Below are 56,435 nucleotides of genomic sequence, written 5' to 3' on the forward strand. Positions count from 1 at the left end.
CCTGTACGGCATCGTCTGCAAGGATCGGCATGAAGGCGATATCGGGTCCGATCCGCGCCATCACCGCGCGGGCACGCTCCAGCCGCTCCTCGTTCCAGATCGCCGTCTTGATCAGGATGCCGTCGGCCATACCGATCCTGCGCGCGCTATCGACGATGTCCACCAGGTCTTCCGGCTCAAGCTTATTGTCGATGTTGACGAGGATGCGGCCCTTGGCGTGCAGCAGCATTTCTTCCAGCGTCGGCACCGGCTCGTCGGTGACGATGCCCGTTCCTTCCACCACCAGCCGGCAGGTTCTCAACGCGGCGAGGCGCCGTTCCACGACCGCGCCTTTACATGTCGTCGTGCGCTCCAGCGTCGCGTCGTGCATAACGACAAGCGCTCCGTCCTGCGTCCGGCGTACGTCGAGTTCGACCATATCGACGCCCAGCGACACGGAATGATCGATGGCGTCCCTGGAATTTTCCGCGCGTACGACCTTGCCGTTTTCCTTCCACCCTGCGCGATGGGCGACCACCATCACATGATCGCGCCATCGGTTGGCGTCCGTCAGCCTCTCGCGGATCAGCGTCGTATGACTGGTTTCGGAAATGTAGGCATCGGAAGGAAAGATGGGGACGAGAGACAGAAACACGGCGATGAACGGAACGATCAGACGCATGGTACGGCTCCTGGTCCGGATGGAACATGACGTCGCGATAGAATCGCCGGATCACAGGGGGATGAAGGATTGGTGACGCTTGCGTGACGCAAATCATGGAACAGTGGGGCCGCCGCGGTCGTTGCCTCTCCAAAACAGGATAACGAAGAAAGGGTGATCGGTATGGACCAGGCGGACGATGCAGTTGAGGAAACCATGCGGGTCATCCATGCGGACCTGCCCGTTAACGCGACGCTGCATCTCTGGTTGAAAGCGGTGAACGAGGAAAGGCCCGGATCTGTGTCGCTGCACAGCGTCAATGGCAAGTTCGGGGAGGTGCAGGCGATCAATGCCGAGGAACATTCCTTCCGCATCTATCAGGTGTTCGGCGGCGGGCCGATCGAATTGCGCTACGACAGCCGCGACACCGCCGTTTCCGTCGCCTACTGGTTCACCGCCGCGGACGTGCTGGAGACCGGCATTACAGTTTTGCACACCAGCCTGGCCAACCAGCCGCCGGATCTCCCGGCAAGCTATCACTTCCGCCCACCTTTCGGCTGGATGAACGATCCGAACGGTTTCGGTCGCTTCGGCGGCCGGCCGCACCTCTTCTATCAGCATTATTCGCATGGCCGCATGTGGAACAACATGCATTGGGGCCATGCCGTCTCCTCGGATTACCTGCGCTGGCGTCACATGCCGGTTTTCCTCTTTCCTTCGGAGGACCTGACGGCACGCCCGGATAAGCGGGGTGGTGCTTTCTCGGGCTCGGCGATCCCCTTGCCAAACGGACCCGGCATCCGTGTCTTCTTCACCGAGAAGGTGGCGGAGCGGATGCCCGAGCAGGAGATTCAGATGACGGCCGCTTCCGCCGATCTCTTTACCGCTGGGGAAGCTTCCGTTCTTCTGGCACAACGCCCGGCCGGGGAAGGCCTGAGTTTCGACTTTCGCGACCCCTATGTCTTCAAGGGACCGGATGGCCTCTGGAAGATGTTGCTGGGCAGCCAGAGCGAGGAGGGCGGCGTCATCCTGCTTTATGATACGGATGATTCCCAGGCCGCGAGCGGCTGGACCTATCGCGGCAAGTTGATGGTCGACCGCCGCTATCGCACGACCGCGCTCGAATGCCCGTGCCTGTTGCCGATCGATGGCGAGGCGACTGACCCGAAGACGCGCTGGGCACTGATCTACGGCTTGATGCATTCGCTTGACGAAAAGACCGGGCGGCGAAACCTGACTATGGTCGATGTCGGCTGGTTCGACGGACGGACCTTTTCGCGGGAGTTCAGCCGGGAGCTCGACTTCGCTACGGACAACTACGCCTTTCAGGCCTTCATGGACGGCCAGACGCCCGTCGGTATCGGCTGGCTCGGCAACTGGGTCGACACCGGGCCGACAATCGAGTTCCCGAGCGCCATGACCTTGCCGCGTACGTTACGGCTGGAGAGTGGTCAGCTTCTTACCCCTCCAATCGGTGCGGCGGAGAGCCTCAGAAGCCATATTCTGGACCGGACGCGCCTTGCGGCCGGCAGCGACGTCACCTTCCTCAACGGCGCGGTCGAAATTCTGTTCGATCTTGCAGAAGCCGGCGCTCCCTTCGATCTTGTGCTGGATCATCCCAATCTCCGGCTGGGTGTGATGCAGGATGAAGCAGGGCTGTTCATCCGCTATGGCGAAGATGACGACGCGAGGCCGCGCTACGTTGCGGAGGGAGCACGCGTCAGCCGTCTCCGCGTCTTTCTGGATTACGGTTCCATCGAGGTTTTCGCCGATGGAGGACGTTACGCCGGCACCAAGCGCATCGAAGGCTTCGAGCCGGTCCGATCCGCCCGGCTTCTTGCCGCCGCCGGTGTGATCCGTTCGGCAACGATTTGGGCACTCAGGCTCTAGCGTCGCCCTATTCCGCCGCTGCGGTGGCTCCGCGAACCCTCACAACCGTCACCGTGCAGGGAGCGGTTGCTGCCACTTCGCCGGAAACGCTGCCGAGCAGCGAGCGCATGGCCGAATTCGCGCGCGCCCCCATGACGATATGGTCGACCATATTGTCCCGCGCGTAATCGAGAATGGCCTGCGCCGGCGAGACCGACTCGATGACGTGGTAGGTCACAGTCCCCTCGGGCGCCTTCATCGGTTCAGCCCAGTGCTTGAGTTGCACCAGTCGTGCCACATGCTTGTTGTTGCCCTCTGCGTCGAGATCGCTTTCCAGGCTGATGCGCGCGATCTTCAGAACGTTCAGGCAGGCGATGCGGGCGTCGGGTGTCTTTTCGATGATACGGCCCACCGTGAGCCGCAGGGCATCGGCAAGCGGTTCGGATCCACTCGACAGGTCAATCGCCACCATCACGATCGGCGCGTTCGCAAGACTAGCGACGGCATTCGCCGGTTTGAGAAGCTCGATCGGGTCCGGATTGAACCTGCGTTTGATGACGAGGGAGAGACCGTCCCGCTTCAGCTTCTCCGCCCGCGCGGTTAGCGTCACCTTCGAAAGATCCTGTAGGTCCATCGCCAGTTGCGCGGCCGTCGGATAGCGCCGCGCCGGGTTGATCTCGAGGCATCGCAGGATGACCTCCTGCAACGCCTTGGGAATATCCGGGTTCAGCAGGCGGGGCGGGATGGCGTCTCGCCACAACCGCTTCTTCAGCCCCTTCATCCGCTGGGGATCGCCGAAGGGACGCCGGCCCGTGGCGAGGAAATACATCAGGACTCCGAGGGCGAAGAGATCGCTGCGAAAATCGCTGCGAACCCCGAGGATCTGTTCCGGCGCCATATAGGGTGCCGTGCCGTAGGGGAGCCGGAATTCCTCGTGCATCAGATCCGGTAGCTGCAGATGCCGGGCAAGGCCGTAGTCGACCAGAACGGCCTCGCCCGTTTCGCGGAACATGATGTTGGAGGGTTTGATATCGAGATGCACAACGTTCTGCCGGTGCAGATCGGCGAGCGCCGTGGCGATGCGGTTGCCGAGCATCGCAACTTCTTCCGCCGCGCGGGGCAGATCATCGAGAAGGGGATAGAGAGAGGCGCCGGGCAGTCTTTCGAAGACGATATACGGTTGAACCGCGAAATCCCCGTTCGCGACAAAGCGGGGCACATGCGGACCCGAGAGTCGCGGCATAATCATCTGTTCCATCTCGAAGCCGACGATCATGGCCGGATCGGTGCCGCCGCCGATATCAGGCACCTTCATCAGCATGGGAAAATCGATGTCCGGTCGAGTGACCTCGAACAGACGGGCCATCCCTCCCTTGTGGGCAAGATTGCCGATGGTGAAGCCGTCGATAACGCTGCCGCTTGCCGGATGCGCCTTTCCCATCGTCATCGTCCCTTGACCAGTCGTGCAGCGAGGCCGTCGGGCAGGCCCGCCGCGCGGATTTTCGCCGCTGCGGTTTCGATGTCGTAGCCGACGCGATGAAATTCGAGTTCACCCTTGTCCGTGTCGAGAATGCTGAAGGCGGCTGCGGGATTTCCGTCGCGCGGCTGTCCGACCGACCCGATGACGGCAAGCCAGCGCCGGTGGGCCAGGAGCGGGATGCCGTGGGAAGAGGTTGGCGTGAAGGCGGATACCTTGTCGTTCGCTCCGAGACAGTAGAGCGCCGGGCGGTGCAGGTGGCCGCAGAAGATCAACCGGGCGCTGCAGGCGGAAAACTGCGATAGCGCATCATCGGTATCCGTCACATAGCTGAAGCGCCCCGGGGTCGTCGTATTCGCGTGTACGTAAAGGCGGTCTCCATCCTCCTCCGACAGCGGCAACCCGGAAAGATAGGCGCGTTCGTTGGTGTTCAGCAGACCGCGCGTCCAGTTGATGGCGGCTGCCGCGGTTTCGTTCATGGAAATTGCCGTATCCTCCAGCGCCTGATCGTGATTGCCGCGCACCACGATCGCACCACGCTCTGCAAGTGCCATGGTCTTGCGCGTGCACCAGACCGGATCAGCACCATAACCGACAATATCGCCGAGCACGACGTAGCGCGCCGCGCCTTGTCGTTCGGCCGCTTCGAGCACGGCTTCGTAGGCCTCGCGGTTGGCGTGAATGTCCGAAAGCAAAGCGATCCGCATGGCCCCTCCCTGGCGACGAATGCTTGAGCCTCAATCTAGGGTGCTTTTCGAGGGTGCGCTATTGGCCGGAAGGAGGGTGTACAGGGTTGTCCAGACCCTTGCCTCAGCCGGGATGAAGCCCCTGTAGCTCCGCCGGAGGAGCCTTCTTGTCGCGCTCTGACTTCTCCGATGTTGCAGAGCCCGTGGCATGCAGGTCTTCGAGCCGTTTCTTGATCGAAAGCGAATAGATTGTCTGAAGGATGTTACGGTCGGCAAGATGCGGATCGGTCAGGGCCAGAAGAGAGGCGCGCACCAGCTTCTTGTTGTTTACCTGCGGGCAGCGTTCCTGGACATAGGCAAACAATGCAGCATCTACCAATCCGGCGGACGCGCCGTCGACAAGAGCCTCGTAAATCTTCTTCTTTGCCATTCTCTATCTCCATCCCTGTGTGCCGCGCCCGCCCCGCGAAGCATAAGGAAGACCTTACCCGTCACAAAACTGTCATGCAACGAACCTTATTTCGCTTTTGCGAAAGTAAGCTGAAGGCGTCATCGCTGCGTCAAACAGCCGAAGTAGCGTGAAGGTCTTCCGGCCCGTAACTGCGGCATTCGCCCCTCTGGTGAAGCCGCAACGTCTATGGGACGGTGATGTATCGCCAAGTGGAGCAAGGAATGAACACGCTGCCAAAGCATGTGACCGAAAGGCCTGTCGAAGCACTCCTCGAGGAAGTCGTCGGCCTGCGTGCCGAAATCCTCGACTCCTCGGCAGTACTGATCGAAAAGTTTGGGGTCGATGCGGTGGAGGCTGATCCGGCGCTTGCCAATCTGGCGCACTATCTCGCGCTCCGCCACCATGACCTGCGGTCGTTGCAAAGGCGCCTGATGTGTCTGGGTCTCTCCTCACTGGGGAGGCTTGAAAGCCGCGTACTGCCGACGCTCGATGCGGTGATTGGGGCACTCGGTGCGCTTGCAGGCAGGCCGGTTCCCGTCGCCATGCCGTCCGAATCCGATTTCTTTGTGGGCGAGGTTCGTCTTGCCGAAGCCGCACGCGATCTCATCGGACCGGCGCATCCCACCCGTCGCACGCGCATCATGGTAACGCTTCCGAGCGAGGCGGCGACAAATCCGGATTTTCTGCTCGACCTGGCAAAGGCCGGCATGGATGTGGCGCGCATCAATTGCGCCCATGACGGACCGGAAGCCTGGCGGGCCATGGCAGCGCACGTCCGGGCCGCGGGAGCGGCGGTCGGCCGCGAAATCGCCGTGCTGATGGATATTGCCGGCCCGAAAATCCGCACGGCAGAAGTGGTGCTGCCGGAAAAGAAGGCCAGACTTGTCGCTGGCGACAGAGTTCGCCTCGTGGCCTCCGGCAAGCCGCGCGTTTGCGACCGGGTGAAATTCTCTGCCGGCGTCTCGCTTCCGGAAATGGTCACCCGCCTGTCCGTCGGCGACCGTGTGCGTTACGATGACGGCAAACTGGAAGCCGTGGTGGAAAGTCTTGCGGACGGCGAGGCGGTGATACTGGTGCAGAAGACCAAGGCCGGCGGCACGAGGCTGAAACCTGAAAAGGGAATCAATCTGCCCGATACGTCGCTCGGCCTTTCGCCCCTCACCGCCAAGGACGAGACCGATCTTGCGACCGTCATCGAGTGCGGCGATATCATCGGCTACTCCTTCGTCAGCCGTCCGGAAGACATCGATCTTCTCGAAGAGGTGCTGAAGCGTTACGGCGTCGGGGCACGCAGCCTCGGCCTGATCGCCAAGATCGAACAGCCGGAAGCGGTGCGCAATCTGCCGGCACTGATCGCCCGCGCCCGCCGCAGGGGGCCGTTCGGCATTATGATCGCCCGTGGCGACCTTGCCGCGGAAATCGGTTTCGAGCGGCTGGCGGAAATGCAGGAGGAGATCCTGTGGATCTGTGAGGCGGCTTCCGTGCCGGCCATATGGGCGACACAGGTTCTGGAGGACCTGGTGCGTGAGGGCATTCCGACGCGCGGGGAAATGACCGATGCGGCGATGGCCGTCCGCGCAGAATGCGTCATGCTGAACAAAGGCCCTGCTGTCGCCCAGGCGGTTGAACTGCTCGATCGTCTTCTGTCGCGTATGGACGAGCATATCCAGAAGAAGACGCCGACGCTGCGAGCGTTGAAGTCCTGGTGACCGCGCCATGACCGCCTTCGGCGGCGAACGGCCTCCTATTCGGCCGCCGTCTGTTTCAGCGCTGAAATCTGTGTGATGAAGGCGCGAAGCGCTGCCGGGCGCACCGGCTTGTGCTGGAGCGCGATATTCTGTTTCTCGGCTTCCGCCCGTACTTCGAGCGTGCGGTCCGCGGTTAAAAGCAGAGCCGGCACATCGCGTTCATAGAGCGCGCGCAGCCGAAGGATGGCGCCGATGCCGCTGCCGTCGCCGAGATGATAGTCGGCAATGATGAGGTCCGGCGGTTCTCTGTCCGCGGCGACGATGGCATCCAGTTCCTCAATGGAGCCCGCACAGCGGATGTTGCATCCCCATCCGGAAATCAGGAGCTGCATGCCCTCGAGGATCTTGGGTTCGTTGTCGATGCAAAGGATATTGAGGCCTCGAAGCGGCTGTACACCCTTGTCCTGCCTTGCCAGTTCCGCCACGCCGCTGCCCATCGGCACCGACTGGTCGAGCGGCATGAGCACCCGGAAGGTTGTGCCCTTGCCCTGCTTGGAAGAGAGCTGCACCGGGTGGTTGAGCACACGCGCGATACGGTCAACGATGGAAAGGCCCAGGCCGAGGCCCGAGGCCGTGCGCATGCCTTCCTCCAGCCGTGCGAACTCCTTGAAGACGGTGCGGAATTTCGAAGACGGAATGCCGATGCCGGAATCCATCACCTGGATCGCGACCTCCTTGCCCTGCCGGCGGGCTCCGACCAGAACGCGGCCGGAAGGGGTGTATTTGATGGCGTTGGAGACGAGGTTCTGCACCAGCCGACGCAGCAGGTTGGGGTCTGAGCGTACCCTGAGCGAGGTCGGCATGACGATCAGTTTAAGGTTCTTCTCGCGTGCCATGGGTGCGAAGTCGGTCTCGATTCGTTCGAGCAGATCCCGCAGCGCGACGGAGGTTACACGCGGTTTCATGGCGCCGGTGTCGAGACGCGAGATGTCGAGCACGGCGCCGAGAATGATCTCGACGGACTCCAGCGCGGAATCGATGTTGCGCACCAGCGAACTGTTCTCGCTCTCGCCGAGCCTTTCGACCAGCGAGGAGGAATAAAGGCGTGCGGCGTTGAGCGGCTGCAGGATGTCGTGGCCGGCCGCTGCGAAGAAGCGCGTCTTGCCGATATTGGCCTCGTCGGCGGCGGCACGGGCTTCGGCGAGCGCATGGTTCACCCGGGTCAACTCCGCGGTACGTTCGCTCACGCGCTGTTCCAGCGTTTCGTTCGCCTGTTTCAGCGCCTTGTCGGCGGCCACCTGGCTCGTGATGTCGGTGAAGGTTGCGACGATGCCCTTGTCGGGCATGGCGTTGCAGCGAACCTCGATGATCCGGTCGCCCCCGGAGGTCACCAGTTGAAAGGGCGTGTCGAATTGCTGGAAGCGTCGGACGAGCGGTGCCTGTTCGCCCGCCGCCACGTCGCCGCGTTCCGCCAGCATCGCCACGATCTCGGCAAGCGGATAACCGACCTGTCCCACATGCTCGGGCAAATCGAGCAGGCTGCGGAAGCGTCGGTTCCAGATGGTCAGCCGATTGCTGGCATCGAAGACGGCGATGCCCTGTTCCATCTGCGAAAGTGCCGTCTGCAGCATGTCCTGATTGTATTGCAGGGCTTCGCTTGCCTGATCGAGCAGCCAGGCGGTATCGGCAGAGGTATCCTCGGCCTTTTGCAGGATCAGTGACAGCACAAGGCGTGCGGAGGACGAGCCGATGGCGCTGCCGAGCAGTTGTTCCGAGAAATGGATGAACGCCATGTCGGCTGGGCTGTCGTCGTCCAGCCTGCGTCCGACCGTCTGTTCGTAGCTGCGAAACGACCGCTGCATGCGCTCGTCGCCGAGGTAGCGGGCGATGGCGGCCTTGAGATCGCCGACGGAGACCCTCGTCTTCCAGCCTCGCGTGGCAAATTGCGTGCGCGGATGACGCTTGACGAAGATGCCGGACTGGATGCGCTCGACGGGCCTGGGATTGCGGCTGAGCGTGCCAGCGACGAAGGCGGCAGTGTTGACCAGCAGGCTGAGCAGTGTGCCGTTGACCAGCGGATCGGCTTCCGCACCCGTGAACATGTCGATGCCCGGAAAGAGGAAGCTCAGGATCGATGCCGCGATGTGGCTGTTGTCCTCGGCGCCGAAACTCGGAAGGAACAGCAGATAGGCCCAGACGAAGAAACCAGAACTGAGGCCCGCGATCGCACCGCGGGCATTGGCCCGGCGCCAGAAGAGACCGCCGAACAGAGACGGTGCGATCTGGGCGATTGCGGCAAAGGCCAGAAGGCCGATCGAGGCAAGTCCGGTCGAATTGTCCGCCGAGCGGTAGTAGACATAGCCGAGCAGCATGACCCCGAAGATCGAGGTTCGCCGGATATGGAGAAGCGTCTTGGCGAAGTCGGCCCGGTGGCTGGGCCGTACGAGCAGCTTCTGCCGGAGAAAGATCGGCAGCACCATGTCGTTCGAAATCATGATCGCCAGTGCCACGGACGCGACGATAACCATCGCGGTGGCGGCGGAGAAACCGCCGAGGAAGGTGATGAGCGAGACGAACCGCATCTCGTGCGTGAGCGGCAGCGAAAGCACGTAGAGATCGGCGTCGCCGGTGCCGCCGAACAGCATGACGCCGCCCATCGCGGCCGGCAGCACGAAGATATTGATCGCCACCAGGTAGAGCGGCATCAATATGCCGGCAAGCTTCAGTTCCCGCGTGGTGCGGTTCTCGACCACGGTCACATGGAACTGCCGGGGCAGCATGACGATGGCGAAGGCCGAAAGCGCAATCAGCAGGATCCAGCGACCGGGCGGTGTATGATGCGTCAGGGCCGCCATGACGGCCTGGTTCTCGACGGCCTTCTGCCAGAGATCGGCCGGCCCGTCGAACAGGAAGAAGACGACGTAGATCCCGAGTGTCCAGAAGGCGACCAACTTGACGACGGATTCCCAGGCGATTGCGAGAATGAGGCCGTCCTGGTGTTCGGTCGCGTCGGTGTGGCGGGTACCGAAGACGACTGCGAAACAGGCGAGCAAGAACGCAACGACCAGCGGAAGGTCGACGAAATAGAGATTGCCGGTGCCGATGCCGTAGTCGGTCGGGTCCACCATGGCCGTGACCGAATTGGAAACGGCTTTCAGTTGCAGTGCGATATAAGGGATCGTGCCGACAAGGCAGATCACGGTCACCAGCATTCCGACGATGGGATTCTTGCCGTAGCGGGCTGCGATGAAGTCGGCGCCGGAGGTCAGCTTTTCCGCCTTGGCGAGTTCGATGATGCGTCTCACGATCGGCATTCCGATCGTGAACATCAGGATCGGGCCGATATAGATGGCGGTGAATTCCAGCCCGCGTTCGGCCGCGAGCCCAACGCCGCCGAAATAGGTCCAAGAGGTGCAGTAGACGGCAAGGCTGAGCGCATAGACGACCGGCCGCCCGCTTGCGGGCACCCCGTAGACCCGGCTTTTCCGATCGCCATAGCTCGCCACGGCGAAGAGCAGCAGCAGATAGGCGAAGGCCGATGCGAAAATGACCCAACCCGGAAGCACGCTTCCTCCTCATGAACGGCGCGCTGGAACTGGAGGGAACTTTAAGGGAGTTTCCATCCATTTGAAATCGCTTACAGCTTGACATTAAGTCGAAGATGCCCGTTCCGCGATTGCAGATTTACTGTTTTCGAAAGCTCGAAACTTGATTAACCATGCGGAAGGTGAGGTGTCCGGGGCGGCGGGCGCGTCTTGCTGTCTTTTTAGAAGGAGAAGGGTAATGCTGAACGAGTTCAAGACATTCATTGCACGCGGCAATGTCATGGATCTCGCAGTCGGCGTCATCATCGGTGGCGCGTTTGGTCTGATCGTCAATTCTCTGGTTCAGGATATCGTCATGCCGATCGTCGGAGTTATCTTCGGTGGTTTCGATTTCTCCAACTACTTCCTGCCCTTGAGCTCGAAAGTGACGGCGACATCGCTCGCCGCCGCACGCGAACAGGGGGCTGTCTTCGCCTACGGCAATTTCATCACCGTGGTAATCAACTTCCTCATCCTGGCCTGGATCATTTTCCTCATGGTCAAGGGCGTCAACACGCTGAGAGCCTCACTCGAAAAGCAGGATCAGAAGGTTGCCGAAGCAGCTCCGCCGCCGGCCGATATCCAGCTTCTGACGGAAATCCGCGACCTGCTGAAGACCCGTTGATCGTATCTGCAGACAATCCAAAGACCGCAGCCAGTCTGCGGTCTTTTTCATTCATCACCAGAATCGATTCTGTGCTCACCGAATGTCATGGGATTTTCCGTGCGTGATGGGGTAGAGCTCCTGAACATCTGAAAGACTTTCAAAGAGGCTCCGCATGTCGCTCGTCAAGGATCTCAGCCCGCGCGCTCTGGCGGCGCCGGAGAGCGGGATCGTCGAAATCATCAACTACGCCCGCGGGCGTGATGGCCTGCTGCCGCTCTGGGCAGGCGAGGGCGATCTGCCCAGCCCGGATTTTGTCAATCGAGCCGCAAGCGATGCGCTTCTCGCGGGTGAAACCTTCTACACATGGCAGCGCGGCATTCCGGATTTGCGTGAGGCTCTGTCGCGATATTACGCGCGACACTTCAGCGTGAACCTGCCGCCGGAGCATTTCTATGTGACCGGTTCCGGCATGCAGTCGATTGCGCTGTGTGTCCAGGCGCTGACAGAGCCCGGTGACGAAATGGTCTATCTGTCGCCGGCCTGGCCCAACATCGTTTCCGCCATAGAGATTGCCGGTGGCCGAGCTGTCGGCCTGCCGCTGACCTTTGCCGAGGGCCGCTGGTCGCTCGACATGAACGCGCTCGAAGCGACGGTCACGCCGAAGACGAGGGCGCTCTTCATCAATACGCCGTCCAATCCGACCGGCTGGACCGCAAGCCGCGATGATCTCGCCGCCATCCTGGCCCTGGCGCGCCGCCATGATCTCTGGATCCTCGCCGACGAGATTTACGCGCTCTATTACTACGGAGCAGGACCGCGTGCGGCTTCCTTCCTTGATGTCATGGAGCCGGGCGACCGCGTCTTGTTCGCCAATTCCTTCTCCAAGAACTGGTCGATGACCGGCTGGCGGGTCGGCTGGATCGTGGCGCCCCCGGAAACCGGACAGGTCTTTGAAAACCTGATCCAGTATTCCACTTCCGGCGTCGCGCAGTTCATGCAGCGTGGCGCGGTTGCGGCCCTCGACCATGGCGATGGCTTCGTGCGCGAGAATTTCGACCGCGCCGCAAGGTCGAGAGACCTTCTCTGCGATGCCCTGATTGCAACGAACCGTGTCGAGACGCTGAAGCCGGAAGGTGCGCTCTATGCCTTCCTGAAGATCGATGGCATCACCGACAGCCGGCAGGCGGCGATGGATATCGTCGATCGCACCGGTGTTGCGCTGGCGCCCGGATCGGCCTTCGGCAAGGGCGGCGAAAGCTTCCTGCGTGCCTGTTTCTTGCGCGATCCCCGTCAGATCGAAGAGGCGGCAGACCGCCTTAGCCGTTACATCCTCTCCCTTTAATCGCGTCCGGCAGGGCGCGCGGCAACGGCTCGCCCTGCCGATCGATAAATTTAGACCGATTTTCGAAAGCCTGTATTTAGTATAGTTAAAGTTAAACGGCGCGAATGGACGGATTGGGCGCCGGACGTAAATCTTGTTAAAGCCGTAAATGAATATGTTCTTCCCGATCGATAAGGAAACGGGAAGTAAAAATGGCGATCTTGGTTACGGGCGGCGCTGGCTACATCGGCAGCCATATGGTCTGGTCTCTCCTGGATGCCGGTGAAGACGTGGTTGTCATCGATCGCCTGTCCACTGGATTTCGCTGGGCCGTTGCTCCCGCGGCGCGTTTCTATCTCGGCGATGTGGGCGACGACAAGGTTCTGACGCAGATCTTCGCCGAAAACGATATTGAGGCCATCATTCATTTTGCGGGTTCAGTCGTGGTCCCGGATTCCGTCGCCGACCCGCTTGGCTACTATGCCAACAACACCGGCAATACCCGCATCCTGCTCTCTGCGGCGGTCAGGGCCGGTATCGACAAGTTCATCTTTTCCTCGACGGCAGCCGTCTATGGCACGCCGGATGCGCCCGTGCCGGTGGTCGAAACCGCGCCCCTGCGGCCGGAAAATCCTTATGGCCAGTCCAAGCTGATGAGCGAGATCATGCTGAAGGATACGGCCCGCGCCCATGATTTCCGCTATGTGGCGCTCCGCTACTTCAACGTCGCCGGCGCCGATCCGCTCGCCCGCACGGGCCAATCGACCGTGCGATCGACCCATCTCATCAAGGTGGCCTGTGAGGCCGCGCTCGGCAAACGACGCTCTGTCGAGGTCTTCGGCACAGACTATGCCACGACGGACGGAACCGGCGTTCGGGACTATATCCATGTCAGCGATCTGGTGCTCGCGCATCTGAATGCCCTCGACTATCTGCGCCGCGGCGGAGCCACGCTGACCGCCAATTGCGGCTATGGCAAAGGCTATTCTGTGCTCGATGTTCTGCGCACCGTGCAAAAGGTTGCGGATGCGCCGATCTCTATCGAATACCGCCCCAGACGAGAGGGAGATGCCGCCTTTGTCGTTGCCGATGCAACGCTGGCCCGCTCCACCCTGGGCTGGGTGCCGCGTCACGATGATCTGAAGACGATCGTTGCGACGACGCTCGATTGGGAGCGTCGTCTTTCCCACGACGAGACGCCCGATATCGAAGGTCTGCGCCGCCGTCTTGCCGCGAGCAGTTTCTGAAATCGGTCGGAGTTCGTCGGTGGGGCGCGGTGGACCGCCGTTCCAGCCTTCGGCAGATCAGCCGATTTGCTGCGCCATCTGGTAAAGGCCGGCGCAACGCGCCCCGGAAGCACAGAAGGCGAGAACGGGACCTTCCGTCTGTCTCAACAGATCTTTCAACGTCGTCGCCTGTTCCATGGCAACGGAACCGGGGGTGACAGGCAGGTAGTAAGCCTTCAGCTTGGCGGCCTTTGCAGCCTCCTCGATGGCAGAAAACTTCGGCTGTCCCCAGCCTTCACCATCCGGCCGCATGCAGATAACAGCGGCATAGCCTGACGCCGCGACCTGGGCCATGTCAGCCGGGTTGAGCTGGCCACTCACATGATAGCTCTGGGTAACCGGGCGTATATGCATTCTTTCCCTCGTTTCTCGATGACGGCCTGCAGTGCAGAAAACGGGATAATTCGTGACCGCTTCTGCGATAAAACATATAGTAATTTATATGTATATGCCAAGCGGACTTCTGGCAATGAGCGGAGACCGTGTTTCGCCGGATGTACTTCGTCAAGGATCGCCCAAATATGGGTGCGCCCCGGCCGTCAGTGACCCCGGTTCGCCACAAGCCACTTCTGCAGTGCTGCGACGATTGCAAGCCTCAGGCATGCGCCCTCGGAAAGGGCGCGTTCCAGCGCTGTCCCATCCTCCTCAAAGCCTATTTCCGCCATGACCTCGCTTGCAGAAAGCGAACGTGCCGCCATGATCGCCCTGATGCGCGCCACGCTCGATGGCATGAGATACCGCCCGCTGGCAATCGGCGAGCCGGAAAGCAGTCCCGTGATATCTGCCTCGCCCGCCATGTCGCCGTCGATGACATGCGTGGCACCGCCGAGCCATTGCAGGAATGCATAGCGCTGCTGCTCGGATGCCTTCTCCCAGGAATTCTGAAGCTTCTGAAGGCGGTTGCGCTTTGATTTCCTGGGCATGCGATTTTCCGCCTCCGTTATGTCGGGCAGTCTGAAGCAATTCGGTTACGGCTGCATAGCGGTTTCGTGCTGGCAATTGCATGAAAACAAGGAGATAGAGTGCTGACGGTGATCCCGTTTTCACCGGGTTGCTCTAGCGCAGGATCATCGGAAGGGCGAGCGGAAATCGCGAAGAGCACAGAATTGCAACACTTCCGAAGAAATACAGCCACTGCATTTTTGCCAGTGGCGCTATCGCCAAGACTGTCGGAATAAGAGAAAATGGTGCTGCTAGAGAGATTTGAACTCTCGGCCTCTCCCTTACCAAGGGAGTGCTCTACCCCTGAGCTATAGCAGCATCTTGTTCGCGGCGCGTGTCGCCGTTGCGAGCGAGCCGCCTATTGCCACAGCTTGGAGGGGAGCGCAAGCCGCAAAACGAACTTCCTGGGAAGAAATCCGCAGGCGGCGTTCCCGTCTTTCGGAGCGCGCGTTTTTCGGTTATCACGCGCTGCATGACAGAAGATCGGCAAAACCCCGGGATTGCAGGGCCGGCGGCGGAGCGGAGCGGCGAGGCCATTCCCTCCGGCGAGGTTGTGGATAAGCGCAAGGCTGCCGCGCGTGCGGCGGCTGAGCAGCGCAAGGCGCGTGCGGCGGAGAAGCTGCGCGAGAATCTCATGCGGCGAAAACAGCAGTTCCGCGCCCGCCGTGCCGGCCAGGCCGATGAAACGAATGGTCTGCCTGCCGCAAATTCGTCCCAACCCGATGATTAATCACTGCTGGACGGGCCGAATTGAACATGGCCTGTTTTTCGTCTAAACACCCTCGCGTCCGCGGGGCGGGATCAGCAGCAATAAATGAAAGGCGGGCTCAGGTCCCGTTTCGAAGGCTTACATGGATCGTATTCGGATTGTCGGCGGCAACGAGCTCAAGGGTGTGATCCCGATCTCCGGCGCCAAGAACGCGGCGCTGCCCCTGATGATCGCTTCGCTACTGACCAGCGACACCCTGACGCTTGAGAATGTCCCGCATCTCGCCGATGTCGAGCTGCTTTTGCGCATTCTCGGCAATCACGGTGTCGACGTCTCAGTCAACGGCCGCCGCGAGCATCAGGATGGCTCCTATGCTCGCACCATTCATTTCACCTGCCGCACCGTCGCGGATACGACCGCTCCCTATGAACTGGTTTCCAAGATGCGAGCGAGCTTCTGGGTCATCGGTCCGCTTCTGGCGCGCGAGGGCAAGGCGCGGGTTTCCCTGCCGGGCGGCTGCGCGATCGGCACGCGTCCCGTCGATCTCTTCATCGAGGGCCTGCAGGCGCTCGGCGCCGAGATGGAAATCGACGGTGGCTATATCAACGCGACCGCTCCGAAGGACGGCCTGATCGGCGCGACCTATAATTTCCCCAAGGTTTCCGTCGGCGCGACCCATGTGATGATGATGGCGGCCTCGCTCGCCCGCGGAACGACGGTGATCGGCAATGCGGCGCGCGAACCGGAAGTCGTCGACCTCGCCAACTGCCTGAATGCCATGGGAGCGAAGATTTCCGGCGCAGGCACTTCGACGATTACCATCGAAGGCGTGCCGAGCCTTTCGGGCGCCCGGCATCGGGTCCTGCCCGACCGTATCGAAACCGGCACCTATGCCATGGCCGTTGCCATGACCGGTGGGGATGTCACCCTGCAGGGAACCGACGCTTCCCTGCTCGATACCGCACTCGAAGCGATCCGGCGCGCGGGCGCGGAGGTTACCGAAACTCCCGGCGGAATCCGGGTCGTGGGCTACGGTTCAGAGATCCGTCCGGTCGATATCGTCACCGAACCCTTCCCCGGTTTCCCGACCGACCTCCAGGCACAGTTCATGGGCCTGATGACCCGCGCGAACGGCGTTTCCCACGTCACCGAGACGATCTTCGAAAACCGCTTCATGCACGTGCAGGAACTGGCCCGTCTCGGCGCCAAGATCACGCTTTCTGGCCAGACCGCCCGCATCGAGGGCACCCGCCGCCTGCGGGGCGCGCCGGTCATGGCGACCGACTTGCGCGCCTCCGTGTCGCTGGTGATCGCCGGCCTTGCGGCGGAAGGCGAAACCATGGTTTCGCGTGTCTATCATCTCGACCGCGGGTTCGAACGGCTCGAAGAGAAGCTGACCCGCTGCGGAGCAGTGGTCGAGCGCATCAGCGACTGAGAACGACCGATCTCCGTTCCTCGCTGCCGTTGCGTCTTGCATTGCGGCAACCTATGTCGAAAGGATGATACGACGCTTCGCCTTCGGGCGGCCATTCGGGTAACGGTGAAATGACAAGTCTGAAGCTGCTCGCTCTCGATACCGATGACCTCTCGGTCATCTCCGCTCACATGCAGGATGCGGTCTTCCGCATTTCCGATATGTCGTTCCAGCCGCGCCCGGGCCTCTTTTCGCTGGCCGCCAACCGCTTTGTCTGGGAGGACGCTTCCGGCCGCCGCAAGGCCTACGAACGCCGTCGGGCTCTTTTGAGCTTCAAGCGGGTTTCCGCCGTTCGTTCGATCGGCTTTGACCGCACAAACGGTGATGATGTGCTGTCGCTTCTGGCGATCCGCTACCGGGCCGAGGGTGAGGGGCCGGAAGGCGTGCTGGAACTCGTGCTTTCCGGTGGCGGCATGATCGCCCTCGATGTGGAATGTATCGAAGCACAGCTTGCGGATACCGGCGGGGCATGGGAAACCAGCCTTAAGCCCGGCCATCCGGGCGATTGAACGGCAGGCGCCAAGGACGCGCCTGTCGAGGAGAGGGACTGAAGAAAAGTGGCGATCTGGCTGGATCAGGCATCCGGGGAATTCGAGGAGAGGTTTTCTGCCTTTCTGACGACCAAGCGCGAAGTATCGGATGACGTCAATGACGTGGTGCGCGCGATCATCGAGGATGTGAGGGCGCGCGGCGACGCGGCACTTGCCGATTATTCCAGGCGTTTCGACGGTATCGATTTCGCTGCGGTGCCCATGCGGGTGAGCGATGCGGAAATCGATGCGGCAATGGCCGAAGTCGATGACGAGGTGATGGTGGCGCTCGAGCTTGCCGCCGCGCGCATCGAAAAGCATCACGCCCGCCAGATGCCGAAGGACGATCTTTACGAGGATTCGATCGGCGTCGGCCTCGGCTCGCGCTGGACGGCGATCGAGGCGGTTGGTCTCTATGTCCCTGGCGGCACGGCGAGCTATCCGAGTTCGGTGCTGATGAATGCGGTGCCGGCAAGGGTTGCAGGTGTCCCACGCATCGTCATGGTGGTTCCGGCCTCGGGTGGGGCGATCAATCCCACGGTGCTCGCTGCCGCGCGCATCGCCGGCGTCCGGGAAATCTACCGTATCGGCGGTGCCCAGGCGGTGGCCGCGCTCGCTTATGGAACCCAGTCCATCGCGCCGGTCGCAAAGATTGTTGGCCCGGGCAACGCCTATGTTGCCGCCGCCAAGCGGCAGGTCTTCGGCACGGTCGGCATCGATATGATCGCCGGCCCGTCCGAAGTGCTGGTGATCGCCGATGCCAACAACGATCCGGACTGGCTGGCAGCCGATCTCCTCGCCCAGGCCGAACACGATCCGGGCGCCCAGTCCATTCTCATTACCAATGATGCCGGGCTCGGCAAGGCGGTCGAGGCTGCCGTCGAGCGGCAGCTCAAGTCTCTCGGCCGTTCGGAGACCGCTGCCGCAAGCTGGCGCGATTTCGGCGCGATCATTCTCGTGCCGTCGCTCGCTGCCGCGATCCCGCTTGCAAATCGCATCGCAGCCGAACATCTGGAACTCGCGGTAGACGATCCGGATGCGCTGATGGCAGACGTGCGCAATGCCGGCGCCATTTTCGTCGGCCGCCATACGCCGGAAGTGATCGGCGACTATGTCGGCGGCTCGAACCACGTGCTGCCCACGGCCCGTTCCGCCCGCTTTTCCTCCGGGCTCTCCGTGCTCGATTTCGTCAAGCGCACCTCGATCCTGAGGCTTGGTCCGGACCAACTGCGCATGCTGGCGCCGGCGGCCATCGCGCTTGCGAAGAGCGAGGGCCTCGATGCGCACGCGCGCTCGGTTGCCATCCGGCTCAATCTCGAAGGCTGAGCGATGGCCAAGGGCGACTTCCGGCTTTGCGATGTTGTGCTGGACGAGACGATCGGCCGCTCGACGCCGGATGTCGAACATGAGCGGGCCGTCGCCATCTTCGACCTGATCGAGGAAAACTCCTTCGAGCCGGTCGGTCACTCCGGCGGTCCCTACAAGCTCTATCTCTCTCTGGTCGACAGCAAGCTGGTCTTCTCGATCAGGACCGAAGGCGGAGAGGATGTCGCCACCCATATCCTGTCGCTGACACCTTTCCGGCGGATCATCAAGGACTACTTCATGATCTGCGAAAGCTATTATGAAGCTATCCGTTCCTCGACGCCGAGCCAGATCGAGGCAATCGACATGGGGCGCAGGGGCATTCACAACGAGGGTTCGCAGACGCTGATGGATCGGCTTTCCGGCAAGATCACGCTGGATTTCGATACCGCCCGGCGGCTTTTCACGCTCGTCTGCGTTCTCTATTGGCGCGGGTAGGGCCAATGGCCGGCGAGGGGGCTCCCGATCAGAAGGTCAGGATGCCGGGTGCCGTTCTGTTCATCTGCGGCATGAATGCCATCCGCTCGCCGATGGCCGAGGCGATTGCCCGGCAGATGCTGCCGCGCGGCACCTATGTGGCATCGGCCGGCGTCCGTGCCGGCGAGCGCGATCCCTTCGTTGACGCGGTCCTGGAGGAGATCGGGCTTTCGCTCGGCAGACGGCAGCCCCAGACTTTGGACGAACTGGAAGACGATTTCTTCGATCTTGTGGTGACGCTTGCGCCGGAGGCCCATCATGCGGCACTGGAGCTGACCCGTTCCTCGGCCGTCGAGGTCGTCTACTGGCCGATGCCGGACCCGACGGTTGCGACCGGCACGCGCGACCAGATTCTCGGTGCCTATCGCGAGGTGCGCGACCGCCTGCGCCGGCTGATTGCCGAACGTCTTCTGCCTTCCGTCGGAGGCCACACCGGGCCGGTCTGAAACAAATTGGAAAAGCGCACGCTACAAGGTTCACAAAACCTTGGTGATTGTGTAGTTTCCGCCCACATTTTCGGAGGCCCGCCGAGGCCCCGGCCAACATCCAGGAAAGATAACCGCTCTATGGCAAAAGAAGAAGTCCTCGAATTTCCCGGCGTCGTCACCGAATTGCTGCCCAATGCGACGTTCCGGGTGAAGCTGGAAAACGAGCATGAGATCATCGCCCACACGGCCGGCCGCATGCGCAAGAACCGGATTCGGGTTCTCGCCGGCGACAAGGTTCTGGTGGAGATGACGCCCTACGACCTGACGAAGGGTCGTATCACCTACCGCTTCAAGTAAAGCGCTCCCCCGACGAACGCCGCGAGAGGTCGCATGGAGCTGAGACAGAAGCTGATACTGGCCTCGGGGTCGCCGCGCCGCCTCGACCTGCTGAAGCAGGCCGGGATAGAACCCGCGCGGCTGATGCCCATGGACCTCGACGAGACGCCGAAGAAGTCCGAGCATCCGCGCTCGCTGGCGCGACGGCTTTCGCTGGAAAAGGCGCGCGCCTGCTACGACCAGATCCGTTCGGATCTCCAGTGGAACGACAGCTACATCGTCGCTGCCGACACGGTCGTCGCGGTCGGCCGTCGCATTCTGCCGAAGGCGGAATATCTCGAGGAGGCGTCCTCGGCGCTGCACCTTCTGTCGGGCCGCAGCCACTGGGTGTTCACCGGCGTCTGCCTGATCACGCCGGAAGGCACCGTGCGCCAGAAGGTGGCCGAGACCAAGGTCCGGTTCAAGCGGCTGTCGGGCCATGAGATCGAAAGCTATCTCGCTTCAGGCCAGTGGCGCGGCAAGGCGGGTGCCTATGCGATCCAGGGCATCGCCGGTTGCTTCCCGCAGAAGCTTGTCGGCTCCTACACCAACGTCGTCGGACTGCCGCTGTTCGAAACCCTGCAAATGCTGTCCGGCGAGGGTTTTGACGTTCAGGCGGGTTGGACGGAGGGCTGACATGAGTGACGATTCGTCTTCGCGCTCGGCAAAGGTCGAGCCGCTGCGCAAGGCAAGGCCTTGTCCCGAATGCGGCAAGCCCTCGCAGCGTGAGCACTATCCTTTCTGCTCCGATCGCTGCCGCACGATGGACCTTTCACGCTGGCTGAAGGGCTCCTACGCCATCCCCGTCGTCGAGGACGAATCCAAGGCCGAAGACGACGGCCGCGGCTGATTTTTCCTTCCGTCAGGTTCCAAGGGGCGGCGGAAGCCATTCATTTGGCAGGGTTTTTCGGTAAATTTGCAAAGCTGTCAAAAAAGTGCCTTTTGGCGCTGGACATGGCCGAACAAGATGCTATAAACCGCCTCGCTTCCGGGGGAAACTTCTCCCCCGCCGGTCGGAAACCCCGCCGGTTGGCTTCGCAAGAGCCTGATGCCCGGATAGCTCAGTTGGTAGAGCAGCGGATTGAAAATCCGCGTGTCGGTGGTTCAAATCCGCCTCCGGGCACCATTTTTATTTAGCAAGATCAATGTGATGTGGTGCAAATGCTCAATGGGCGTTCTGGTGCTGGATGCGCTTGGGTACTATTCTGGGTGTCAGGTTCGCGTGCATTGATGGATCAAGATAACTCCGTCAACCAAGATTTCTTAAGCTGGAAAGGTACGTAGCATGTTGCCGGCCACGAGCCGTTAGCTGCCAATCAGAAATCAGCTCCGATGCTGTCCCTCGCACAAGCTCCTTGGATTCTAAGTAATGCAGGAAATATTCGACCGTTTCTAACTCCAGCTCCAACCAATAATGATCGAACCGCTCGTACTCTGCGGGAAAATTGAATTGTGTTGTCAGAAGATCGCTTGCCGCTCGGCTGATGCTCGCTATTGCCCGGTTGGAGATGAGCGAACGAAAGACGGCTTCGGCGATATCTCTATTAGCGATTGTGGCTACGCCCTGCTTCTTGTTGGGTAGTTCCTCATTTTTTGAGTCTATCAAAATCGGAACCTCTGTGTACTTTGCAAGGTCATTGAAGCTCACAAGGGTTTCAGTTCGTCTCTTGTCTTGCTTTGCAGCCTGTGTCCTAAGAACTTCCAGTTCTTTCATTAAATCCACGGTGAGGGCGTTTTCTCCACGTACCCAACCTTGGGTGGGGTTCCGTTTCTTGGCATCGATAAGAGCAAGAATTGTCTGTTGCCCCAACTCCTTGGAATCACTCCAGAAATTTACCAACCTCGATTTTGTGAGCTTTTCCCTAAAGGCTTCAAGTTTTTTCCTGCCGTCGTCCGTTTTCTCAATAGCAGAGCCGGGTAACGCATCGAATGGATTTTTGTGTAGCAATCGGATAATCGGCTTTCCAATTTCTATGGCGAAATCATATTCCATCTCAGTAAAACTCAAGCGAGTTTCTGAATGTATCGAACCATATTTTCCTGCCGATACGATTAAGTAGTAGTCGCTTTCGGATATTACTTGTTTTATATATTCGAATTGTTCAAGGTCCGCTGCGGGAAACAATTCCATGCCGGCAGGAAAGCAATCTGATTTAAGCAGAGCAGACGATATCTCTTTGCGAGCGTCTTCTAGGTCTTGGAACGTTGAACTAACAAAAACTTGATATCGTCTTTCCATTCTGGTTCGCTCTAATTTTCGTAAACCGTCTGTGTAATCATACGAAGATATCCAGAGAGTCGTGCGAAATTGCAAGTGATCGAGGTCTCTGCAAAAGGCAGGGCCTCATGCTGATGGCATCACTTCCCCGCGAACAATCCCCTCGCCTCCTTCTCCCCCGCCGATCCTTTCACCCATTGCCACGGAGCGCGAGGCTTATGTTGACTTTGCCAGTTCAGGGTGCTTCTTCGCATCACGGACGGCATCGCGTAGTCGTTCGCGGGCCTCCTTCGGATCGATCTTCAGTTCGGTGCACAGCGCCTTGAGGGTGATGATTTCGGGTGTGATACGAAAGCCGCGAAGCGATTGCGGATCAGGCTACTGAAGAAAGTAGGCATGCCGCCCAAACGGATCATCACCGACAAGCTCCGTTCGTATGGCGCGGCCAAGCGTGATGTTATGCCGGCTGTCGGACACAGGTCCCACAAGGGTCTCAACAATCGAGCGGAAAATTCTCATCTTGCCGCTGCGAAAGCGGGAACGGACGATGAGGGTTTCCGATCAGCCGCCAGCTTGCAGCGGTTCATCTCGATCTTTTCGATGCTCCGAAATCTCTTCGTCGCCCCACACCAAAAACGATCCGCCCTTGCCACTCACGTTCACCGCATCCGCGAAATAGCGCATTGGAAGCCGTGACCGGCGCGGCTGCCTGATCCCAGAGAGCCGCGGGCATGGTTTGATCGCAGCTCGATAACGTGACAATTCCTGCATTTGTCATTTGACGTATGCGTCCCAGTCGACTTTCAACTTCTGCGTTTCCAGATTGCGCAGTGGGTGCCGAGCGAGCCAGACCTTCTGGCAAATAGTAAGTCATTCCGAGCGGCACGCTGTACTCAGCGCGCCCAGGTCGCGTCCCAGAAGGATTGCGGGTCGTTTGCCAGCACGTCGGAGATGGTGGGTGCCGGTGCTGGAATAGGCTTGCCGCCGGTGCGTTGACTGAGTTCCGCCTTGGCGGCGGAAACCGTTTCCGGCGAAGCCAAAAGGGCGGTCGCTCCCATGGCAAGCGCCTCGGATGCCATCAGCGGGCCCGGGCTGCTGGACGGGTGGCCTGAAAGCGCCGTCCATGCCCAGTGGTGGATCGGCACGTTGTCCGGATAGGCCCAGTTGACCCGGCCGAGCGGAATCTGCCAGCTGATATCGCCATCGTCCTGGCCGTAATAATCGATGCCGGTGTCGAAGTAGTCGAGCTCACGATGCAGCTTGAACGGTTTTCCAGGGTCGCATGCGGCGGATAGTTCTTCCATCCAGGCGATATCGGCTTTCGTCCAGCGCGGCGGGCCAAGTTCCCGGAGGCACTTGTCGAGAACGCGGCCGACGGTGTCATTCCCGAGATAGCCGCGGCAATTGGCGATCTGCTCGGCAACCAGTTCGACGCCCTGTTCGGCGGCGATGCGGCTATAGGTGTCATGCATCAACTTGTAGCCCGCTTGAACCATGTCGAAGTCGTGGTGGCGGACGGAAGACCAGAGGCGAACTTCCTCAGGCGTCACGCCGGGGGTAATGCCGGCCGAACGATAGACATGTTTCAACTGTAGGCCGGGCACGTCCTGGCGCAGTCGATCAAATTCCGCATAAGCCGCTTCGGCGGCGAGAAGCGCATTGCGATTGGCAACTTTGCCGCCGTGGGCACTTTCGCCGATGAACTTGAATTCACCGCTTGCCATGGCATGGCAGGGCCGCGCGAGGGAGCCGTTCTGGTAATCGCCATGCGAGGTCAGCACGAGGTCGATACCGTCGAAGACGCCGGCTGCCTGCAGGGCCAGCTTGCCCCATCCGATCTCCTCAGCCGGACAGCCGACGACGGCGATCTCGCCGGCAAGGCCAAGCTCGATCATCGCCTTTGCGGCCGCAATGCCGGCGCCGGTATTAGCCGGGCCGATGTGATTGTGGCCGCAACCGTGACCCGGTTTGCGGCGATTGCCGCTGCGATAGGGAACCGCGTCATTGTATAGGCTTGGCAGGGCGTCATATTCGACCAGGATGCCGACCTTTGGTCCGTCTCCATTGGTGATGCGGGCGAGAAAGGCAGTCGGCACACCGCCGACACCGCGCTCGACCGCAAAGCCATGCCGCTCGATGAAGTCGCAAAGGATCGCCTGCGACTTGTATTCCAGTGCCGGCAGTTCCGGCACTTTCCACATTTCGGCAAAAAGGCCTTCGATCTCTGCGGCAAGGCCGGACCAGATGCGGCGTGTTTCCGCAATCAGGCGATCCTGGGTCTCATAGTCCGGCATATCAGGCGGCCTTATCCTTTTTGAAGGCAAGAAACGCTTCGCAGATTTCGGCGGCCGTCCGGCGGGCGCCGTGCTGAAGATATTCCATGTTGTTAAGTGCTGCCTCATGCGCCTCGATGGAGGAGCCGGCCACGCAATCCTCGACGACCCGGCAATGGTAATCCGACTGATGGCCATCCGCGAAGGTATAGTGCACGCAGATATTGGTAAGGCCGCCTACAAGGATCAGCGTCTCGGCCTTCAGGCCGCGCAGAAGAATGGAGAGGTCGGTGCCGATAAAGCCGGAATAACGGCGCTTGACGATCGTGTAGTCGTCGTCGCGCAGGCCGACTTCTTCGGCGGCGATCGCCGTGCCCGGCCAGTCTTCGCGCAGGTGCATGTCTTCGTCGCCATCCATTTCCCTGCCATAATCGACGCCGGTCTTGCGGTGGCTCTCCTGCAGGAAAATGATCGGCACTCCGCCCTCTCGCGCCGCGTCTATGACAGCGCGGGCCTTGCGCATGCGTTCGACTATGCCCGGCATCAGCGGGATCGTTCCGTCATCCTCGAAAGCGACCTTCTGTATATCGACGACGATCAGGACTGGCTGGCCAACGATCATGGGGTTCTGCTTCTTTGGCATAGTATGCTCCTTGAACTTAAAAACGTGCACCGAGAAGTTTCGGAAGATTGCCCAGTCGGGCAACGGTGATGAAGCCGAAAAGGCCGATCAGCATGAAGAACACGGCGCCGACGCACATGGTGGGCGAGAAGCCGGTTCGCATGCTGGAGAAGATTTTCACCGGCATGGTTTCGGCGGTGAAGCCGGCGACCATGAAGGCGATGACATATTCGTTGAGGCTGAAGATCGCGACGAAGATGAAGCTCGAAACGACGAAGGGGAGGACCATGGGTACGGCGACCGTACGCAGGATGTCGTTGTCGCGGGCACCCATTGTGCGAGCCGCCTCGACCAATGATCTATCGATGCCGGAAAACCCGAGCGAGATCATCACCAGCGGCACGGCGATGAAGGTCACGGCATGGCTGATGACAATGTTCTCGATCTGGCCGACATGCTTGATCGTGCCCCAGAACAAAAGGAACAGGACTGCGATGACGACGGGCGGCAGGATGAAGGGAACGCTGGCCATGCCCGCCAGGATCTTTGAGTAACGCGAATTGGTCTTCCATTGGATATAGGCGATCGGGAAGGCGACGCTGATCGTCAGTAGCGAGGAGGCAATCGCGATGCCGACCGAGCGCGTGAAGGCGGACGTCCAGGCGGGGTCCTGCATGAAGGTGTAATACCAGCGCAGGCTGATATTCTGCGGCGGAAACGTCATCTGCGCCGTGCTGTTGAAGCTGACGCTGGCGACGATGATCAGCGGTGCCGCTAGGAAAAAAGCAAGGCAGACCAGAAAGATCTGGCGCAGCGTTATCTGGATGAAGCTGCTCATGACGTATACCCCTTTCCACCGACCTTGTTGATGATGAGGATCATCACCCCTGTGACCAGCATGAGAAGGACGGCGATGGCCGAAGCCTGAGGCAGGTTCTGGGCGGAGTTGGCGACTTCACTGATGATGACGCCGATTGTCCAGTTAGCCGGCCCGCCGAGCACGAGCGGCGCGACATAGGCGCCAATCGACATCACCATTGTTGTCAGATAGGCGGTGGCGATCGGTTTGCGCATCAGTGGCAGGAGCACGTTGAAGAAGGCCCGCATGGGGGTGGCACCCATGGTGGACGCAGCTTCCATGTAAGAGGAATCCATACGGGACAGGCCGGGATAAAGCGTCATCACGTTGAAGGGGATGACGACATAGATCAGGCAACTGACGACGCCGAAGAAACTCGGGGTCAGTGAAACGGGCCGGTCGAGCAGGCCGAGGAAAACGGCGACCTTGGAGATGCCGACCCGTTTCGACAGGATAATCTGCCAGGAGAAGGTTATCAGGACTTCGGAAAGCGCCAGCGTCGTCAGCAGGCCGATCAGCCAGACGATCTGCGCCTTGCGGCTCATGCGGGTGATGAACCAGGTGGCCGGAAAGGCAATGATCATGCTGAGCGTCGCGACCGTCAGCGCCAGCCAGAGTGAAAAGATCAGTCCGTTAAGCACCATCGGCTGAAACAGGCTTGCCATCGCGTCCAGCGACCAGCCGCTGCCTTGATAATAGGCCGGATCGAGGCGGGCAACGCTGACGCGCAGGAGAAGCAGGAAAGGCACGCCGAAAAAGGCGACGATGATGAAGAAGGGCCAAGCGAGGCCGGTCATGACCGAGAGGCGCTGACGGTCCAAGCTTCCCTGCCCGGAGACGAGTGACATGATCAGTCCTCCAGAACAGTCACCGAACCCGGTGCGAAGGAGATGGCAAATTTCTCTGCGCCTTCGAGCTCGGCCCAGACGGAAGGGGCAAGCGAGGCGACGACCTGCCTACCGTTCCTGTCGAGAAACACCTCGACGCTGGAGCCGAGGTCGCGCACGAAGGTCACGGTTGCGATCGGGACAATGCTGCCGGCTTCAGGGCGCGACAGAAGCGTGCTTTCCGGGCGAGCGCAGATCGTGACCTTGTCGCCGGGATTGAAGCGGGAAGGAGCGGGGCTGGTGTTGACGATGGTTTCCCCGATCCGTACATGCTCGCGATCGACCAAAGTGCCTTCGGCAAGATTGCTCTGACCGATGAAATCGGCGACGAAGCGGTTCATCGGCCTGCGGTAGATCTCGACCGGGCTGCCGACCTGCTGCACCTTGCCATGCGCCATGATGACGATCTGGTCGGCAATGGTCATCGCCTCACGCTGGTCGTGGGTGACAAAGATGGTGGTGATCTTCAGCTTCTGCTGTAGCTGCCGCAGTTCGACCTGCATGTGGTCGCGCAGTTTGGCGTCGAGCGCCGAAAGCGGTTCGTCCATCAGGAAGAGAAGCGGCTCCTGCGCCAATGCGCGGGCGATCGCGACACGCTGCCTCTGGCCGCCGGAAAGCTGGTCGACCCGGCGCGACTGCATGCCGGGCAGATCGACGAGCTTCAACAACTCGTCGATCCGTTCCTGCTTGTGATGCTTTGCCATCGTGCGATAGCGAAGGCTGTAGCCGATATTGCCGGCTACATCGAGATGCGGGAACAAGGCAAGGGCCTGGAACACCATTCCGAAGTTACGCTCATTGGTCGGGACGCCGGTTATGTCGCGACCGTCGAGGCGCACTGTGCCGCTAGTCGGTTGCTCCAGACCGGCGATGATGCGCATCAGGGTCGTCTTGCCACAGCCTGACGGACCAAGGAAGCAGACGAATTTGCCCTGTTCGATCGCAAGCGAGACGTCTGAGACGACCGTGTTCGTGCCGAAGGACTTCGTAAGGTTTGAAATTTCCAGGCCTTGCATCATTCCGTCCAGACTTACTGACCGAGCATCTTGAGCATCTGCGCGGAGATGTAGTCGGCGTGTTTCACCTTGGCGGCGGAAGCGACAACGATCGGCTTGCCGGTGCCAGAGACGGCGTTGAACTCGTCTTCGGTCAGGTTGAGCTTCGATTTATCGATAAGCGGAGCGGCGCCGACATTGCGGGCGATGAGCTCGTGGCACTCCGGCGTGGCGCTCCAGTCAAGGAAGGCGATGGCGGCATCGCTGACTTCGCCGACCTTCGGCACGCACCAGGCGTTGTAACCGAGGACTGCACCTTCCTTCGGGAAGATCGAGGCGACGTCGGTGCCTTCCTTCTTCATTATCATGGAGACGTCGTGGAAATACATGCCGCCGACGACCTCGTCGTTCTGATAGGCGCTCTGCATCGAACCTTCGTCGGTCCACCACAGCTTCGTGTTCGGCTTCAGCTCGCCGATCTTGGCGATGACCTTGTCGATGCCGGCTTCGGTGTCGAGCACGGACGGGCCGCCGAAATAGACGGAAGCTACAATGTCGAGCAGCACGCTGGTGCCGCCACCCTGCAGGCCCCAGGCCGAAGCGCGCGGCTTCCAGAGCTCGGTCCAGCTATCCGGCAGCTTTTCGAATTCGGACGGGTTGGCGATCAGGGTGATGTACCAGGCCATGGCGCCGACGCCATCGACCTTGCCGCCGTCTTCATAAAGGAAGCCGTCGATGAGATTGCCGACATTCTTCAACTTGGACTTGTCGACCGTTGCCCAGAGGCCACGCTGGCGGCCGCGGATGACGTCTGCCTGACCGGCGCAGCACACATCCATCGGAGCGGAGCCCGCCTGGATGGCCTGGCCGAGCTGGACGAGAAATTGGGCACTGCCCGACTGCGGGATCGACTGGACGGCAATGCCGGTCTGCTTGGTGAAAGCCGGGTAGACGTCCTTTGCAAAGGCCTGCTCGAAGAAGCCGCCGAAGTTTGAAACGCGGAGCGTGGTTGCGGCATAGGAGGGGCGCACGAAAGGCGCGGAGACGAATGTCGCTGCCGCGGCAAGGCTGCCGGCCGCCTTCAGGACCGTTCGGCGCGAAACCGCTGAGTTCATATTCTGGCCGGAAGGCGATGCGGGCTTTCTGGATGCCATACTGTGTTCTCCTAACTTTCCCCTTGGATGGATGTTCAAGGACTATGCAATGGGCGTGCCAGTAATAAAAAATGCGATATAATCATATATTTAGTTTGATTACGCCGGTTTCTGAAGGTGCTTAAATTCTCCTGAATTTTGAGGGAAAATGGGCATATGCATAAATAATAGGCTTATTGTATGCAATATTGCATACTTAAATCCGGCGTGTATAATCGCGACGGTAAGCGCCCCTGCTGCTCGAATCTTCAGGTCAAAAAAGGGGTGCCGGTCTCTCTTATAAGCAAGCGAGTGAAGCTGATGTCTGGAAATCCGATCGTCCCGAAGCCCATGATCGTCGGGCGCGCTGCCCTGATCGTCGTTGATATTCAAAAGTCGGGCTTCATGCCGCGGCCGACCACATCCCGTCTTGAATTTATGGGCGATCACATCGAGCGCAACTGGCGTGCGAAATCGGTTGTTGATGCTGCCCGCAAGGCCGGTATCCCGATCATCTTCGTGCAGGAAGCGCATCGCGACAGCCTGATCGATTTCGGCCGTGAGCTGGATGGCTCGGAAAGCATCCATTGCCTCGAAAGCTCGCCGGGTACGCCTTTCCCGGTCGAGGAGATGGAAATGACGCCGGATGACCTGCGTATCACCAAGCGTCGCTATTCGGTCTTCTATGGCACCGAGATGGAAATCCTGCTCAAGGCCGTGAAGGCCGAGACGCTGTTCTTCGTCGGCGGTTTCACCGATGTCTGCATCCATTACAGCTTCGTCGATGCACATCAGGGGGACTACTACTGCCGCGTCATCGAGGATTGCGTTTCGGGCTCCAGTCAGGCTGCACATGACGCGGCACTGGTGGCGATGGAATATCTGCAGGCCGGAGCCCGCCGCAATGCGCAGGAGGTCATCGATGCCTTCGCCGCGCAGGCCGCTGCCGCTGCTGCCTGATCACCAAGGCATGACCCACGAAGCACGAAACGAGCTGCGGTCCCTCGCGGGTATCGCAGCTCCGCTTGCGGTTGCTCAGGCCAGTCAGCTTGTGATGAGCCTTGCGGCGAGCGTCATGCTTGGGCGCCTTAGCGGCTCCGCGCTTGCGGCGAGTGGCCTTTGCGCCGTCTTCATTCAGGTGCTTGTCGTCGTGTCACAGGGCGTGATTGCGGGCGCGCATCCGCTGATGGCCGCCGCCAGGGGAAAAAGCGAGACGGAAGGGCAGGGCGGCGACGATGCGGCCTATGCTTTCGGCGGGGCCATTCTGGCAAGCCTTATCCTGTCGCTTCTGTCGGTTGCCATTCTTCTCAATCTACCGGCCATTCTTCAGCCGTTCGGCGTCGAGGCGGATATCCTGCACGATGTCGACCAGTTCGTCACCATGGCGGCCTGGGCCGTGCCGGCTATACTCTGGATCATGCCGATCCGTCTCTATTTCTCAGTTTCGGGGAAATCCTGGCTGACGATGGCATCGGTTGCGATCGGTGCGGTGTTCTATGTGCCGGCGCTCTCCACACTGACATTCGGCGGCTTCGGTTTCGCCGGATACGGATTGACGGGGGCCGGCATCGCCTACACCATTGCCTGGTGGCTGATCGCTGCCGGATTGACCGCCTATTCCCTTCTCACCGGACATCTGCCTGCTTCGACCATCTGCAATGCCTCGAGAAAGGCCACGCAAGCGCTGCGAGACGTCTGGAAGATCGGCTGGCCGATCGCGCTCATTTACGCGGCAGAGCTCGGCATGACCCTGGCGCTGACGCTGATTACCAGTGGGTTCGGGACTGTTGCGATCATCGCCAATCAGATCGTCTACACGCTGAACAACATCGCCTTTAACCCGATCATCGCCATCGGTCAGGCAACGACCGTGCGGGTCGCCTATCATCTCGGTGCCGGCAGGCCGGCTGCTGCGCGATTGGCCGGAAATATCTCCCTGATGACGGCGGCCGGTCTGATGGCGTTTTTCGGCGCTCTTTTCTTCCTGGCCTCCCGGCAGATCATCGATCTGCTTCTCGGTGCCGATACAGTAGATTCCGCAGCCATAGAGCCCCTGGCGCAGCAGCTGATCCTGATCCTGGCCGGTTTCCTCGTGTTCGATGGAATTCAATCGGCAGCAAATGGTGCGCTCCGTGGCCTGAAGGATACGCGAGTGCCGATGATCGTGGACCTTTGCGGCTACTGGCTGATCGGCTTGCCGACGGCCTTTCTTCTGTCCCTTTGGCTGGATTTCGGCGTTATCGGTGTCTGGTTTGGCATATTGGCCAGCATTACCAGCGTCGCGTGTTGCCTGCTCCTGCGCTGGACATATATGACGGGCCGCGCAGTTGCCTCCGCCGATGGTTCGGTTGTTACACGCGAAAGTCGAGGCGTGTTGCGCAAGATGATAAGTCCGACGTAAGGATACTTGCAGGAAGATAGCTCCTTTGGATGCAATAATGAAGAAAAGCCTGAAGGTGGGCGGGGACATTTCCCCGGCCAAGGAAACCGGATCGCGGCGTAAGCTGACACGCGCCGAGGAAGTTCGCGCGCGGCTTGCCGACGACATTGTTGACGGCAAGCTGTCGCCCGGAATGCCGCTGGACGAGACCGAGATCGCCGCAAGTTATGGCGTGTCGCGGACACCCTTGCGTGAGGCGATACGGGATCTCGCCGCAATGGGGTTGGTTGAAACGCGGCCGCATCGCAGCGCCATCGTCACGAGGCCTTCTCCCGAGCATCTGCGGCAGATGTTCCAGGTGATGGCTGAGCTGGAAGCCCTTTGCGCAAGCCTAGCGGCTGCGCATATGAGTCTTTCTGAACGCCGCACGCTGGAAACCATCCATGAAGGTTTGGCACAGATCCTAAAGGAGAACGACCCGAGCCATTATCATGTGCTCAACGAGAAGTTCCATGCGGCGATCTATGCTGGCAGCCACAATGCCTATCTGGTCGAAATCACGCTTGCGACGCGTCGACGGCTCTCGCCTTTCCGTCGTGCGCAGTTCCTGACTGCGGGGCGTCTGGCGAAATCCTACAAGGAACACGACGCAATCCTCGTCGCCATCCTGCAGGGCAATCGCGAGCTTGCAGCGGAATCAATGCGCCGGCACATCCTGACGGTCGAGGATTCCTATGAGGAATATGCGGGCCTTAAAGACGCCGGCGGCAATTCTGTTGAAATCTAACGGCTTGACCTCACGTACTAAAGACTTTGCGATGTACGTTATCGGGATAGGCTCATAGATCATTGTGCGAGAGAGCCCCGGTAGTAAGGCAACGCCGTTGCTCTAGACGTGCATCATGGATGCGTCGCTTTGCAGCGAGCGCCGCCCGTACGATCATTCGCAGCCTTGGCACGGGTTTCCCAAGAGGTAGAACCGAGCCACAGTTACAGCCTTCGCAGCACCTAAACCTATACGCCCGATTTGCATCTGATGGGGCGATGCGGATCAGCTATTATCCGGGTGGCTATGGAGCTTCCCAAACTTGATTGAGGATTTTCGCCGCAAGTGCCGCCTTGTCCTGCCGGAGGAAGCGACCATAGTGCTGCTGAATCACGTCCGGTGTGTACGGAATGGTATAGCTGGCTGCTCATACGAGCCGGTCCGCTTGAGGATATGCGTTGCCAGAATATACCGAAGATTATGCGGCCCCTGCGGCAGCAGGCCCTTGATGGCACCTCGGCCGGTATAGGGATTATAGATGCCGTAGCGTTGGATCACAGTACGCCAAGCTGGGCGTGTTGACGCCGCCGTTGAACTATCGCGAAGAGCGGGTGTTCGACTAGGTAATACGGTCGAAGAGGAGTTTGCTTGCGCGCACAGCAGAATGAAAAATAGGCAATAATGTCTCGATTGTGTGCAACTCTCCCCCACTTCTTTGTTGAACGTGCTGACGGTGATGGAAAAGAGGCGATTTGAAGATTGGCATGAGGTTTGCTTTCTATATTCCAGAGTTAGCGGCTAGGGTTCCGGCACGATCACGTGCGACTGGTCCGAGAGCGGCGACCGGCGGGGAGACATCCCGCCGGGTGCACGGCGGGACAAAAGCCCGGGAGACCTCGTAAGCCAAGGGATTGGCGGCGCGATGGTTCATGCCGATCCCTTTCTGAAGATCGCTCAAGAAGGGGAATATCCAATGCGGACCATTTCGAACTTTCTCGCCACGCTTTCGGTGGCAGCCCTTGCTCTCGCTGCGCCGCTTGGCGCCCATGCCGCGCCCAAGAAGGAATTCAAAGTGGCTTGGTCCATCTATGTGGGCTGGATGCCCTGGGGCTACGCCGCCGACCATGGCATCGTGAAGAAGTGGGCCGACAAATATGGCATCAATATCGAGGTCACCCAGTTTAACGACTATGTGGAATCGATGAACCAGTATACCGCCGGTGCCTTCGACGCGGTGACGCTCACCAATATGGACGGGCTTTCGATCCCGGCTGCCGGCGGCATCGACACGACAGCCGTCATCGTTGGCGACTTCTCGAACGGCAACGACGCTCTGATCCTCAAGGGCAAGGACAAGCTCGAGGATGTGAAGGGCCAGAACGTCAATCTCGTCGAGTTCTCGGTCTCGCATTATCTGCTCGCCCGCGCGCTCGAGAGCATCGGCTCCTCCGAGCGTGACGTGAAGGTGGTCAACACGTCGGATGCCGACATGGTTGCCGCCTATCAGACCCCTGACGTGACCGCCGTCGTCACCTGGAACCCGCTGGTCTCCTCCATCCTCGAAGACGCCTCCGCCAAGAAGGTCTTCGACAGCTCGCAGATCCCGGGCGAAATCATCGACCTGATGGTCGCCAACACCGATGTGCTGAAGGACAATCCCGACTTTGGCAAGGCGCTGGCCGGCATCTGGTATGAGACCATGGCCGTCATGACGGCGCAGACGGACGAAGGCAAGGCCGCGCGCACAGCGATGGGCACGGCCTCCGGAACGGATCTCGCCGGCTTCGAGGCGCAGATGGCAGCAACCAAGCTCTTCGACAAGCCGGCCGATGCGGTCACCTTCACAGCCTCTCCGGACCTGTCGAAGACCATGGATCTCGTCCGCAACTTCCTCTTTGAAAAGGGCCTGCTCGGAAGCGGCGCGCCGTCTGCCGATGTCATCGGCATCGAACTGGCGGATGGCTCGGTACTCGGCGACAAGGAAAACGTGAAGTTCCGTTTCACCACCACCTACATGGATGCCGCCGCCAAGGGTGCGCTTTGAGGCCACTGCCGTCCGGTTGACGGTGTCTTCCGGACGACGCCCGCCTTCCTGAAATCCTGGAGTGGTCGATGCGCTGGATCAATGCTCATCCCGGAAATGGCGCGCGCCTGACGCTCGTGCTCTTGCCCTTCGTGCTGGTGCTTGCAGCCTACATGATCGGCTCGGCGGAACGACTTGCCGAAAACCCGAACGACAAGCTGCTGCCCGGCTTCGCTGCCCTCGGGGAAGCGATTGACCGCATGGCTTTCACCCCCGATGTCAGAACCGGCGACTATCTGCTCTGGTCGGATACCTGGGCCAGTCTCGGGCGACTTTTTGCCGGGCTTGGCATCGCCACCGTGATCGCACTCCTGCTGGGGCTCGTGATCGGCATCCTCCCCTACGCCCGGGCAGCCCTGTCCCCCTTCGTTGGTGCCATTTCCATGGTTCCTCCGTTGGCGCTGCTCCCCATTCTCTTCATCGTGATGGGGCTGGGCGAGACCTCCAAGATTGCGCTGATTGCCATCGGCGTGACGCCGATCATGATCCGTGATCTGGCACTGACGGCGATATCGCTGCCGCGCGAAATAATCGTGAAGGCTGAAACGTTGTCAGCCTCCTCCTGGCAGATTGCTTTGAGGGTGGTGCTGCCACAGATCCTGCCGCGGCTGATCACAACGCTTCGCCTGCAACTCGGCCCTGCCTGGCTGTTCCTGATCGCGGCGGAAGCCATCTCCTCGGATAGCGGCCTCGGCTACCGCATCTTTCTGGTGCGGCGATACCTCTCGATGGACGTGATCTTCCCTTACGTAATCTGGATCACGCTGCTCGCCGTCGTGACCGACATCCTGCTCGATCGCCTGCGCATCGCCGTCTTCCCCTGGTCGGAACTGGAGAAGGGCAAATGAGCGCCCTTTCGATCCAGAATGTTTGGAAGGAGTATGGCGACCAGATCGTGCTGGAGAACGTCTCCATCGAGATTGCCTCTCGCGCCTTCGTCGCGCTCGTCGGTCCGTCCGGCTGCGGCAAATCCACCTTCCTGCGCATGCTGCTGGGGCAGGAAACCCAGACCAAGGGCAAGATACTGCTGGATGGCGAGCCTCTGCCGAAGGAGCCGGGGCCGGATCGCGGCGTCGTCTTTCAGCGCTACTCGGTGTTTCCGCATCTGACCGTGCTCGGCAATGTCATGTTTGGCAGGGAGTTGAAAGCCTCCCGCGTGGCTGGTCGCCTGTTCGGTTCGGCACGTCGCGCGGTGGAGGAAGAGGCCCGCGCGATGATCGCGGCGGTTGGCCTGATGGGGGCCGAGAACAAATATCCTGCCCAGCTTTCGGGCGGCATGCAGCAGCGTTTGGCTCTGGCACAGGCGCTGATCGTGCGGCCCAAGGTGCTACTGCTGGACGAGCCCTTCGGCGCGCTCGACCCCGGCATCCGCGCCGAGATCCATACGCTGATGAAAAAACTCTGGCACGAAGCGCCGATGACCGTGGTGATGGTGACGCATGACATGCGTGAAGCCTTCACGCTTGCCACCCGTGTCGTTGCCTTCGAGCGGCCGCGCGACCGCCCGGAAGAGAAGCTGCGTTATGGCGCGACCATCACCAAAGATATTGCCATCTGGCCGCCGAGACGGGCGGGCGTGCCTTCCATCTTTCGCCCCGACCGGGACGGCCCGGTCTCCTCAAAGGGTCAATAGCCGGGACGACCCGACCAACGGAACCACTGGAGATCAACATGCATATCAGACGTTCACCAGAAGAGATTGCCGCAAACCGCGCGCGCTACGAGGAACATCAGAAAAAGGGGCTGGAATTTGCGCCCAAGACACTGCCGGGCAAGAGCGGGAAACCTGCGCCGTCCATTGAAGCCGGCCAGATCGTTCATCAGGAAAAGCTGCCCGGCGGCTGGTACTGGTGGACGCGCGTGAAGGCCAACGAGGTGTTGCGCGTGGCGCTCGACGAAGGCTTCTCGACCGTTTCCGTCGTTGCCTGGAATGTCGCTGACCCCAGCGAGCGCATGAACCTGCCCGATACGGTGAAGGTGCAGTGGACGACGGGTCTCGGAAAAGGCCGGGTGATCTTCTCCGACATGGGCAAGGTGATGTTTTCCATCGTGGAAGACAGCTGCGGCGCGCATGACGTGCTGATGGGCGGATCGACCGCCTCTTCCAACGCGAAGAAATATGCCGGGCAGAATGGTCCGGCTTTGCGCAACACCCGCGACAACTTCGTGCTGATCGCCACCAAGGCGGGCTTAGACAAGCGCGACGTTCCGGCAGCGCTGGCCCTGTTCGCACCCGTCCGTGTCGATGCCGATGGAAAATTCGAGTGGAAACCCAATCTCGTTTCCAATGGCGACTATGTCGATCTGCGTGCCGAGATGGACATGATCGTCGGCTTCTCCAATTGCCCGCACCCACTCGACCCAAACCCGGTCTATGCGCCCAGTCCAGTCAGTATCACGCGGATCGCCGCCATCGAGCCGGCTGCCGACGACCTGTGCCGAACCGCGACTGCCGAAGCCATGCGTGGCTTTGAAAACAACACCTCCGCGGCCCTGTGAGAGGAGAGGCGACCATGACCAATTTTAAGCAGACATCTCCCGCCCGTACGCTCTCCAATACCGCGCAGGACCACTACATCGCCGCCGAAGCGCCTTTCTCGACCTTCATCAGACAAGGCCAGGTGGTGCGTATCGAGGACACCTACGGCCAGCAGGCCGTCGATACGCTGTTCTACAATGCCCATGATTTCTCCGAGCGCTATTCCAGCCAGGACACCATGCGCGAGCAGGGCGCGGCCTATATCTCCACCGGCACAAAGGTGATCTCCAACGAAGGCCGGGTGATGCTGACGGTGACCGCCGACAGCTGTGGCCGGCACGACACCTCCGCAGGCGCCTGCTCCTGCGAGAGCAATACCGTGCGCTTCGGCCACTACACGAAATACCTGCATGCCTGCCGCGATAACTTTGTCATCGAGGTTTCCAAACATGGCATGAGCAAGCGCGACGTCGTGCCGAACATCAACTTCTTTATGAACGTGCCGATCGAACCCTCCGGCGAAATGACCATCGTCGACGGCATTTCCGCCCCCGGGGACTATGTCGAGCTGAAAGCGGAGATGGACGTGCTGCTCGTCATCTCCAATTGCCCGCAGATCAACAACCCTTGCAACGGCTTTGATCCCACCCCGATCCGGGTGCTCGTCTGGGACGACGAGGCGGCCTGATGTTCAAAAAGGTTCTGATTGCCAATCGCGGCGAGATCGCCGTGCGCGTCATCAAGACGCTGCGCAAGATGGGGATCGCGAGCGTTGCGGTCTATTCCGATGCCGACCGCTTTTCGAAAGCCGTGCTCATGGCGGACGAGGCGGTGCGCCTCGGACCGGCGCCTGCCAGCGAAAGCTACCTGAACATCGATGCCGTGATCGCCGCCTGCCGGCAGACCGGTGCCGAAGCCGTGCATCCCGGCTATGGTTTTCTTTCGGAGAACATCGGCTTTGCCGAACGGCTGAAGGAGGAAGGCATCACCTTCATCGGCCCGACGCCCGCGAATATCTCCGCCTTCGGCCTGAAGCACACCGCGCGTGAGCTGGCGAAAGCGAGCGGCGTGCCGCTGCTGCCGGGCTCCGGCCTGCTTGCCAACCGGGAAGAGGCGCTCTCTGCGGCCGCAGAGATCGGCTATCCCGTGATGCTGAAATCGACGGCGGGCGGCGGCGGTATCGGCATGCAACTCTGCGACAGTGTGGAGGCTCTTGCCGCAGCCTTCGACACCGTTCAACGCACGGCAAAATCCAGTTTCGGCGACGCCCGCGTCTATCTCGAACGCTTCGTTTCCCAGGCCCGTCATGTCGAGGTGCAGATCTTCGGCGACGGCAAGGGCAGGGTGATCGCGCTCGGCGAACGCGACTGCTCCCTGCAGCGCCGGAACCAGAAAGTCATCGAAGAAACGCCGGCCCCAGGGCTGTCCGATGCGGTGCGCCAGCGCCTGCATGCGGCCGCCGTGTCGCTCGGGCGGCAGGTGGCTTACGCCTCCGCCGGCACCGTCGAATTCATCTATGATCCCGCCCGCGAAGAATTCTATTTCCTCGAGGTGAACACGCGTCTGCAGGTCGAGCATCCGGTGACGGAAGTTGTCTTCAGTGTAGATCTGGTCGAATGGATGATCCGTCAGGCGGCTGGCGAAGATGTGCTGACGGGCAAGGAAAACCTCGTACCGAGGGGGACTGCGATCGAGGCGCGTGTCTATGCCGAAATGCCCCATGCCGGTTTCCTCCCGAGTGCCGGTCTGCTGACGGAAGTGGTCTTTCCCGATGGCGTCCGCGTTGACGGCTGGGTGGAGACCGGAACCGAAGTTACGCCCTTTTACGATCCCATGCTCGCCAAGGTCATCGTTTCGGGCGCGGATCGTACCGCAGCCATTGCGGCGTTATCGTCCGCGCTGGAAAAAACCGCGCTTGCGGGCATCGAGACCAATCTCGAATACCTGAAGACCATCGCCGCCTCGGGCCTGTTCCGCAGCGGCGATGTTGCGACCACGGCCTTGAAGGATTTCGAATTCGTGCCGGATGTCGTCGAGGTGATCGCCCCCGGCGCACAATCGAGCCTGCAGGAACTGCCGGGCCGTCTGGGTCTCTGGCATGTCGGCGTACCGCCGTCGGGCCCGATGGACGAACGTTCCTTCCGCCATGCCAACCGTCTCGTCGGCAATCATGATTATACGGCGGCCCTGGAGCTAACCGCCTCGGGGCCGATACTGAAATTCTTCTCCGATACCGCGATCGCGCTCGCCGGAGCGGTGATGCCGATGAAGCTCGACGGTGTCGAACTGCCCCATAATCAGGCGGTCCAGGTCAAGGCCGGCCAGACCCTGGCCATCGGTAGCATCAGCGGTGCCGGCCAGCGCGCCTATCTGGCGGTATCAGGCGGTTTTGACGCGCCCTTGGTCATGGGTTCCCGCGCCACCTTCGGCCTCGGCCAGTTCGGCGGCAATGCCACCGGCACCTTGCGTGCTGGCCATGTGCTGCGGCTGGCGCGCCGGAGCCAGGCCGATGTGCTGCCGGCAACGCAGCCGGCGGAACTGACCCGCGAATGGTCTGTCGGCGTGCTTTACGGTCCGCATGGCGCGCCCGACTTCTTCCTTGAGGAGGATATCGAGACACTTTTCTCGACAGAATATGAGGTGCATTTCAACTCGGCCCGTACCGGCGTGCGGCTGATCGGGCCTGCGCCGAAATGGGCGCGCGCCGATGGAGGCGAGGCAGGGCTTCACCCCTCCAACCTGCATGACAATGCCTACGCCGTCGGTGCAATCGATTTTACCGGCGACATGCCGATCATCCTCGGCCCCGACGGCCCAAGCCTCGGCGGCTTCGTCTGCCCGGCGGTCATCGCCCGCGACGAGCAGTGGAAGATGGGTCAGTTCAAGCCGGGGGATAAGATCCGGTTTTATGCCGTGGCCCGAGCAAGCGATCCGCTGGCGGGGCCGACGGTGAAGCGCGTATCCGAAGCAGCCGGGTCGGCGGTGATCGGAACGACAGAGGCAGGCAGCCTCCCCGTTGTCTACCGCCGCCAGGGGGATGACAATCTGCTGGTCGAATACGGTCCGATGCAGCTCGACATCGGCATCCGCATGCGCATCCATCTGCTGATGCAGGCCGTGAAGGAGGCACGACTTCAGGGCCTCATCGATCTGACACCCGGCATCCGCTCGCTGCAGATCCATTATGACAGCACCGCGCTGTCGCGCTCGAAACTCCTCGCTGCCCTTACCGAGATCGAGAAAAGCCTGCCTCCGGTCTCCGCCGTCAAGGTGCCGAGCCGGACCGTCTGGCTGCCCCTGTCCTGGAACGATCCGGATGCGGAACTCGCCATGCGCAAGTATCAGGAACTCGTGCGCCCCAACGCGCCCTGGTGCCCGTCGAACATCGAGTTCATCCGTCGCATCAACGGGCTCCCCGACGAGCAGGCGGTGAAGGACACGATCTTCAACGCCTCCTATCTCGTGATGGGCCTCGGCGACGTCTATCTCGGCGCGCCGGTGGCAACCCCCATCGATCCGCGCCACCGGCTGGTGACGACGAAATACAATCCCGCCCGTACCTGGACGCCGGAGAATGCGGTCGGCATTGGCGGCGCCTATATGTGCGTCTACGGCATGGAAGGGCCGGGCGGTTACCAGTTGTTCGGCCGTACGATCCAGGTGTGGAACACCTGGCGGCAAACGGATGTGTTTGCCAAGGACAAGCCCTGGCTGCTCGACTTCTTCGACCGGATCCGCTTCTTCCCCGTGAGCCATCAGGAACTGACGGAAGCGCGCGGCGCCTTCCCGCATGGCGGCTACCCGATCCGTATCGAGGAGGGCACCTTCTCCTACGCCGATTACGAGGCGGAGATGGCCCGCAATGTGGAAAGCATTGGCGCCTTCAAGCAGGGACAGCAGGCGGCCTTCGAGGCAGAGCGACAGCGCTGGAAGGACGAGGGGCTCGACAGCTTCCAGGTCGATGACGGCGCAGGGGCAAGCCTCGGCGGCGATATCCCCGAAGGCTGCTTCGGAGTGGAAAGTGCCGTGCCCGGTAATGTCTGGAAACTGCTGGTCGAGGAAGGTCAGTCCGTGCAGGCTGGCGACACGCTCGCCATCATAGAGTCAATGAAAATGGAAATCACCGTCACCGCCCATGCCGCCGGCAAAGTCCGGGATCTGCGTGCCGGGCCGGGTCGCAACGTCAAGGCCGGCGATGTCCTGGTCGTATTGGAGGATCTGTAATGCTGCCGATTATTCTCGATCTCGCTTCGCTCAAGGCCGCCTATGTCAGTGGGCTCACCCCGCTCGATCTCGTCGAGGAGGTGATCGCCCGTCGCAAGGCCTCCGACGATCCGGCGGTCTTCATCACAGAGACGCCAGACGATGACTTGAGGGCAGCCGCAAAGGCCCTGATGGAGCGCGCGCCGGAGCCGAACAGTCTGCCGCTCTGGGGCGTGCCCTTCGCGGTGAAAGACAATATCGACGTCGCCGGCCTGCCGACCACCGCAGCCTGCCCGGCCTTCGCCTACCAGCCGGAGAAGGACGCCACGGTCGTTGCAAGACTGAAGGCCGCTGGCGCCCTCGTCATCGGCAAGACCAATCTCGACCAGTTCGCCACGGGCCTCAACGGTACGCGCTCCCCCTATGGAGCCCCGCGCTCTGTCTTCGACAAGGCCTATGTCTCCGGCGGTTCCTCGTCCGGCTCGGCCGTCACGGTCGCGGCCGGCCTCGCAAGCTTTGCACTGGGCACGGATACCGCCGGTTCGGGCCGCGTGCCCGCCGCCTTCAACAACCTCGTCGGCATCAAGCCGACACCCGGCCTCGTACCGAATGTTGGTGTCGTGCCGGCCTGCCGCAGCGTCGATGTCGTCACGGTCTTTGCCGCGACCGTCGGCGATGGCGTCGCGATTCGCAAGGTCATGGACGGCTATGACGCGGGCGATCCCTATTCCCGTAAGGCCGTCCCGGCCGCCCTGCCGGGCACTGGTCTTCGCATCGGTATCCTCGAAGGGGCCGAGCGCGAATTCTTCGGCAACAAGGCGGTGGAAGCCCTCTACGATCAGGCGGTCGAGCGGGCGAAGTCCCTTGGCGCGACCATCGTTCCCTTCGACTATGCGCCGTTCCGCCAGGCCGCCGAACTGCTCTACAACGGCCCCTGGGTGGCCGAACGTCTGGCGGCGGTGAAGGATTTCATCGGCACCAATGCCGGTGATTTCGATCCGACGGTGCGCACCATCATCGAAGGTGCCAAGGCTTACGATGCGGTGGCGGCTTTCGAGGGCCAGTACAAGCTCGGGCATCTGCGCCAGAAGGCGCTTGTCGAATGGGAAAAGCTCGATGTGCTGATGCTACCGACCTCGCCGACCACCTATACGGTCGAGGCGATGCTCGCAGACCCGATCGTCAAGAACAGCCATTTCGGTCGCTACACCAACTTCGCCAATCTCTTCGGCTACGCGGCAATAGCCGTGCCCGGCGGTTTCGGTTCGGACGGCCTGCCTGGTGGAGTGACCTTCTTCGGCCCGTCCTTCTCGGACGATGCGCTGGCACCTTTTGCCGACGCCATGCACCGCGCTTGCGCCTCCGGCATGGGCAAGGACAAGACCGTGAGCTTGCCGGAAGCCTCGAAGGTTGCCGAACCCGATCACGGCCTCGTCACCATCATGGTGGTCGGCGCGCATCTGACGGGCATGCCGCTCAACCACGAACTGGCTGGTTCGGGTGGAAAACTCCTGAAGGTCTGCCGCACGGCCGGTGATTACCGCCTTTTCGTGCTGCCCAACACCACGCCGCCGAAACCGGGCCTGATCCGCGAACCCGGTTTCGCAGGTCCCGGCCTGGAGGTCGAAGTCTGGAAGGTCACGCCTGCAACTTTTGGGCGCTTCGTTCAAAATATCCCGGCGCCACTCGGCATCGGCAAAGTGACACTCGACGATGGCAGCCAGGTATCCGGCTTCCTCTGCGAGCCTTACGCGCTCCAACGCGCTGAGGACATCACGCATTTCGGGGGCTGGAGAGCCTATCGCCAGTCGCGCGCCTAATCCCAGAAAACAATACCGGATATATTCTTTCTCTGCCCCCGAATGCTCGAAAGACGCCTCCGGTTAAGATCGCTGCTGCATAACGTCAGCATGAGATGGTTCCGCCATAGGATGCAACGAAGACAATAGCGACCACGGTTTCAGGAGGATGTAGAGGCCCGCTCTTTGTGCAATTGAGTTTGGCCGAACGCCGTATTATTTCGCGAATAGATAATACGGCGTCTTCCTGATGCCGACTCTTTGGCGCTTACCAAAGCGCGATGAATCTGAATCTCTGGTGCAAACTGGAAGTGTCGGATGCGAACGGGACTAAGTCAACCGAGCAGCAGGTTCCAGAAGGCGCTCCGGAATTGCGCGAAACCAAAGAGATAGAGCATTGGAGGCGATTCCGTTTTCGCCGGAAATGCTCCAGAAAATCCGGAAAGAAAGGACGTGCCGCGGGTTCGAAGCCCTTAAAGAGCCGGCGTCGTTCATTTCCGCGTTCAAAATGAGCATAGCGGTCTTTCAGGGACGATGACAATCGGCCCGCGGTCAGTATCGCTCATAGCGTTCAGCAGGCTGAGGTGACTTCAGGCTTGAGCAACTACATGCGCTGTCGCTCGGAATTCGCGCAGCTGTCTCTAGCGCAACCCTGGAGGCCAGCATCGACAGGCTCGGCAGGACATCCTCCTGTAGCAGGCTTCCCCGGCTGCGGTCCATGTAGTCGTTGAAGCCTGCGGTCACGAAGGCGCAGGGCACGAAGCAGGCGCCGATTTCGCGCGACAGCGTCGCTTCCGGCGCGATCGAATGGTTGATGACGTCGGCCCCCATCGAGCGGAAGGCCAATGCTTCGGCTGGGCTCGTCAGTCGCGGCCCGTAGGCATGGGCGGCGACGAGCCCCTGTTCGATCCCGTGCACGCGGCAGGCGGGCGGCCAGATCGCACGCGCCGTCTCCGCCAGGATGTCGGCACAATGAGGGCAGACGATCTGCTTGCCGGAGCAATCGAAGCGCTGGCGGCCCGGCAGCAGGGAATAGGGGGTCTGGGTGAGTTCGATGATGTCGGCATTGACCACCATGTCGCCTGGCTGGATCGCCTTGTTGACCGCCCCGACGGTCGAGCAGGCGACGACATGGGTGACGCCCGATTCCATCAGAACCCAGAAGGACCGGCGGTGGCAGGAATGGTCGATGTGGTCGCGTGGATTGCCGTGCGAATACATGCACAGAGCCTGGCGGGTCCTGCCTTCGGCGGTGATGCTGGCGTCGAATTCCAGAAGCTTCCAGTTCTCCGAGACGCCATAAGGCGTTTCGAAGGCGAGGTCGCGAGCGAGCACCCTGACGCCGGGCATGCCGACATCCTCGGGAAAGGCCAGGCCCCAATTGGCCGAGCCGGTGATGATCGCCAGTCCGGTCTTCGGAATGGGGGAGAGAGAAACATCCTGCGTCATGTCATGTCTTTCACGCGGTCTGGCCGCGGTCGCGCAAATTGAAGAAGAGGACCACACCGGAAATCAACACGGTCCAAAGGGTGGAAATGGCGGCAATCGTCGGGTCGATCTGGTCGCGCAGCGAAATGAACATCAGCTTCGGCAGCGTGCTGCTCGGGCCGTTAGCGACGAAAATCGAGATGACCGCCTCGTCGAGCGAGGTGAGGAAGGCCATGAGCGCGGCGGTCGTGAGGCTCAGTCCGAGCTGCGGCAGGATGATGCCGCCCATGGTCCGGAACCAGCTCGCGCCGAGACTGCGCGCGGCCTGCGCCTGGGCCCAGTCGAAACGGTTGAGCGCGGGATAGAGCACGATGACCGCGACCGGAATGGCGAGGACCACATGCCCGGCCAGCACCCCGGTCAGCGTGCCGACGAGACCCAGCTTCGCCAGCACGAAGAACAGCCCAATTGCGAGCAGAATGCCGGGCGTCACAGATGGCGAGAGCAGCAGCGCATAGACGCTGGCGGCTGTCCGCCCTCCGAGCCGATTGAGTGCGAAGCAGGCAAGGAAGCTCACCGGTACGGCGATTGCCGCCGTCAGCACGCCGAGGATCAGGCTGATACGCAGTGCCGCCATCCAGGCGGTAGAGGTGAAGAAGGTCTCGTACCAACGCAGCGACCATTCCCGGGGCGGAAATTCAAGCAGATCCGATGCGGAGAACGACAGAGGCAACACAATGAGCGTGGGCAGCATCAGGAAGAGCAGGACCAGGGCGGAGAAGCCCCAGAGAAAAATCTTGCTGAGCCGATTGTCCTGATAGGCATCAAGCATTGCGCGTCCCCCGGTTGAGGAACCAGCGCACGGCAAACAGCATGGCGCCGGTCAGGAGCACCAGGACGAGGAGCAGCACGCCGAGCGCGCTCGCCGAACCCCAGTCCTGGAAGGTCGAAAGCGTGCGGTCGATGCGGATCGAGATCGGATTGACCTTGCCGCCGCCCAGCACCGCCGGCGTGATGAAAAAGCCGAGCGTGTAAATGAAGACGATCGTCGAGCCCGACAGGATGCCACCGGCCGAGAGCGGCAGGATGACCGTGCGTACGCAGTGCCAGAGGCTTGCACCCATGCTGGCCGCAGCCCGGATGATATTGCAGTCGATGTCGCGCATGGCAGCATAGACCGGCAGCACGAAGAGCGGCAGCATGTAGTGTACCATGCCGATCAGGGTGCCGTTGAAATTGTAGACGAGGGGCAGCGGGGCCTCAGTGAGGCCAAGGCTCTGCAGCGCCGAATTCACCAGACCGTCCTTGCGCAAGAGGACCAGCCAACCATAGGTCCGAACCAGTATCGAGGTCCAGAGCGGCAGCATAATCAGGATCAGCACCCGATTGGCGATCCGGGTGCTGGTGCTTGCGAGCGTGAGCGCCAGCGGTATGCCGAGGATCATGCACAGAACAAGCGTCGTCCCCGACAGCGCGAGCGTCGTGCCGAGTGCCGACCAGGTGAGCCCGCTGGACAGGATCTTTCCGTAATTGGCCGTGGTGAAGTTTCCACCGAGGTCGAGGAAGGACTGCCGTAGGATCCAGGCGACCGGAAGTAGGGCTGCTAGCCCCACCAGAACGAGTGCCGGCAGCGCCAGCGACAGGTAGAAGCGCCGTTCACGCCGGGCATCCTTTAGATAGGCCTCGGCACTCATGGGGCGGTGCCTTCCGGCAGGCTGTGCACATGCGCCGTCGCAGCAAATGCGGTGAGTTCCTGGCCGGGCTGGAACTCGGCGCAACCGGCCGAGCGGGTCGCCGGCACGCTCAGCATTACGTCGCCGCCGCTCGCCGTCTTCAGGTTGAGGAGCCAGTTCTCGCCGCGGAAAGCCTTGCCAGTGAGGGTGCCGGTCACGGCTACCTTGCTCCCGGCGATTTCGGCGGGGTCGAGGTGAAAGCTCTCGGCGCGGATCATCGCCATCCCCAGGATCGTCTCGCCGCCGTCACGTCTCAGCAGATCGGCCGGCAGGATGTTCGCCTCGCCCATGAACTCCGCAACGAAGCGCGTATTCGGACGATGGTAGATCTCCGAGGGGGTGGCGATCTGCTGGATCTCGCCGGCATCCATGACGGCGATCCTGTCCGACATGGTCAGCGCCTCGCGCTGGTCGTGGGTGACGTAAATGGTGGTGATGCCGAGATCGTCATGCAGACGCCGGATCTCGAACTGCATGTGTTCGCGCAGGTTCTTGTCGAGCGCCGAAAGCGGCTCGTCCATCAGCATGACACGCGGCTCAAAGACGATCGCGCGGGCGAGTGCGACGCGCTGCCGCTGCCCGCCGGAGAGGGCGGCAATGTTTCGGTCGCAGTAACCCTCGAGCTTCACCCGTGCCAGGGCGGCGAGCGCCCGCGTACGGGCCTCCGCCTTCGGTACCTTGCGCAGGATCAGCGGGTACTCGACGTTTGCGATCACACTCATATGCGGAAACAGTGCGTAGTTCTGGAACACGATGCCGATGTCCCGCTTGTCGGGCGACAGCCGGGTGACATCCCGGCCGCCGATGACGAGGGAGCCGCTATCGGGACGGACAAAACCCGCAAGCGCCATCAATAGCGTCGTCTTGCCGGAGCCCGAGGGCCCGAGCAGAGTCAGGAATTCGCCCGCGGCGATCTCCAGGGAGACGTCATTCAGCGCCACATAGGTGCCGAAGGATTTCCGGACGCGATCGATGGTGATGGGAAGCGAGGTGATGGCCATGGTGAAAGCGGCTCCCGGATGCGTCATCGGTTCATCATCTCGTCGAAGGCGGCCTGGGCCGCAGCGCCGTTCTTCACCCACCAGTCGGCTTTGGAAAAGACCGAGGTTTCGACATTACCGGGCGCAGTCGCCAGGAGCTGCAACCGTTCTGCCGGGATCAAGCCGCCTTCATATGCTTTGGGGTTCACCGGGCCGTAGGCAATGTAGTCGGTGAGCTTGGCACCACGCTCCGGCTTGGTCATGGCAGCGATAAGCTTCATCGCGGCGTCCTTGTTCGCGGAGCCCTTCGGCACTGCAAGGCAGTCCGTGCCGATCACCGAGCCCTTAAAGCTGTAGTTTGCGGCGCCGCCATCTGCCTTGACGCTTTCCGCCCGGCCGTTCCAGGTAACGACGAGGTCCGCTTCGCCGTCCTTCAGGATCTGCGCCGACTGCGCACCCGAGGTCCACCAGACCGAGACATTCGGCTTGAGGACTGCCAACCGGTCGATGGCGCGCTTCAGGCCCTCGGGGCTGTCGAGTACGGTATAGACCTCGCTCGGGGCGACACCTTCCGACAGCAGCGCGATTTCGATCAGATCCTGGGCATTGGCGCGTAGCGCACGTGTGCCAGAGAAGGCCTTCACGTCCCAGAACTCGGCCCAGTTTGCCGGGGGTTTGTCACCGATCGTCTTGGTGTTCCAAGCCATGACGGTGCCATAGGAACTGAAGGGGTAGCAGTAGGCCGATTCCGCGCCGGCCGGCAGCGATTTCGGATCGATAATCGAATAGTCGAGCGGCTCAAGCAGGCCTTGGGCGGCAGCCTGAGCACCTTCGGGCGATCCCAGATGGATGACATCGGTAGTCACCGCACCGGAGGTCACTTGCATCTTGAGGGCGGCGAAGCCGTCGCTCTGGGTTTCCTCGCGCACCTCAATGCCGAGTTCGGTCGCAGCGGGTCCCCACATGGCCTCTTTCATGGCAGCGCCGTAGTCGCCGCCGGCCGTCGTGATGGTCAGTGTCTGTGCGGCCAGCGGGCTGGCGGCAGCGATCGCGATTGCGGCCACGGAAAGGCCTAGAATACGAATCATGGGTCAGTCTCCTTTGTTCACCCTCGAATGACGATTTTTGGCCTTAACGACCCATTTTTCTAAATCGTAACGTTACGATTGCGAGATATTTGCATTTCGTCAAGCAGAATCTTGCAGAGCGAAACTGCCCACTTCCAATCCGCTGGAGGAAAGGGCACTGTGTCCCATTGTCGAAACAAACAGGGCAAACCGCGAGCATGGCATTGAATTCCAGACCCAATTTGAGGCAGATCGCGACTGAACTGGGCCTGTCAGTGACCACGGTTTCGAGAGCGCTCAAAGATGGTCCCGAGGTCCATCCGGACACCATCGAGCGAGTGAAGGCGGCTGCGAATGCCGCCGGTTACGTGCCAAACCTGCATGGTCGGGCCTTGCGCACGGGTCTCACGCGAACGCTGACCGCCATCCTGCCGATGGAAACCCGCGACTACCTCTCTGACATTGCCAAGCTGCCTCTGATCGAGGGCATGACGCTCGCCGCGCGGGAAAGCGGTTACAGCCTGTCGGTCTATTCGACTACGCCGGAAGAGGATCCGCAGGAAAACCTTGCCCGCCTGATCCAGCTAGGCGGGGCGGACGGGATCGTCATCACGCGTATGGTTTCCAACGATCCGCGCATCCCCTACCTTCTCGAGCGCGGCATCCCCTTTATCGCCTTCGGTCGCACCGGCAGCGCGCTCGACTATGCCTTCGTCGACGTCGACAATGAGGGAATAGCCTTCGATGCGACACGCATGCTGCTCGACAAGGGATGCCGCCGCATTGCGCTGCAGCTGCTCACCCGCGATGACCAATACAGTGCGGCCCGTCTCGCGGGCTACACGAAGGCAATGGATGCGGCGGGCAAGGCGATCGATCCGCAGATGATCGGCCAAGAGGATTTCACCATGGAAGCCAGCGAAGGCTGGATTTCCCGGTTGCTGGACATGCCCGATCCGCCGACCGGCCTCGTCTGCGCCAACGAGCTGGGACTGCTTGGCGCCCTTGGGGCCACCCGCCGCAAGGGGCTGGTCGTCGGCCGCGACTTCCACATCGTGGTGCGCGATAGCACCCATATGTGCCGCTATCTCTCCGTTCCCCTGATCGCCCATGTCGTCGACATGGTCGCGATCGGGCGCAGCCTTGTCGAGGGCCTGATCCGCCAGATCGAGGCACCGGACGCACCACGCATACAGCAGGTCGTCGAAGGCAAGGTCGAGCACATGGCTGGGGTCTGACGCCGGGCCGAGGCCCGAGCGCCGGTCAGCTGGTGCCGAGCGGGCCTGCGCGCTGGCAAGCTTGCCGGTCAGCCTAGCGGTGCCGTCCAAGCGTCGTAAGCATAGACCCAGGCCGGGTCCTCCGGCTGCTTCAGCCAAGTATTGGCGTTCGAGATCGTCTGCACCTTGGTCGCGCGTTCGCGCCGGGTCGCTTCGTAGACCGAGAACGCGTCGGTATAGCCGGCAACACCGCTCTCTTCCAGGCAGCGTGTAAGGATCGCAGCATCCTCGATCGCCATGCAGGCGCCCTGTGCCATGTGCGGGCGCATCGGGTGGCAGGCATCGCCGAGCATGACCAGCCGGCCTCGGCTCCACAGGTTCAGCGGATCCCGGTTCCAGAATGGCCACTTCGTCACCGTTTCCGTGGCGTCGATCAGCGCCTGGACTACGGGATGCGATCCTCCGAAAATGGCTTCCATCTCCTCGCGGGAGCTGTCGACGAAGCTCGCATCGTGCTCCCAACCATCCACCGGTACTCCGGTCACATAATAGTATTCCTGACCGTTGCCTTTCGTGGCATAGGCCATGATGTGTCGAGAGGCTTCCCACCACCATTTGACACAGGTTTCGAATTCCAGACCCGACGCGCGCAACTTGTCCATGTTGAGGATAGCGCGGTGCCCGACCCAACCTGAGAAGCGTGGTTTTTCAGGTCCCAGCAGCATTTCGCGGATCATCGAGTTGATGCCATCGGCTCCGACAACCAAGGTTGCCGCAATTCGGCGTCCGTTGTCGAAGGTCAGCAGAACATCCCGGTCGCGCTCCTCAATGCCAACCAGGCGGTGCGCGAAGTGAACGCGGTCCTTGTCAAGAGCAGCAATCTGTTCGGCGTGCATGTCACCCCGATGGATGGTGACATAGGATGCCCCGTATTCCCGGCGGGCATAATCGCCGAGCTGGATGCGCGAGAAGTATTCGCCGGTGTTGCCATCGCGCGAGAACCAGAAGTCGGGATGCGCACCGATTTCCTCCAGTCGCTTTTCCAGCCCGATCTTCCGGAAGATCTTCATAACGTTAGGGCCGAGATGGATGCCAGCCCCGATACGGGAGAAGGCCGGGGCTTGCTCGAAGGAATGCACGTCGAACCCGGCCTGCGACAGCAATGCCGCCGCCGCAGCTCCGCCAAGGCCGGCACCGATCACCGCGATTTCGACTGTCTCGATGGAAGTACTCATCCTGTCTCCTTTCTGAGAACTGTTTGTCTGCAAATAATTATGGACATGGCTGCGCCTACCGGGCACGCGCCAGATGCGGTCGCTGTCACCAGGGCGGAAGGTCGGGGGCGAAGCGTTGGCGCAGATAGCGAGCCAGCGCTTGCCGGTCGCCGGCGCTGAATTCTGTCTTGAACGACGGCATGTCCCTGAGATCGAGCCCGTCCGGCGCCGTCAGCCCCTCGTCAAGCACCGTGTAGAGTGCATCAGGAACCGGCGCGCGCAGCACCGCCGATTGCGAAAGCGATGTCCGCGCCGCCGTCACCGTACCGTCGATCGCAGGCTCGTGGCAGACGCCGCAGGCCGCCTCGTAGATCCGGCTCGCTCTGTCGGATTGAGGCACGGGGCGTACCGTGGCCGCCACACTTCGTGCCGTTGTAGGGCTATCGATGCCGGATGCGAGATAGCGAGCCATGGCGCGGATGTCGTCGTCTGGCAGCGCCGTAAGACCGGCGGCGATTTCCGCCATAGGACCCGAGGCCGTCGCGGTGTCCGAATGGCCGTGCCGCAGATAGGCGAAGAGCGAGGCCTCCGTCCATCCGCGCCCGCTGGCCTCGGCACCCTCGAGTGCCGGCGCATACCAGCCCTTGATCATGGTGCCGGTCAGCTGTTTCATCTCCGCCCCGGCGGCATTGCGCGGCGCGTGGCAGGCCGAGCAATGCCCGGCGGCTTCGACGAGATACTTGCCCCGGTTCCAGACATCGTCTTGCACCGGATTTGCTTCAAGGGGCCGGGCATCGTGGTAGAGGAGGTTCCAGGCGGCCAGCGCCGGTCTAAGATGCGTGGGCGCGATCATCTGCGCCTTCGGTGCCTCCTGTCGGACGGGCGTCAGCGTCTGAAGATAGGCATAGAGCGCCAGCATGTCCTCGCCGCTGATCTTCGCGAACGAGGTATAAGGGAATGCGGGATAGAGATTGTGCCCGTCACGGCTGATACCCTGCCGCATGGCCCGCTCGAAGGCCTCAAAACTCCATCGGCCGAGCCCTGTCTCCGGATCCGGCGTGAGATTGGTGCTCCAGATCGTGCCGAAGGGGGTCTCGATCGCCCGTCCGCCTGCATTCGCCATGCCACCCACCGCCGTATGGCAGGTCGCGCAGTTGCCGAGTGCGAACACCTGTCGCCCCCTGTCGAGCGTGACCTGCGAGAAGGTGTCGGCCGAGGGCGCCGCCGCCGGCGCGATTGCGCGATGCAGCGGCAGGGATACGGCTCCGAGCGTCAGCAGGCCGCCGAGCAGGCTGCCATAGCCAAGGAGCCGCTTGAACGCAGTCGCCTTCGGCTTACGATCGCGCGCGTCGGGTCCGGCCACCAGCATCCGGGCGCCGCTCGCGATCAGGCCGGCCCGAACCCGTTCCGGCGTGAAGGGAACCTCGCGCATCCGCACACCTGTCGCGTCAAAGATGGCGTTGGCGATCGCCGCGGCACTCGGCACGGCGGCGCTCTCTCCTACCCCGAGCGGTGGATCGCCCGGGCGTTCGATGAGCATGGTTTCGATCTCGGGCACGGCCGGGAAAGTCTGGATTGGATAGGTCGCCCAGCTCTGCGGGAGGGGCGCGATCTCGCTGAAGGTGACCTCTTCGGTGAGCACGCGGCTCGCCGTCTGGATCGCATTGCCGTGGATCTGCTGGCGCACGCCGTCGGGATTGATTACCAGACCCTGGTCCTGGCCGATCACCACCCGCGACAGGGTCACCTCGCCGGTCTCGGTATCGACGGCGACGTCCACCACCCAGGCCGCCGATGCCGCCGCCGTTCCCGGAAAAGTGCCGTGCACATAGGTGGCGAAGGCGAAACCCTGGCCGAAGGCCATACGCCCCTCGCGTCGAAGCCTCGGGCCGTTTCGCTCCTCCCAGCCGGCATGCGCCGCCGTGCGGCGGACGAGGTCCGCCTCACGCGGATTGTCGAGATGGCGCAGACGAAAGGCGACCGGGTCCTCGCCTGCCTCATATGCCATCTCGTCGATGAAGCTTTCGTGTGCGAAGGTATTGGGAAGCGCCGAAACGCCGCGCATCCAGGCGGCCCGGACGATCGGCGCCATGTCGTGCACCGTGATCCGTTTGTGCGGCACCCGATAGGGAGGAATGATCGTTCGGTCGCCCATATCGGAGACCCGGGGTTCCGGGCTGACCCGGCCGGTCAGCAGAAGCGCGAGGTTCGGCCCCCGGTTCGAGGGATACCAGGTGTCGATCGCATAGGCATGCAGGTCGCCGTCCTTGATGCCTCCCTGCACTTCCATAAGTTGGGCGGCACCCTTGGGTTCCCACAGGTGTTCCTGGGCACGGGTCAACTGAACCCGGACCGGTTGGCCGACAGCCCGGGAAAGGATCAGCGCATCGCCACACACATCGTCGGCGCAGTTGCGTCCGTAGCAGCCGGCCGCTTGGTGGCGGCGGATCTCGATCGCCTCGGCCGGCAGCCCCGTGAGCACGGCGAGATCGCCGCGCAGCATGTGCGGGTTCTGCGTGCCCGACCAGACGATCGGTGCGCCATCGTTCCAGTCGGCGACGGCGCAGGATGGGCCGATCGAGCCGTGCTCGTGATAGGGCCAGACATAAGTGCGCTGCCGGGCGACGTCGCAGTCGTCGATCGCCCGGGCAAAGTCGCCCGACCGGTCGAGGCTGCGCGGGGTCGAGGGGTGATCCTTGAGGCTTCGGCGCAGATCGGAGAGGTCCGGGATCTCGGGTGGCATCTGCCATTGTGTCGGCAGGGCCTCGGCGATCGCCCTGGCCTGATCGGCCCGCATGGCGACGACACCAAGGAAGTCGCCCTCACGAACGATCTGGACGAAACCCGGCATGTTCTGCACGGCGGTTTCGTCGTAACCGAGAAGGCTGTGACCGATGAAGGCGCCGCTGTCTCGCCCCGAATAGGGTGGGCGTACCACATGGCCATGCAGCATGCCGGCGACATCGACGTCCTGTATGTAGGTATGCATACCTCGGAGCTTGTCGGTGAGGTCTCGGCGGCCGGTCTTCTGGCCGACCACCCGGTACTCCGCAGGGTCCTTGACTGGGGTCGCGGGATCGAGTTCGAGCCTGATGGTCTCGCCGGCGATCAGTTCCGCATAGGTGCAGGCCCTGTCGGCCCAGCGAACGACACCCTCGACCGTCGCCATCTCGGTCATCGGCCCATTGAAGCGCCGCGCGGCCTCCGAGACGAGAAACCGACGCGCCTGGGCTGCAGCCAGTCGCAGAGGAACCGCCGCGACCTGGATCGTCTCCGAGGCGATGGTTGGCCCCTGGTCCGGCGTAAGCGCGGTGTCGCCGAGTACCATGCGCACGGCCGAGAGAGGCAGGTCGAGCTCTTCCGCAACGATCTGGGCGAGTGCGGTCTCGATTCCCGTGCCGAGATCGACATGACCGTTGTAGCCGGTTGCGATACCCTCCTGGTCGAGCCTGAGGAAGATCGCAGGCCCCGCAGGACGCGTCTCCTCGACGATCAAGCTTCCGGGTTGCTGCATGTCATCAGTCATGCCGCCCCTCCCGCAAGAGTTCGACGGCCCGCTCGACCGAAGCTATGATTTCCAGATGCGTTCCGCAGCGACAGAGGTTGTGGCTGAGTGCGATGCGGATTTCCTCGCGCGATGGCGCGGGATTGCGGTCGAGGAGAGCCGTCGCGCTCATCACCATGCCGTTCAGACAATAGCCGCATTGCGCGCCCTCGCACTCGAGGAAGGCTTGTTGCACCGGGGACAGGCGGCCCGTGTCCGGATCGGCGAGGCCTTCGAGCGTCGTGATCGCTCGCCCGGTCACCCGTTTTGCCCGGAGGACGCAAGCCCTGGCGGGATTGCCGTCGACGAGCACGGTGCAGGCGCCGCATTGCGCCATGCCGCATCCGTATTTGGCGCCCTTAAGGCCGAGCACGTCGCGCATGACGTCGAGCAAAGTCCGCTCACCTGGATCGGACACAAGGCATACTGACCCATTCACGGTCAGCTCAAGCGTGTTCGTCATGATTCCCTCTGGGTTTTTTCTTGACCCTTGTCAGGAATTCAGCAGAAAATTTGTTTGTAGGCAAATGAATTTGAGCCTGGAGTTTGATTTTTTTGCGCGAAAGCGAGGCAGGTTTTGATTCTGCAGGATTTTTAAGCACGCATCTTTCCCTGCAGATGGGGGATCAATTGGCTCGGGCGAACCATTCTTTTCTTGACGCACACCGAATGCGTGTTGCAGTTCAGTCCTGAGAACATGCCAGGAATGAGCTATGACCGAGCGGACCGACCACTACATTCTCGATGACCAGGTTGGCTTCTTGCTGCGACTTGCGTACCAGCGACACATGGCTCTATTCACCGAGAAGATGACAGGCGGGCTGACCCCGCCGCAATTTTCCACGCTCTACAGGCTTCGCGAAGCATCCGAGCCCATTTCGCAAAATGCGCTCGGGCGCCTGGTGGGCATGGATGCGGCAACCACAAAGGGCGTCGTTGAACGTCTCCTGTTGCGGGAACTAATCCATGTCGAGAAGGATAGAGAAGATCGGAGGCGCTATACGCTGTTCATTACGGATGCCGGTCGCAGGCTGCTCGATTCGGTGCTGCCGGAAATGCACAAAATCAGCCAGACGACACTTGCTCCTTTGACGCCGGGCGAGCAGGAACAGTTCCTGAAACTCCTCAAGCGCTTGACGTAGATTATTATCCATCTGAGTAAAAGGTGACGGATTACCCCGATCCGCCACTGGTTGATGTTGAGGTAGAGCGTGGTCGAAAAGGAAACAAAGAGCAGAGCAAGAACGCGAGGTGTCGGAAGGCCATCGAAAGCAGATGGTTCCAGCGATGCGGCAGATCTGCGCGACCGCATCCTCGACCATGCGGAACTTTCATTTGCCGAGGCCGGGTTCGAGGGTGCCAATTTGCGGGACATCGCCGCCCGCGCCGGCGTCAACCAGGGGCTCATCCGTTATTATTTCGGCTCGAAGGCTGAACTCTTCGATGAGTGCTTCCGACGGCGCGGTGGCGTTCTGGCCGGTCACCGACATGTCAATCTCGACCGACTGCTGGAGAGAAACAAGAATCCGAGCGTGGAAGAGATTGTCTACGCCTATCTCAAGCCGCAGTGGGACATGAAATACTCAAGTGCCAACGGAGCGGCCTTTGTCGCCATGCAGGCGCGACTGCATGCTGAGCCGGAGGAGCACGCCCTGCGTTTACGCCGCGAAGTCTACGACGCTTCCGTCAAGCGCTACATTGCCACGCTTTCAGAGGTGCTGCCCCACCTCCCGAAGGACATCATCAGTGTGCGCATGGCCTTTCTGGTCGGCGCATATCTCTTCATGCTGAACGATCTTGGACGCATTGGCGACCTGACTGAAGGGCATCTCACCTCTTTAGGCAAGGATGAAATGCTGGACCAGCTCGTTCGCTTCCTGGCCGCCGGCCTGCGCGCTCCCCTCTAGTGTTTGCACAGAATTTAGCTCTGCGGAAAAATTGTGCTTGAAATTATTCATTTGAATAATTAATGTCTCCAGATCAGATTGAAGGAGCCCCCATGGGAAGCCACCGCATTGGCCTCATCGTGCCCAGTTCGAACATCACGATGGAAACCGAGATCCCCGCGCTGCTCCGGTTTCGCGAGCAGGTCTCGCCCGAGCGCTTTACCTTCCATTCCTCTCGCATGCGCATGAAGCATGTCACCAAAGAGGAACTGGCCGCCATGGACGCCGACAGCGACCGCTGCGCGCTGGAGCTTTCCGATGCTCGTGTCGAGGTCATGGGATATGCCTGTCTGGTCGCGATCATGGCGATGGGCCTCGGCTACCATTGTCAGAGCCAGTCGCGCCTGCAGGGCGTGACCGTCACCAATGGCAATCCGGCGCCTGTCGTCACCTCTGCCGGTGCCCTCGTCGAGGGACTGAAGGCGATCGGCGCCAGGCGCGTAGCACTGGTTGCCCCTTACATGAAGCCGCTCACCGAACTGGTCGTCGCTTATATCCGCAACGAAGGAATCGAGGTTGCGGACTGGCGCGCACTGGAAATCCCCGACAATCTTGCCGTGGCTGCTCATGACCCGATGAAGCTGCCGGATATCGTTCGTGGCATGAAGACCGATGACGTCGATGCGGTCGTGCTCTCGGCCTGCGTTCAAATGCCTTCGCTGCCGGCCGTGCCGATGGCCGAAGCGGTCACAGGAAAGCC

The 56,435-nt window shown here is 61.3% G+C and carries 50 protein-coding genes, 2 tRNA genes, 2 pseudogenes and 1 riboswitch (2 of these 55 running past the window's edge); of the genes and pseudogenes, 30 read left to right on the forward strand and 24 right to left on the reverse strand.

Annotated elements, in window-relative coordinates; translation table 11 throughout:
• Positions 1-661, reverse strand: the 5' portion of a protein-coding gene (locus ACLBKR_RS00835) for a glycerophosphodiester phosphodiesterase family protein (protein WP_113448255.1). The gene continues 371 nt to the left of window position 1, outside the view; only the first 661 of its 1,032 coding nucleotides appear in the window; the start codon lies at positions 659-661; its stop codon lies beyond the left edge, outside the window.
• A gap of 162 nt (positions 662-823) precedes the next feature.
• On the opposite strand from ACLBKR_RS00835, the gene ACLBKR_RS00840 reads away from it, so the two are divergent.
• Complete coding sequence (locus ACLBKR_RS00840) at positions 824-2,530, forward strand: GH32 C-terminal domain-containing protein (RefSeq protein WP_113486055.1); 1,707 nt, start codon at positions 824-826, stop codon at positions 2,528-2,530.
• 7 nt (positions 2,531-2,537) lie between these two features.
• Here the strand turns inward: ACLBKR_RS00840 and ACLBKR_RS00845 are convergent, their stop codons facing one another.
• The 3 genes from ACLBKR_RS00845 to ACLBKR_RS00855 all read right to left on the reverse strand — a co-directional run bounded on the left by ACLBKR_RS00845 (position 2,538) and on the right by ACLBKR_RS00855 (position 5,102).
• Entirely contained in the window at positions 2,538-3,950 is a 1,413-nt protein-coding gene (locus ACLBKR_RS00845) for a bifunctional serine/threonine-protein kinase/universal stress protein (protein WP_113338317.1), read from the reverse strand.
• A gap of 2 nt (positions 3,951-3,952) precedes the next feature.
• The gene (locus ACLBKR_RS00850; RefSeq protein WP_113486057.1) at positions 3,953-4,693 is read right to left on the reverse strand and encodes a metallophosphoesterase family protein; all 741 of its coding nucleotides are present in this window, start codon (positions 4,691-4,693) and stop codon (positions 3,953-3,955) included.
• Positions 4,694-4,796: 103 nt separating this feature from the next.
• On the reverse strand, positions 4,797-5,102 hold the full coding sequence (locus tag ACLBKR_RS00855; protein ID WP_113425305.1) for a hypothetical protein: 306 nt from the start codon (positions 5,100-5,102) through the stop codon (positions 4,797-4,799).
• A 242-nt stretch (positions 5,103-5,344) separates the two neighbouring features.
• Between ACLBKR_RS00855 and ACLBKR_RS00860 the strand changes: the two genes are divergently transcribed.
• Positions 5,345-6,832: a pyruvate kinase gene (locus ACLBKR_RS00860; protein WP_113437192.1), complete on the forward strand. Its 1,488-nt coding sequence runs from the start codon at positions 5,345-5,347 to the stop codon at positions 6,830-6,832.
• Between the two features lie 35 nt (positions 6,833-6,867).
• Here the strand turns inward: ACLBKR_RS00860 and ACLBKR_RS00865 are convergent, their stop codons facing one another.
• On the reverse strand, positions 6,868-10,377 hold the full coding sequence (locus ACLBKR_RS00865; protein WP_113438944.1) for a PAS domain-containing hybrid sensor histidine kinase/response regulator: 3,510 nt from the start codon (positions 10,375-10,377) through the stop codon (positions 6,868-6,870).
• A 217-nt stretch (positions 10,378-10,594) separates the two neighbouring features.
• Here ACLBKR_RS00865 and mscL point away from each other — a divergent pair, with 217 nt between their 5' ends.
• The 3 genes from mscL to galE all read left to right on the forward strand — a co-directional run bounded on the left by mscL (position 10,595) and on the right by galE (position 13,570).
• A complete protein-coding gene (gene mscL / locus ACLBKR_RS00870) occupies positions 10,595-11,020 on the forward strand; it encodes a large conductance mechanosensitive channel protein MscL (RefSeq protein ID WP_112827812.1) in 426 nt (141 codons plus the stop codon).
• A gap of 154 nt (positions 11,021-11,174) precedes the next feature.
• Positions 11,175-12,344, forward strand: coding sequence for a pyridoxal phosphate-dependent aminotransferase (locus ACLBKR_RS00875; protein WP_113338312.1), 1,170 nt, complete (start codon positions 11,175-11,177; stop codon positions 12,342-12,344).
• Positions 12,345-12,535: 191 nt separating this feature from the next.
• On the forward strand, positions 12,536-13,570 hold the full coding sequence (gene galE / locus ACLBKR_RS00880) for a UDP-glucose 4-epimerase GalE (RefSeq protein WP_113338311.1): 1,035 nt from the start codon (positions 12,536-12,538) through the stop codon (positions 13,568-13,570).
• Positions 13,571-13,627: 57 nt separating this feature from the next.
• Here galE and ACLBKR_RS00885 read toward each other — a convergent pair whose 3' ends face one another.
• The 3 genes from ACLBKR_RS00885 to ACLBKR_RS00895 form a co-directional block, all read right to left on the reverse strand.
• The gene (locus ACLBKR_RS00885) at positions 13,628-13,963 is read right to left on the reverse strand and encodes a TIGR01244 family sulfur transferase (RefSeq protein WP_113338310.1); all 336 of its coding nucleotides are present in this window, start codon (positions 13,961-13,963) and stop codon (positions 13,628-13,630) included.
• Between the two features lie 185 nt (positions 13,964-14,148).
• Positions 14,149-14,532, reverse strand: coding sequence for a hypothetical protein (locus ACLBKR_RS00890; RefSeq protein WP_113338309.1), 384 nt, complete (start codon positions 14,530-14,532; stop codon positions 14,149-14,151).
• A 262-nt stretch (positions 14,533-14,794) separates the two neighbouring features.
• A tRNA-Thr gene (locus ACLBKR_RS00895) sits at positions 14,795-14,869 on the reverse strand.
• A 217-nt stretch (positions 14,870-15,086) separates the two neighbouring features.
• On the opposite strand from ACLBKR_RS00895, the gene ACLBKR_RS00900 reads away from it, so the two are divergent.
• From ACLBKR_RS00900 to ACLBKR_RS00945, 10 genes are all read left to right on the forward strand, one after another.
• Positions 15,087-15,281, forward strand: a complete 195-nt coding sequence (locus ACLBKR_RS00900; protein WP_113340492.1) for a hypothetical protein — start codon at positions 15,087-15,089, stop codon at positions 15,279-15,281.
• Positions 15,282-15,402: 121 nt separating this feature from the next.
• Positions 15,403-16,695, forward strand: a complete 1,293-nt coding sequence (gene murA, locus ACLBKR_RS00905) for a UDP-N-acetylglucosamine 1-carboxyvinyltransferase (protein ID WP_113448253.1) — start codon at positions 15,403-15,405, stop codon at positions 16,693-16,695.
• 110 nt (positions 16,696-16,805) lie between these two features.
• Positions 16,806-17,243, forward strand: coding sequence for a DUF2948 family protein (locus tag ACLBKR_RS00910; protein ID WP_112831977.1), 438 nt, complete (start codon positions 16,806-16,808; stop codon positions 17,241-17,243).
• Between the two features lie 48 nt (positions 17,244-17,291).
• Positions 17,292-18,590, forward strand: a complete 1,299-nt coding sequence (gene hisD / locus ACLBKR_RS00915) for a histidinol dehydrogenase (protein ID WP_113448252.1) — start codon at positions 17,292-17,294, stop codon at positions 18,588-18,590.
• A gap of 3 nt (positions 18,591-18,593) precedes the next feature.
• Complete coding sequence (locus ACLBKR_RS00920) at positions 18,594-19,067, forward strand: UPF0262 family protein (protein ID WP_112831975.1); 474 nt, start codon at positions 18,594-18,596, stop codon at positions 19,065-19,067.
• Between the two features lie 5 nt (positions 19,068-19,072).
• Entirely contained in the window at positions 19,073-19,552 is a 480-nt protein-coding gene (locus ACLBKR_RS00925) for a low molecular weight phosphatase family protein (protein ID WP_162757780.1), read from the forward strand.
• Between the two features lie 120 nt (positions 19,553-19,672).
• Entirely contained in the window at positions 19,673-19,891 is a 219-nt protein-coding gene (gene infA / locus ACLBKR_RS00930) for a translation initiation factor IF-1 (RefSeq protein ID WP_004435948.1), read from the forward strand.
• A 33-nt stretch (positions 19,892-19,924) separates the two neighbouring features.
• A complete protein-coding gene (locus ACLBKR_RS00935) occupies positions 19,925-20,545 on the forward strand; it encodes a Maf-like protein (RefSeq protein ID WP_112831974.1) in 621 nt (206 codons plus the stop codon).
• A 1-nt stretch (position 20,546) separates the two neighbouring features.
• Positions 20,547-20,759, forward strand: a complete 213-nt coding sequence (gene yacG / locus ACLBKR_RS00940) for a DNA gyrase inhibitor YacG (protein WP_112831973.1) — start codon at positions 20,547-20,549, stop codon at positions 20,757-20,759.
• Positions 20,760-20,959: 200 nt separating this feature from the next.
• Positions 20,960-21,035, forward strand: a tRNA-Phe gene (locus ACLBKR_RS00945).
• A gap of 123 nt (positions 21,036-21,158) precedes the next feature.
• Here the strand turns inward: ACLBKR_RS00945 and ACLBKR_RS00950 are convergent.
• Positions 21,159-22,148: a DUF4062 domain-containing protein gene (locus tag ACLBKR_RS00950; protein WP_113486059.1), complete on the reverse strand. Its 990-nt coding sequence runs from the start codon at positions 22,146-22,148 to the stop codon at positions 21,159-21,161.
• Between the two features lie 375 nt (positions 22,149-22,523).
• On the opposite strand from ACLBKR_RS00950, the gene ACLBKR_RS00955 reads away from it, so the two are divergent.
• A complete protein-coding gene (locus ACLBKR_RS00955) occupies positions 22,524-22,823 on the forward strand; it encodes a DDE-type integrase/transposase/recombinase (RefSeq protein WP_414900292.1) in 300 nt (99 codons plus the stop codon).
• Between the two features lie 197 nt (positions 22,824-23,020).
• Here the strand turns inward: ACLBKR_RS00955 and ACLBKR_RS00960 are convergent, their stop codons facing one another.
• Genes ACLBKR_RS00960 through ACLBKR_RS00985 form a run of 6 tightly spaced genes read right to left on the reverse strand, consistent with a single transcriptional unit; the run spans position 23,021 to position 28,917 of the window.
• Positions 23,021-24,421 (reverse strand): M20/M25/M40 family metallo-hydrolase, encoded by a 1,401-nt coding sequence (locus ACLBKR_RS00960; protein ID WP_113448221.1) that lies wholly within the window; start codon positions 24,419-24,421, stop codon positions 23,021-23,023.
• Position 24,422: 1 nt separating this feature from the next.
• Entirely contained in the window at positions 24,423-25,043 is a 621-nt protein-coding gene (locus ACLBKR_RS00965; protein WP_113448220.1) for an isochorismatase family cysteine hydrolase, read from the reverse strand.
• A gap of 16 nt (positions 25,044-25,059) precedes the next feature.
• Positions 25,060-25,860 (reverse strand): ABC transporter permease, encoded by an 801-nt coding sequence (locus ACLBKR_RS00970; protein WP_113448219.1) that lies wholly within the window; start codon positions 25,858-25,860, stop codon positions 25,060-25,062.
• Positions 25,857-26,729, reverse strand: a complete 873-nt coding sequence (locus ACLBKR_RS00975) for an ABC transporter permease (protein WP_113448218.1) — start codon at positions 26,727-26,729, stop codon at positions 25,857-25,859. Before ACLBKR_RS00975 ends, ACLBKR_RS00970 begins: the two co-directional genes overlap by 4 nt.
• A gap of 2 nt (positions 26,730-26,731) precedes the next feature.
• The gene (locus ACLBKR_RS00980) at positions 26,732-27,784 is read right to left on the reverse strand and encodes an ABC transporter ATP-binding protein (protein WP_113340494.1); all 1,053 of its coding nucleotides are present in this window, start codon (positions 27,782-27,784) and stop codon (positions 26,732-26,734) included.
• Positions 27,785-27,798: 14 nt separating this feature from the next.
• Positions 27,799-28,917, reverse strand: a complete 1,119-nt coding sequence (locus ACLBKR_RS00985) for an extracellular solute-binding protein (protein WP_113340414.1) — start codon at positions 28,915-28,917, stop codon at positions 27,799-27,801.
• A gap of 300 nt (positions 28,918-29,217) precedes the next feature.
• Between ACLBKR_RS00985 and ACLBKR_RS00990 the strand changes: the two genes are divergently transcribed.
• Genes ACLBKR_RS00990 through ACLBKR_RS01000 form a run of 3 tightly spaced genes read left to right on the forward strand, consistent with a single transcriptional unit; the run spans position 29,218 to position 32,063 of the window.
• Positions 29,218-29,856, forward strand: coding sequence for a cysteine hydrolase family protein (locus tag ACLBKR_RS00990; protein WP_414900297.1), 639 nt, complete (start codon positions 29,218-29,220; stop codon positions 29,854-29,856).
• Positions 29,819-31,297, forward strand: a complete 1,479-nt coding sequence (locus ACLBKR_RS00995; protein ID WP_414900299.1) for an MATE family efflux transporter — start codon at positions 29,819-29,821, stop codon at positions 31,295-31,297. Before ACLBKR_RS00990 ends, ACLBKR_RS00995 begins: the two co-directional genes overlap by 38 nt.
• 37 nt (positions 31,298-31,334) lie before the next feature.
• Entirely contained in the window at positions 31,335-32,063 is a 729-nt protein-coding gene (locus ACLBKR_RS01000; protein ID WP_113340416.1) for a GntR family transcriptional regulator, read from the forward strand.
• A gap of 283 nt (positions 32,064-32,346) precedes the next feature.
• Here ACLBKR_RS01000 and ACLBKR_RS01005 read toward each other — a convergent pair.
• Positions 32,347-32,612, reverse strand: a pseudogene (locus ACLBKR_RS01005) (hypothetical protein); the annotation flags it as partial.
• Between the two features lie 217 nt (positions 32,613-32,829).
• Positions 32,830-32,937, forward strand: a riboswitch (guanidine-I (ykkC/yxkD leader).
• A gap of 78 nt (positions 32,938-33,015) precedes the next feature.
• On the opposite strand from ACLBKR_RS01005, the gene ACLBKR_RS01010 reads away from it, so the two are divergent.
• From ACLBKR_RS01010 to atzF, 7 genes and pseudogenes are all read left to right on the forward strand, one after another.
• Positions 33,016-34,086: a putative urea ABC transporter substrate-binding protein gene (locus ACLBKR_RS01010; protein ID WP_113340496.1), complete on the forward strand. Its 1,071-nt coding sequence runs from the start codon at positions 33,016-33,018 to the stop codon at positions 34,084-34,086.
• Between the two features lie 68 nt (positions 34,087-34,154).
• A complete protein-coding gene (locus ACLBKR_RS01015) occupies positions 34,155-34,973 on the forward strand; it encodes an ABC transporter permease subunit (protein ID WP_113437184.1) in 819 nt (272 codons plus the stop codon).
• Positions 34,970-35,795: pseudogene (locus ACLBKR_RS01020) on the forward strand (ABC transporter ATP-binding protein); the annotation flags it as partial. The gene ACLBKR_RS01015 and the pseudogene ACLBKR_RS01020, both read left to right, overlap by 4 nt.
• Before the next feature lies 1 nt (position 35,796).
• Positions 35,797-36,624, forward strand: a complete 828-nt coding sequence (locus ACLBKR_RS01025) for an urea amidolyase associated protein UAAP1 (protein WP_113448216.1) — start codon at positions 35,797-35,799, stop codon at positions 36,622-36,624.
• 14 nt (positions 36,625-36,638) lie between these two features.
• The gene (locus ACLBKR_RS01030; protein ID WP_112831261.1) at positions 36,639-37,292 is read left to right on the forward strand and encodes an urea amidolyase associated protein UAAP2; all 654 of its coding nucleotides are present in this window, start codon (positions 36,639-36,641) and stop codon (positions 37,290-37,292) included.
• A complete protein-coding gene (gene uca, locus ACLBKR_RS01035) occupies positions 37,292-40,828 on the forward strand; it encodes an urea carboxylase (protein WP_414900303.1) in 3,537 nt (1,178 codons plus the stop codon). The genes ACLBKR_RS01030 and uca overlap by 1 nt, the downstream gene beginning before the upstream one ends.
• Positions 40,828-42,627, forward strand: a complete 1,800-nt coding sequence (gene atzF, locus ACLBKR_RS01040; protein WP_414900305.1) for an allophanate hydrolase — start codon at positions 40,828-40,830, stop codon at positions 42,625-42,627. The genes uca and atzF overlap by 1 nt, the downstream gene beginning before the upstream one ends.
• Positions 42,628-43,158: 531 nt before the next feature.
• On the opposite strand, the gene ACLBKR_RS01045 is transcribed toward atzF, so the two are convergent.
• From ACLBKR_RS01045 to ACLBKR_RS01065, 5 genes are read right to left on the reverse strand one after another with little or no spacing between them, the layout of a single operon-like run.
• Positions 43,159-44,055: a 5'-methylthioadenosine phosphorylase gene (locus ACLBKR_RS01045; protein ID WP_112831258.1), complete on the reverse strand. Its 897-nt coding sequence runs from the start codon at positions 44,053-44,055 to the stop codon at positions 43,159-43,161.
• 10 nt (positions 44,056-44,065) lie between these two features.
• Positions 44,066-44,866, reverse strand: a complete 801-nt coding sequence (locus tag ACLBKR_RS01050; protein ID WP_112831257.1) for an ABC transporter permease — start codon at positions 44,864-44,866, stop codon at positions 44,066-44,068.
• Positions 44,859-45,728, reverse strand: coding sequence for an ABC transporter permease (locus tag ACLBKR_RS01055; protein ID WP_414900308.1), 870 nt, complete (start codon positions 45,726-45,728; stop codon positions 44,859-44,861). Before ACLBKR_RS01055 ends, ACLBKR_RS01050 begins: the two co-directional genes overlap by 8 nt.
• Complete coding sequence (locus ACLBKR_RS01060) at positions 45,725-46,795, reverse strand: ABC transporter ATP-binding protein (RefSeq protein ID WP_414900311.1); 1,071 nt, start codon at positions 46,793-46,795, stop codon at positions 45,725-45,727. Before ACLBKR_RS01060 ends, ACLBKR_RS01055 begins: the two co-directional genes overlap by 4 nt.
• The gene (locus ACLBKR_RS01065) at positions 46,792-47,835 is read right to left on the reverse strand and encodes an ABC transporter substrate-binding protein (RefSeq protein WP_414900313.1); all 1,044 of its coding nucleotides are present in this window, start codon (positions 47,833-47,835) and stop codon (positions 46,792-46,794) included. Before ACLBKR_RS01065 ends, ACLBKR_RS01060 begins: the two co-directional genes overlap by 4 nt.
• A 197-nt stretch (positions 47,836-48,032) precedes the next feature.
• Between ACLBKR_RS01065 and ACLBKR_RS01070 the strand changes: the two genes are divergently transcribed.
• Entirely contained in the window at positions 48,033-49,052 is a 1,020-nt protein-coding gene (locus ACLBKR_RS01070) for a LacI family DNA-binding transcriptional regulator (RefSeq protein ID WP_113457212.1), read from the forward strand.
• A gap of 68 nt (positions 49,053-49,120) precedes the next feature.
• Here ACLBKR_RS01070 and ACLBKR_RS01075 read toward each other — a convergent pair whose 3' ends face one another.
• The 3 genes from ACLBKR_RS01075 to ACLBKR_RS01085 all read right to left on the reverse strand — a co-directional run bounded on the left by ACLBKR_RS01075 (position 49,121) and on the right by ACLBKR_RS01085 (position 54,252).
• A complete protein-coding gene (locus ACLBKR_RS01075; RefSeq protein ID WP_113486065.1) occupies positions 49,121-50,266 on the reverse strand; it encodes an FAD-dependent monooxygenase in 1,146 nt (381 codons plus the stop codon).
• A gap of 85 nt (positions 50,267-50,351) precedes the next feature.
• On the reverse strand, positions 50,352-53,771 hold the full coding sequence (locus tag ACLBKR_RS01080; protein ID WP_113486067.1) for a molybdopterin cofactor-binding domain-containing protein: 3,420 nt from the start codon (positions 53,769-53,771) through the stop codon (positions 50,352-50,354).
• On the reverse strand, positions 53,764-54,252 hold the full coding sequence (locus ACLBKR_RS01085) for a (2Fe-2S)-binding protein (RefSeq protein WP_113437180.1): 489 nt from the start codon (positions 54,250-54,252) through the stop codon (positions 53,764-53,766). The genes ACLBKR_RS01080 and ACLBKR_RS01085 overlap by 8 nt, the downstream gene beginning before the upstream one ends.
• Positions 54,253-54,502: 250 nt before the next feature.
• Between ACLBKR_RS01085 and ACLBKR_RS01090 the strand changes: the two genes are divergently transcribed.
• From ACLBKR_RS01090 to ACLBKR_RS01100, 3 genes are all read left to right on the forward strand, one after another.
• Positions 54,503-54,931, forward strand: coding sequence for a MarR family winged helix-turn-helix transcriptional regulator (locus ACLBKR_RS01090; RefSeq protein ID WP_112831251.1), 429 nt, complete (start codon positions 54,503-54,505; stop codon positions 54,929-54,931).
• A gap of 69 nt (positions 54,932-55,000) precedes the next feature.
• Positions 55,001-55,696, forward strand: a complete 696-nt coding sequence (locus tag ACLBKR_RS01095; protein WP_113448209.1) for a TetR/AcrR family transcriptional regulator — start codon at positions 55,001-55,003, stop codon at positions 55,694-55,696.
• A 140-nt stretch (positions 55,697-55,836) separates the two neighbouring features.
• Positions 55,837-56,435, forward strand: partial view of an Asp/Glu racemase gene (locus ACLBKR_RS01100; protein ID WP_113448277.1) — the 5' portion only. Its footprint extends 103 nt past the window's final position; the window shows 599 of its 702 coding nt (coding positions 1-599); the start codon lies at positions 55,837-55,839; its stop codon lies off the right edge, out of view.

The sequence above is a fragment of the Paenirhizobium cremeum genome (assembly GCF_047553425.1).
Lineage (GTDB): Bacteria > Pseudomonadota > Alphaproteobacteria > Rhizobiales > Rhizobiaceae > Allorhizobium > Allorhizobium cremeum.

Bases quoted from the DNA above. Each gene is read 5' to 3' on its own strand.
- ACLBKR_RS00840 (WP_113486055.1), top strand. From the start codon at position 824: ATGGACCAGGCGGACGATGCAGTTGAGGAAACCATGCGGGTCATCCAT.
- ACLBKR_RS00845 (WP_113338317.1), bottom strand. From the start codon at position 3,950: ATGGGAAAGGCGCATCCGGCAAGCGGCAGCGTTATCGACGGCTTCACC.
- ACLBKR_RS00850 (WP_113486057.1), bottom strand. From the start codon at position 4,693: ATGCGGATCGCTTTGCTTTCGGACATTCACGCCAACCGCGAGGCCTAC.
- ACLBKR_RS00855 (WP_113425305.1), bottom strand. From the start codon at position 5,102: ATGGCAAAGAAGAAGATTTACGAGGCTCTTGTCGACGGCGCGTCCGCC.
- ACLBKR_RS00860 (WP_113437192.1), top strand. From the start codon at position 5,345: ATGAACACGCTGCCAAAGCATGTGACCGAAAGGCCTGTCGAAGCACTC.
- mscL (WP_112827812.1), top strand. From the start codon at position 10,595: ATGCTGAACGAGTTCAAGACATTCATTGCACGCGGCAATGTCATGGAT.
- ACLBKR_RS00875 (WP_113338312.1), top strand. From the start codon at position 11,175: ATGTCGCTCGTCAAGGATCTCAGCCCGCGCGCTCTGGCGGCGCCGGAG.
- galE (WP_113338311.1), top strand. From the start codon at position 12,536: ATGGCGATCTTGGTTACGGGCGGCGCTGGCTACATCGGCAGCCATATG.
- ACLBKR_RS00885 (WP_113338310.1), bottom strand. From the start codon at position 13,963: ATGCATATACGCCCGGTTACCCAGAGCTATCATGTGAGTGGCCAGCTC.
- ACLBKR_RS00890 (WP_113338309.1), bottom strand. From the start codon at position 14,532: ATGCCCAGGAAATCAAAGCGCAACCGCCTTCAGAAGCTTCAGAATTCC.
- murA (WP_113448253.1), top strand. From the start codon at position 15,403: ATGGATCGTATTCGGATTGTCGGCGGCAACGAGCTCAAGGGTGTGATC.
- ACLBKR_RS00910 (WP_112831977.1), top strand. From the start codon at position 16,806: ATGACAAGTCTGAAGCTGCTCGCTCTCGATACCGATGACCTCTCGGTC.
- ACLBKR_RS00920 (WP_112831975.1), top strand. From the start codon at position 18,594: ATGGCCAAGGGCGACTTCCGGCTTTGCGATGTTGTGCTGGACGAGACG.
- ACLBKR_RS00925 (WP_162757780.1), top strand. From the start codon at position 19,073: ATGGCCGGCGAGGGGGCTCCCGATCAGAAGGTCAGGATGCCGGGTGCC.
- infA (WP_004435948.1), top strand. From the start codon at position 19,673: ATGGCAAAAGAAGAAGTCCTCGAATTTCCCGGCGTCGTCACCGAATTG.
- ACLBKR_RS00935 (WP_112831974.1), top strand. From the start codon at position 19,925: ATGGAGCTGAGACAGAAGCTGATACTGGCCTCGGGGTCGCCGCGCCGC.
- yacG (WP_112831973.1), top strand. From the start codon at position 20,547: ATGAGTGACGATTCGTCTTCGCGCTCGGCAAAGGTCGAGCCGCTGCGC.
- ACLBKR_RS00950 (WP_113486059.1), bottom strand. From the start codon at position 22,148: ATGGAAAGACGATATCAAGTTTTTGTTAGTTCAACGTTCCAAGACCTA.
- ACLBKR_RS00955 (WP_414900292.1), top strand. From the start codon at position 22,524: ATGCCGCCCAAACGGATCATCACCGACAAGCTCCGTTCGTATGGCGCG.
- ACLBKR_RS00960 (WP_113448221.1), bottom strand. From the start codon at position 24,421: ATGCCGGACTATGAGACCCAGGATCGCCTGATTGCGGAAACACGCCGC.
- ACLBKR_RS00965 (WP_113448220.1), bottom strand. From the start codon at position 25,043: ATGCCAAAGAAGCAGAACCCCATGATCGTTGGCCAGCCAGTCCTGATC.
- ACLBKR_RS00970 (WP_113448219.1), bottom strand. From the start codon at position 25,860: ATGAGCAGCTTCATCCAGATAACGCTGCGCCAGATCTTTCTGGTCTGC.
- ACLBKR_RS00975 (WP_113448218.1), bottom strand. From the start codon at position 26,729: ATGTCACTCGTCTCCGGGCAGGGAAGCTTGGACCGTCAGCGCCTCTCG.
- ACLBKR_RS00980 (WP_113340494.1), bottom strand. From the start codon at position 27,784: ATGCAAGGCCTGGAAATTTCAAACCTTACGAAGTCCTTCGGCACGAAC.
- ACLBKR_RS00985 (WP_113340414.1), bottom strand. From the start codon at position 28,917: ATGGCATCCAGAAAGCCCGCATCGCCTTCCGGCCAGAATATGAACTCA.
- ACLBKR_RS00990 (WP_414900297.1), top strand. From the start codon at position 29,218: ATGTCTGGAAATCCGATCGTCCCGAAGCCCATGATCGTCGGGCGCGCT.
- ACLBKR_RS00995 (WP_414900299.1), top strand. From the start codon at position 29,819: ATGCCTTCGCCGCGCAGGCCGCTGCCGCTGCTGCCTGATCACCAAGGC.
- ACLBKR_RS01000 (WP_113340416.1), top strand. From the start codon at position 31,335: ATGAAGAAAAGCCTGAAGGTGGGCGGGGACATTTCCCCGGCCAAGGAA.
- ACLBKR_RS01010 (WP_113340496.1), top strand. From the start codon at position 33,016: ATGCGGACCATTTCGAACTTTCTCGCCACGCTTTCGGTGGCAGCCCTT.
- ACLBKR_RS01015 (WP_113437184.1), top strand. From the start codon at position 34,155: ATGCGCTGGATCAATGCTCATCCCGGAAATGGCGCGCGCCTGACGCTC.
- ACLBKR_RS01025 (WP_113448216.1), top strand. From the start codon at position 35,797: ATGCATATCAGACGTTCACCAGAAGAGATTGCCGCAAACCGCGCGCGC.
- ACLBKR_RS01030 (WP_112831261.1), top strand. From the start codon at position 36,639: ATGACCAATTTTAAGCAGACATCTCCCGCCCGTACGCTCTCCAATACC.
- uca (WP_414900303.1), top strand. From the start codon at position 37,292: ATGTTCAAAAAGGTTCTGATTGCCAATCGCGGCGAGATCGCCGTGCGC.
- atzF (WP_414900305.1), top strand. From the start codon at position 40,828: ATGCTGCCGATTATTCTCGATCTCGCTTCGCTCAAGGCCGCCTATGTC.
- ACLBKR_RS01045 (WP_112831258.1), bottom strand. From the start codon at position 44,055: ATGACGCAGGATGTTTCTCTCTCCCCCATTCCGAAGACCGGACTGGCG.
- ACLBKR_RS01050 (WP_112831257.1), bottom strand. From the start codon at position 44,866: ATGCTTGATGCCTATCAGGACAATCGGCTCAGCAAGATTTTTCTCTGG.
- ACLBKR_RS01055 (WP_414900308.1), bottom strand. From the start codon at position 45,728: ATGAGTGCCGAGGCCTATCTAAAGGATGCCCGGCGTGAACGGCGCTTC.
- ACLBKR_RS01060 (WP_414900311.1), bottom strand. From the start codon at position 46,795: ATGACGCATCCGGGAGCCGCTTTCACCATGGCCATCACCTCGCTTCCC.
- ACLBKR_RS01065 (WP_414900313.1), bottom strand. From the start codon at position 47,835: ATGATTCGTATTCTAGGCCTTTCCGTGGCCGCAATCGCGATCGCTGCC.
- ACLBKR_RS01070 (WP_113457212.1), top strand. From the start codon at position 48,033: ATGGCATTGAATTCCAGACCCAATTTGAGGCAGATCGCGACTGAACTG.
- ACLBKR_RS01075 (WP_113486065.1), bottom strand. From the start codon at position 50,266: ATGAGTACTTCCATCGAGACAGTCGAAATCGCGGTGATCGGTGCCGGC.
- ACLBKR_RS01080 (WP_113486067.1), bottom strand. From the start codon at position 53,771: ATGACTGATGACATGCAGCAACCCGGAAGCTTGATCGTCGAGGAGACG.
- ACLBKR_RS01085 (WP_113437180.1), bottom strand. From the start codon at position 54,252: ATGACGAACACGCTTGAGCTGACCGTGAATGGGTCAGTATGCCTTGTG.
- ACLBKR_RS01090 (WP_112831251.1), top strand. From the start codon at position 54,503: ATGACCGAGCGGACCGACCACTACATTCTCGATGACCAGGTTGGCTTC.